At 67.6% G+C, this 46,599-nt stretch carries 39 protein-coding genes and 1 tRNA gene (1 of these 40 cut by a window edge); 13 read left to right on the top strand and 27 right to left on the bottom strand.

The window, feature by feature from the left end; genetic code table 11:
- Nucleotides 1-50: 50 nt before the first annotated feature.
- The 3 genes from EKL94_RS04465 (at nt 51) to EKL94_RS04455 (ending at nt 4,242) form a co-directional block, all read left to right on the top strand.
- Entirely contained in the window at nt 51-491 is a 441-nt protein-coding gene (locus EKL94_RS04465) for an excinuclease ATPase subunit (RefSeq protein WP_126928149.1), read from the top strand.
- Between the two features lie 159 nt (nt 492-650).
- Entirely contained in the window at nt 651-911 is a 261-nt protein-coding gene (locus tag EKL94_RS04460) for a YcgL domain-containing protein (RefSeq protein WP_014648833.1), read from the top strand.
- Nucleotides 904-4,242 carry an ankyrin repeat domain-containing protein gene (locus EKL94_RS04455; RefSeq protein ID WP_126928148.1) on the top strand — a complete coding sequence of 1,113 codons (3,339 nt, stop codon included), beginning with the start codon at nt 904-906 and terminating at the stop codon, nt 4,240-4,242. Before EKL94_RS04460 ends, EKL94_RS04455 begins: the two co-directional genes overlap by 8 nt.
- 177 nt (nt 4,243-4,419) lie before the next feature.
- Here the strand turns inward: EKL94_RS04455 and EKL94_RS04450 are convergent, their stop codons facing one another.
- Complete coding sequence (locus EKL94_RS04450) at nt 4,420-6,198, bottom strand: monovalent cation:proton antiporter-2 (CPA2) family protein (RefSeq protein ID WP_126928147.1); 1,779 nt, start codon at nt 6,196-6,198, stop codon at nt 4,420-4,422.
- Nucleotides 6,199-6,543: 345 nt separating this feature from the next.
- Here EKL94_RS04450 and mgtE point away from each other — a divergent pair, with 345 nt between their 5' ends.
- On the top strand, nt 6,544-7,914 hold the full coding sequence (mgtE, locus tag EKL94_RS04440) for a magnesium transporter (RefSeq protein ID WP_126928145.1): 1,371 nt from the start codon (nt 6,544-6,546) through the stop codon (nt 7,912-7,914).
- A gap of 129 nt (nt 7,915-8,043) precedes the next feature.
- A complete protein-coding gene (locus tag EKL94_RS04435; RefSeq protein ID WP_126928144.1) occupies nt 8,044-10,770 on the top strand; it encodes a bifunctional acetate--CoA ligase family protein/GNAT family N-acetyltransferase in 2,727 nt (908 codons plus the stop codon).
- Nucleotides 10,771-10,805: 35 nt separating this feature from the next.
- On the opposite strand, the gene EKL94_RS04430 is transcribed toward EKL94_RS04435, so the two are convergent.
- Complete coding sequence (locus tag EKL94_RS04430; protein ID WP_126928143.1) at nt 10,806-11,186, bottom strand: YbjQ family protein; 381 nt, start codon at nt 11,184-11,186, stop codon at nt 10,806-10,808.
- A gap of 131 nt (nt 11,187-11,317) precedes the next feature.
- On the opposite strand from EKL94_RS04430, the gene EKL94_RS04425 reads away from it, so the two are divergent.
- Nucleotides 11,318-12,019, top strand: a complete 702-nt coding sequence (locus EKL94_RS04425) for an alpha/beta fold hydrolase (protein WP_126928142.1) — start codon at nt 11,318-11,320, stop codon at nt 12,017-12,019.
- A gap of 119 nt (nt 12,020-12,138) precedes the next feature.
- On the opposite strand, the gene dkgB is transcribed toward EKL94_RS04425, so the two are convergent.
- Both dkgB and EKL94_RS04415 read right to left on the bottom strand, forming a co-directional pair.
- Complete coding sequence (dkgB, locus tag EKL94_RS04420; RefSeq protein WP_126928141.1) at nt 12,139-12,948, bottom strand: 2,5-didehydrogluconate reductase DkgB; 810 nt, start codon at nt 12,946-12,948, stop codon at nt 12,139-12,141.
- A gap of 125 nt (nt 12,949-13,073) precedes the next feature.
- The gene (locus EKL94_RS04415; protein ID WP_260473374.1) at nt 13,074-14,357 is read right to left on the bottom strand and encodes an MFS transporter; all 1,284 of its coding nucleotides are present in this window, start codon (nt 14,355-14,357) and stop codon (nt 13,074-13,076) included.
- A gap of 36 nt (nt 14,358-14,393) precedes the next feature.
- On the opposite strand from EKL94_RS04415, the gene EKL94_RS04410 reads away from it, so the two are divergent.
- Entirely contained in the window at nt 14,394-15,296 is a 903-nt protein-coding gene (locus tag EKL94_RS04410) for a LysR family transcriptional regulator (protein WP_126928140.1), read from the top strand.
- A gap of 127 nt (nt 15,297-15,423) precedes the next feature.
- On the opposite strand, the gene EKL94_RS04405 is transcribed toward EKL94_RS04410, so the two are convergent.
- A complete protein-coding gene (locus EKL94_RS04405; RefSeq protein ID WP_126928139.1) occupies nt 15,424-17,544 on the bottom strand; it encodes a methyl-accepting chemotaxis protein in 2,121 nt (706 codons plus the stop codon).
- A 183-nt stretch (nt 17,545-17,727) separates the two neighbouring features.
- Here EKL94_RS04405 and EKL94_RS04400 point away from each other — a divergent pair, with 183 nt between their 5' ends.
- Nucleotides 17,728-18,183, top strand: coding sequence for an Rrf2 family transcriptional regulator (locus EKL94_RS04400; RefSeq protein WP_126928138.1), 456 nt, complete (start codon nt 17,728-17,730; stop codon nt 18,181-18,183).
- Nucleotides 18,173-19,078 (top strand): NAD(P)/FAD-dependent oxidoreductase, encoded by a 906-nt coding sequence (locus tag EKL94_RS04395; protein ID WP_126928137.1) that lies wholly within the window; start codon nt 18,173-18,175, stop codon nt 19,076-19,078. The genes EKL94_RS04400 and EKL94_RS04395 overlap by 11 nt, the downstream gene beginning before the upstream one ends.
- A gap of 112 nt (nt 19,079-19,190) precedes the next feature.
- Here EKL94_RS04395 and EKL94_RS04390 read toward each other — a convergent pair whose 3' ends face one another.
- The 4 genes from EKL94_RS04390 to EKL94_RS04375 form a co-directional block, all read right to left on the bottom strand.
- Nucleotides 19,191-20,411, bottom strand: a complete 1,221-nt coding sequence (locus EKL94_RS04390) for an RtcB family protein (RefSeq protein WP_126928136.1) — start codon at nt 20,409-20,411, stop codon at nt 19,191-19,193.
- Between the two features lie 56 nt (nt 20,412-20,467).
- A complete protein-coding gene (locus tag EKL94_RS04385) occupies nt 20,468-21,592 on the bottom strand; it encodes a slipin family protein (protein ID WP_126928135.1) in 1,125 nt (374 codons plus the stop codon).
- A gap of 356 nt (nt 21,593-21,948) precedes the next feature.
- Nucleotides 21,949-22,021 (bottom strand) — tRNA-Gln (locus EKL94_RS04380).
- Between the two features lie 645 nt (nt 22,022-22,666).
- The gene (locus EKL94_RS04375) at nt 22,667-23,623 is read right to left on the bottom strand and encodes an aldo/keto reductase (protein WP_126928134.1); all 957 of its coding nucleotides are present in this window, start codon (nt 23,621-23,623) and stop codon (nt 22,667-22,669) included.
- Between the two features lie 170 nt (nt 23,624-23,793).
- Between EKL94_RS04375 and EKL94_RS04370 the strand changes: the two genes are divergently transcribed.
- The 3 genes from EKL94_RS04370 to EKL94_RS04360 all read left to right on the top strand — a co-directional run bounded on the left by EKL94_RS04370 (nt 23,794) and on the right by EKL94_RS04360 (nt 25,655).
- Complete coding sequence (locus EKL94_RS04370; RefSeq protein WP_126928133.1) at nt 23,794-24,651, top strand: class I SAM-dependent methyltransferase; 858 nt, start codon at nt 23,794-23,796, stop codon at nt 24,649-24,651.
- Between the two features lie 135 nt (nt 24,652-24,786).
- Nucleotides 24,787-25,047 (top strand): hypothetical protein, encoded by a 261-nt coding sequence (locus EKL94_RS04365; protein WP_126928132.1) that lies wholly within the window; start codon nt 24,787-24,789, stop codon nt 25,045-25,047.
- A 68-nt stretch (nt 25,048-25,115) separates the two neighbouring features.
- A complete protein-coding gene (locus tag EKL94_RS04360) occupies nt 25,116-25,655 on the top strand; it encodes a pseudouridine synthase (protein WP_126928151.1) in 540 nt (179 codons plus the stop codon).
- 60 nt (nt 25,656-25,715) lie between these two features.
- On the opposite strand, the gene EKL94_RS04355 is transcribed toward EKL94_RS04360, so the two are convergent.
- Complete coding sequence (locus EKL94_RS04355; protein ID WP_019336760.1) at nt 25,716-26,090, bottom strand: hypothetical protein; 375 nt, start codon at nt 26,088-26,090, stop codon at nt 25,716-25,718.
- A gap of 144 nt (nt 26,091-26,234) precedes the next feature.
- A complete protein-coding gene (gene hrpB, locus EKL94_RS04350) occupies nt 26,235-28,739 on the bottom strand; it encodes an ATP-dependent helicase HrpB (protein ID WP_126928131.1) in 2,505 nt (834 codons plus the stop codon).
- Nucleotides 28,740-28,806: 67 nt separating this feature from the next.
- On the opposite strand from hrpB, the gene EKL94_RS04345 reads away from it, so the two are divergent.
- Entirely contained in the window at nt 28,807-29,604 is a 798-nt protein-coding gene (locus EKL94_RS04345) for a TatD family hydrolase (RefSeq protein WP_032129204.1), read from the top strand.
- A 74-nt stretch (nt 29,605-29,678) separates the two neighbouring features.
- Here EKL94_RS04345 and EKL94_RS04340 read toward each other — a convergent pair whose 3' ends face one another.
- The 16 genes from EKL94_RS04340 to EKL94_RS04265 all read right to left on the bottom strand — a co-directional run.
- Complete coding sequence (locus EKL94_RS04340; RefSeq protein ID WP_185829987.1) at nt 29,679-30,530, bottom strand: Rossmann-fold NAD(P)-binding domain-containing protein; 852 nt, start codon at nt 30,528-30,530, stop codon at nt 29,679-29,681.
- Nucleotides 30,531-30,559: 29 nt separating this feature from the next.
- Nucleotides 30,560-31,498: a 2-dehydropantoate 2-reductase gene (panE, locus tag EKL94_RS04335; protein WP_126928129.1), complete on the bottom strand. Its 939-nt coding sequence runs from the start codon at nt 31,496-31,498 to the stop codon at nt 30,560-30,562.
- 188 nt (nt 31,499-31,686) lie between these two features.
- The gene (locus tag EKL94_RS04330; RefSeq protein WP_126928128.1) at nt 31,687-32,454 is read right to left on the bottom strand and encodes a hypothetical protein; all 768 of its coding nucleotides are present in this window, start codon (nt 32,452-32,454) and stop codon (nt 31,687-31,689) included.
- 495 nt (nt 32,455-32,949) lie between these two features.
- Nucleotides 32,950-35,313, bottom strand: a complete 2,364-nt coding sequence (gene bamA / locus EKL94_RS04325; RefSeq protein WP_126928127.1) for an outer membrane protein assembly factor BamA — start codon at nt 35,311-35,313, stop codon at nt 32,950-32,952.
- Between the two features lie 74 nt (nt 35,314-35,387).
- A complete protein-coding gene (gene rseP / locus EKL94_RS04320; protein ID WP_126928126.1) occupies nt 35,388-36,746 on the bottom strand; it encodes an RIP metalloprotease RseP in 1,359 nt (452 codons plus the stop codon).
- A 55-nt stretch (nt 36,747-36,801) separates the two neighbouring features.
- Entirely contained in the window at nt 36,802-37,992 is a 1,191-nt protein-coding gene (locus tag EKL94_RS04315) for a 1-deoxy-D-xylulose-5-phosphate reductoisomerase (RefSeq protein WP_126928125.1), read from the bottom strand.
- A 2-nt stretch (nt 37,993-37,994) separates the two neighbouring features.
- Complete coding sequence (locus EKL94_RS04310) at nt 37,995-38,831, bottom strand: phosphatidate cytidylyltransferase (protein ID WP_110711707.1); 837 nt, start codon at nt 38,829-38,831, stop codon at nt 37,995-37,997.
- Entirely contained in the window at nt 38,828-39,595 is a 768-nt protein-coding gene (uppS, locus tag EKL94_RS04305) for a polyprenyl diphosphate synthase (protein WP_032127943.1), read from the bottom strand. Before uppS ends, EKL94_RS04310 begins: the two co-directional genes overlap by 4 nt.
- A 5-nt stretch (nt 39,596-39,600) precedes the next feature.
- Complete coding sequence (gene frr, locus EKL94_RS04300) at nt 39,601-40,155, bottom strand: ribosome recycling factor (protein ID WP_004151064.1); 555 nt, start codon at nt 40,153-40,155, stop codon at nt 39,601-39,603.
- A gap of 96 nt (nt 40,156-40,251) precedes the next feature.
- Entirely contained in the window at nt 40,252-40,980 is a 729-nt protein-coding gene (pyrH, locus tag EKL94_RS04295) for a UMP kinase (protein ID WP_010486325.1), read from the bottom strand.
- Between the two features lie 121 nt (nt 40,981-41,101).
- Complete coding sequence (locus EKL94_RS04290; protein ID WP_126928124.1) at nt 41,102-42,640, bottom strand: GGDEF domain-containing protein; 1,539 nt, start codon at nt 42,638-42,640, stop codon at nt 41,102-41,104.
- 257 nt (nt 42,641-42,897) lie between these two features.
- Nucleotides 42,898-43,773 (bottom strand): translation elongation factor Ts, encoded by an 876-nt coding sequence (gene tsf / locus EKL94_RS04285; protein WP_094000189.1) that lies wholly within the window; start codon nt 43,771-43,773, stop codon nt 42,898-42,900.
- Between the two features lie 126 nt (nt 43,774-43,899).
- Complete coding sequence (gene rpsB, locus EKL94_RS04280; RefSeq protein ID WP_005408748.1) at nt 43,900-44,706, bottom strand: 30S ribosomal protein S2; 807 nt, start codon at nt 44,704-44,706, stop codon at nt 43,900-43,902.
- Nucleotides 44,707-44,926: 220 nt separating this feature from the next.
- Nucleotides 44,927-45,625, bottom strand: coding sequence for a fimbrial biogenesis chaperone (locus tag EKL94_RS04275; RefSeq protein ID WP_126928123.1), 699 nt, complete (start codon nt 45,623-45,625; stop codon nt 44,927-44,929).
- Nucleotides 45,625-45,843, bottom strand: a complete 219-nt coding sequence (locus EKL94_RS04270; RefSeq protein WP_126928150.1) for a hypothetical protein — start codon at nt 45,841-45,843, stop codon at nt 45,625-45,627. The genes EKL94_RS04275 and EKL94_RS04270 overlap by 1 nt, the downstream gene beginning before the upstream one ends.
- 231 nt (nt 45,844-46,074) lie before the next feature.
- A protein-coding gene (locus tag EKL94_RS04265; RefSeq protein ID WP_126928122.1) for a Csu type fimbrial protein crosses the window boundary here: on the bottom strand, nt 46,075-46,599 show its 3' portion. The gene runs 513 nt beyond the window's last position; only the last 525 of its 1,038 coding nucleotides appear in the window; its start codon lies off the right edge, out of view — the gene reads right to left on this strand; it ends in the stop codon at nt 46,075-46,077.

Here is a 46,599-nt window from a genome sequence, read left to right as displayed (position 1 = left end):
CCGCCGCTGTTCCCGCAACCTACCCGCACCCTCGACAAGGAGATGTTCCGATGCGCCGCACCCTGATGATCGCCACGGCTACCGCACTGCTGGCCCTGGCCTCCACCGCTTCTGCCCGCGATACCCGCGTGGAGCAGTCCCTGCAGGAACTGGTCAGTTCGCAGGCTGCCAAGGACGCCGGCATCGACGGCAGCGTCCGCTTCTACCTGGCCGGCCAGCCGGTCAGCGTGCAGCAGCGCCTGGGCGAAGACGTGACCAACAAGAAGACCAACGCCGCCAACAAGAGCGATGCCGAGGCCTGCCGCTGGGTCGCGCTGTCGGCGCTGCGCGCGCTGCAGGACGGCGCCAAGTCGCGCGGCGCCAACGCCGTGGTCGACATCGTCAGCTACTACAAGAAGAACGAGTTCAAGAGCAGCACCAACTACGAATGCTATGCCGGTACGATCCTCGCCGGTGTCGCGTTGAAGGGCACCTACGCCAAGGTCAAGTAAGCGCCTGCGTGGTGTGGCCGTGCCTGAACGCCGCCGCCACATTGCTGAACCCCGCCGGGGAAACGCCGTCGATCGAGCCGCCATCGTCGGCTGACGGCTTTCCCCGGTGTCGGCTTTCCGACACAATCATGGCTCTTCCCGGGTTATCGTCCCGCGGACATGCACGCCTACGTCTATAAAAGCCAACTCAAGCCGGACACCTACGTCTACGTTCCCCGTCGCGATGATTTCAGCGCGCTGCCTGCGCCGCTGCTCACCTCGCTGGGGACGCTCGCCTTCGTCCTGGAAGTGGCCCTGGATGCCCAGCGCCGCCTGGCCCAGGCCGATCCGGAAAAGGTTCGCAGCGAAATGAGCGAGCGCGGGTTCTACCTGCAGGTGCCGCCGTCGGTGGCCAGCCTGATGCCGCGCCACTATGACTGACACGTCCCGTCCGCGCGCCCTGTCGATCGCCTTCGCCGTGGGCGCCGTGCTGGCGCTCGGCGCCGCCGTGGGCGGCGTTCCAGGCGCCATCCTTGCCGCACTGGCACAGCCGGCGTTCGCGCTGGCGGTGTCGTGGTGGCGGCGCAGCCGCGCGTTGCTGCCGCTGAAGGTGGTCGCGCGCCAGGACCTGCCGGCGCTGCTGGCGTTGTGGGCCGCCGCCCCGATGTTGCTGGCGCTGCTGCTGGCCTGGCCGTTGGCGGCGCTGCGTGACAGCGGCAGCTTGGCCGCGGTGCTGGGCCTGAGCGTGCTGGTCAGTGCCGGCCTGCTGGCGGCTTGGCGCACCTGGCCGCTGTGGAACGATGTCGAACGCCTGGATGGCAGCCTGGCCCAGCATTGGCAGGCGCTGGCCGGACGCGACCTGACCGCCTGGCGCGGTCTCGGTGTCGCCGCGCTGGTGATCGCGCTGGCCGCGCTGGTGGTGTTGCCGGCCTGGCCGGGCCTGCTGCCGGAAAGCGCACGCTGGCCCGCCGCACTGGCGGTGGTGCTGCTGTCTCCAGTGTTGCACCTGCTGCTGCAGCGGGTCGCGCCGGCACCGCTGGTGTCGCTGCGCGCAAGCCCGTTGGCCACCGCCAGCAACGCGCACGAACCGATGTTCGCCGCTGCGGCAGAAACCGCGCCGCTGGAGGCGATGGCACCGCAGGAGCTGACCCCGGCACTGTATGAAGCCGCCCGCCATGGCCGCATCGACCGGGGCCTGCAGTTGCTGCAGGCCGGTGCCGATCCGTATGCGCTGCCGGACCCGAACTGGCGCGACCAGCGCAGCCTGGCAGTGCTGGCGGCGGTGCTGCCGGACCTGCGCCTGCTGCGTGAACTGATCGCCCGCGGCGTCGATGTGAATGCGCCGCACCGGGGCATGACCCCGCTGCTGGCCGCCACCCGCGACAGCTGGCACGGCCGCCCCGAAGCGGTGATGACCCTGCTCGCCAACGGTGCCGATTCGCGTGCCACCGACAGCGATGGCAACACCCCGCTGCACCATGCCGCGCGCAGTTCCGACCCGGGCGTGGCCGCGCTGCTCCGTGATGCCGCCGCCGAAGTCGATGCGTTGAACAACGAGGGCTGGTCGCCGCTGGCCGTGGCCTGCCAGGTCGGCAACTGGCGCCTGGCCCGCTTCCTGCTCGAACGCGGTGCGCGCAGCGAACCGGCCGAGGGCACGCCGGTGCTGTTGGCCGCCGCTGCCACCGAAGATGACGATCCGGCCGGTGTGCAGCTGCTGCTCAAGCACAAGGCGCGCGCCGACGCCCGCGATCGCCAGCGCCGCAGCGCGCTGCACGAGGCGGCGCTGGCCGGCCACGTGGAGATCATCGGCGTGCTGCTCGGCGCCGGTGCCAATCTGGAAGCGCGCGATGCACTGGGCCGCACGCCATGGCTGGAAGCGGCCCGTGCCGGTCGCGCCGCCGTGGTCGAACATCTGCTGCCGCACAAGCCGGACCTGGTCGCGGTGGACGGCGAAGGCCGCAACGCGGTGCAGCTGGCGGCGATGGCCGAGGATGTCTCGCCGCTGCTGATCAAGCGCCTGGTTGAACTGGGCATCGCCGCCGATGCCGCTGATCCGGTCGGTCGCCGTGCGGTGGACTACGCCGCCGAAGCTGGCCGCTGGGCGATCGTGGCCCTGCTGGACCCTTCCTACCCGTTGCCGGCCGCCGTCAGTGATGGCCTGGCCGAGCGCGGCGAAGCCGCCAGCGCCAGTGGCCTGCTGCCGGACCGTCCGCCGTTGACCCTGCTGCGCGAAGCGCTGGGCTTCGGCAACACCGAAGGCATGGCCGCGCTGGCCAAGCTGTGCCAGCCGGAAGAACTGGGTGGCCTGCTGCTCGATCCGGAACTGGCGCTGGAGCCGCGTGCGGTCGATTGGCTGCTGGCCCATGGTGCTGATCCCTACGTGCGTGACGCCTGCTCCGACACGCCGATGTTCGCCCTGCTGTCGCGTGGCATCGATGCGGTGCCGGCGCTGCAGGTGATGCTGCAGCGTGGCCTGTCACCGGCCGGACGCGGTGGCCTGGCGCGTTTCCTGGCGGCCTGTGCGCAGCACGACCAGGCCGCCCGTGGCCTGGAACAGCTGGCGCTGGAACTGCTGGAACGTGGCGCCGATCCGTTCGCAGCTTCGCCGGCCGGTGATCCGCCGTTGTCGCTGGCGGTGCGCCTGGGCTGGCTGCGCCTGCAGCAGGCCCTGCTCAAGGCCGGTGTCGATCGTGAAGCGCGCGACAGCCATGGCATGACCGCATTGCATCTGGCCACCGCATTGGCCCGCGAAGGCGCGCTGAAGCTGCTGGTGCAGCACGGTGCCTCGCCGGAAGCCCGTGCCGCCGACGGCCAGACGCCGCTGGGCGTGGCGCTGTCGATCGGTCGCCGTGATCTGGCCGACTGGCTCGACTGGCGGGTATGGCCGTTGCCGCGCCGCACCCTGCGCGAGGCCGATCTGCCGGCCGCCGCGATGGCCGGTGACGTGGATGCGGTGCGCCGCCTGATCGATCTGGGCTTCGCCGTCGACGCCGTCGACGCACAGGGCTGTACCGCGCTGCTGCGCGCCGCCGGTGGTGGCCATCTGGCGGTGACCGACCTGCTGCTGGCGCGTGGCGCCGATCCGCAGCACGCTGCGGCCAGCGGTGCTACGCCGCTGTCGGCGGCGGTCAGCATGCGCCAGGTGGATATCGTCTCGGCCCTGCTCGACGCCGGCGCCAAGCTGGAACACCGTCTGCCGGGCGGCGTGACCGTGCTGATGCTGGCCTCGGCGCTGGGCCTGCCGGACATCGTCGCGCGCCTGCTCACCGCCGGTGCCGACGTGCATGCCGGTGATGCGCAGCAGCTGGGCCCGCTGCACTGCGCCGCGCTGTACGGTTTCAGTGCCCGCGACCGCTCGCGCCTGCTGGCCCTGCTCGACACCCTGCTGCTGGCCGGTGCCGAACCGGACCAGGCTGCTGCCGGTTCGGTGACGCCGCTGCTGCTGTTGCTGGGCGCGCGTGCCGAGCCGGGTACTGCCTGCGACGAGCAGGTGGTGATGGCGGCGGTGGAGCGCCTGCTGGACGAAGACGTCAGCCTGGACGTGCGCGATCCACGCGGCTTCGGCCCGCTGCACCTGGCCGCGCTGCATGGCCTGCCGCTGCTGGTGCAGCGCCTGCTGCGTGCCGGTGCCGATCCGGAAGTACGCGACAGCCTCAACCGCAGCCCGCGCGAGATCGCGGTGATGCGTGGCTTCATCGACGTGGCCGGCGAGTTCGAACCGCGCGTGCCGGGCGTATCGTCGATGGCGCGGTTCCTGCGCGACAACGGCTGAGCCGAGGTCTGCGACATCCACGCATGGCGTGGATCTACTGCCGGAATCTGCAGTGGGTAGTGCTGGCCGCTGGCCGGCAACCTCCTGAAACCTTCGGGATCGCGAGGCCGCCGGCCAGCGGCCGGCACTACCGGGTCCATCTGCCATCGGGTGGGTGCCGACCGTTGGTCGGCACGCCTACTTGCCGTCGCTTTCCGCGTCGGCCTCGAACAGATGCATCAGGTCGTTGCGTGCGTCGCGCGAGGTCTGGATCACTGCCGCCTCGTCGTCGTAGACCAGGTACTGGTCGCGCAGCAGCTGCTCATCGTGCTCACGGAAGCGCTGCACGTGGCGTTCGGCCACGTCCGGCGCCACGCCCAGTGCAGTCAGCACGCGGCCGCTCATCTCCAGGCTGGTGCCGAACACTTCGCGGAACGGCTCGGCCGACATATCCATCAGGCGCCATGCATGCTGGCGGTTGCGTGCACGCGCCAGCACCTTCGCGTCCGGGTACAGCCGGCGCACCATGCGTACCGCGCGCAGGTTGGTCTCCGGGTCGTCCACGGTGATCACGAACACATCGATGTGCTCGCCGCCGGCCGCACGCAGCATCTCCGGCCGGGTCGGGTCGCCGTAGTACAGCTGGTTGCCGAAGCGGCGCAGGTCGGCCACGGTGTCCGGATTCGCTTCCAGCGCCACGAACGGCACCTTCTGCGCGGTCAGCAGGCGCGCGATCACCTGGCCGAAGCGGCCCATGCCGGCGATCAGCACCTTGGGCCGGTTGTCCGGCGCCACCTTGTCGGCCTCGGCCGCCGCGCGCGGCGCGGCCTTTTCCTGACCGAGCAGCTTGAGCAGCGCGATCATCAGCAGCGGCGTGATCGCCATCGACAGGCCGACGATGGCCACCAGCCGGTCATGGTTGGCGTTGCCCAGCAGGTGTGCGCGCTGCGCTTCGTTGAACACCACGAAGGCGAACTCGCCGCCCAGCCACAGCACGCTGCCCAGCAGCAGCGACTGTCGCGAACTGAGTTTGGCAATACGTCCGATCACGTACAGCAGGCTGAATTTGACCACCAGCAGGATCGCCACGCCGGCAGCGATCAGCCACGGCTCGGCGACAATGCGGTCGAGGTCGATGCCCATGCCTACCGCGATGAAGAACAGGCCCAGCAGCAGCCCCTTGAACGGCTCGATCTGCGCTTCCAGTTCGTGCCGAAACTCCGAATCGGACAGCAGCACGCCAGCCAGGAACGCGCCCAGGCTGGGGCTGAGGCCGGCCTCCTGCATGAACCAGGCGGTGCCCAGCACCACCAGCAGTGCGGTCGCGGTGAATACTTCCGGGCTGCGGGTGCGCGCGATGATGCTGAACACCTTGCGCAGCACCGGCCGCCCGCACAGGATCACCACCGCCAGCGCGCCGAGGGCCACGGCGGCGTCTTCCCAGCGCAGGGTCTCGTTCTTCACCCCGCCCAGCAGCGGGATGGCCGCCAGCAGCGGAATCGCGATCAGGTCCTGGAACAGCAGGATGGCGAACCCGAGCCGGCCATGGTCGCTGTTGATCGCCTTGTGTTCGGACAGCAGCTGCAGGCCCACCGCGGTGGATGACAGCGCCAGCGCCACGCCCACCACCAGCGCGCTTTTCCATTGGAAATGGTCAAACAGCAGCAGGCCGCCCAGCACCAGCCCGGACAGCGCCACCTGTGCCGCACCAGCGCCGAACACCGAGCGCCGCATCACCTTCAGGCGTGCCGGCGACAGCTCCAGGCCGATCACGAACAGCAGCATCACCACGCCGATCTCGGCGGCACCGAGGATGCGGTCGGCGTCCTGCACGAAGCCCAGCCCGTCCGGGCCCAGCACCACACCGGCCGCCAGGTAGCCTAGCACCGCGCCGAAGCCGAACTTCTTGAACACCGGCACGGCGATGACCGCCGCCAGCAGCAGCACCAGGGCCAGTTCCAGACCACCGCTATGCATGGGAATACCTGGTCATCGGCGGAGCCCGCTGTGCGTCCATTCGGGTGGGAGAAGAGGTGGCGAGTGCCACCGCGTCATTATGCGCGCCGGCCTGTGTATGCACGAGAACAACCTGCCGGGCAGGTGCCCCGCGCGGGGTTGCCGGGTTGACCTGCATGGCCCACGGGTCCAGACTGCCCGCCGCTGGCGGCGCGTCCGCCGGCATACGCATCCCGGAGTCCCCAACCCATGTCCAGCGACAGTAGAAGTCGACCTCGTTCGACGCCAGCGATGGCCACCGCCTGACATCGGGACGGTTTGCCTGCGTTGGCGTTGCGCGAGGTCGCACCCCACAAGGCAAACCCGATGAACCAGAAGCAATTGCTGCGCCCGGTGGCCGATGCCGCCGCACTGGCCGCACCCCTGGCGAACTACAACACCGCCGACGCGGTGGAATTCCTCAACACGCTGGAACTGACCCGCGCCGCGGAAACGCTGGCCGCGCTGCCGTTGCCGCGTGCAGTGAAAATGCTGGAAGCGCCGGAGCTTCACCGCAGTGGCGAACTGGTGGCCGCGCTGCCGCCGGCGCGCGCCGCCGCCCTGCTCGGTCTGATGGCCGACGACCGCGCCACCGACATCGTCCACGAGCTGGATGAGGAAGAACGCGCGCGGTTGATCCCGCTGCTGGGCACCGACGCCCGCCAGGCCATCCAGAAGCTGCTCAGCTACCCGCCGAACACCGCCGGCGCGCTGATGACCACCGAGTACGTGGCGGTACCCGCCAGCTGGACCGTGGCGCAGACCCTGCAGCACATCCGCCAGGTCGAGCGCACCCGTGAAACGGTGTACGCGATCTACGTGCTGGAGCCGGCCAGCCAGCAGCTGCAGCAGGTGGTGACCATGCGCCGGCTGATCACCGGCCTGCCCGAGGAATCGATCCTGGACGTGGCCCAGGTCAATCCGCCGGTGACGGTGGACGCGCTGATGGACCAGGAAGAGGTGGCGCGGCTGATCCGCCGCCACGACCTGCTGGCGATCCCGGTGGTCGACGACCAGCAGCAGATGCTCGGCATCGTCACCGTGGACGACGTGCTCGATGCGCTGATCGAGGAATCCACCGAGGACGCGCACAAGTTCGGCGGCATGGAAGCGCTGGACAAGCCTTACATGCAGATCGGCTTCTTCGAGATGCTGCGCAAGCGCGCCGGCTGGCTGAGCGTGCTGTTCCTGGGCGAGATGCTGACCGCCAGCGCGATGCAGCACTACGAGGACGAACTGGCGCGCGCCGTGGTGCTGACCCTGTTCATCCCACTGATCATGAGCTCGGGCGGCAATTCCGGTTCGCAGGCGACCTCGCTGCTGATCCGCAGCCTGGCGCTGCGCGAACTGCGCCTGCGTGACTGGTGGAAGGTGGCCCTGCGTGAAGTGCCCACCGGCATGGTGCTGGGCGCCATCCTCGGCTGCCTGGCCATCGTGCGCATCGTGATCTGGCAGCTGGGCGGCCTGCATGACTACGGCGAGCACTGGATCCTGCTGGCGATCACCATCGGTGCCGCGCTGGTTGGCATCGTCACCTTCGGCTCGCTGTCCGGTTCGATGCTGCCCTTCATCCTGAAACGGCTGGGCTTCGACCCGGCCAGCGCCTCGGCCCCGTTCGTGGCCACCCTGGTGGATGTGACCGGCCTGGTGATCTATTTCAGCATCGCCGCGATGATCCTGCACGGCACGCTGCTGTAACTGGAGCGTCATCCACGCATGGCGTGGATCTACTGGTCCCGGCGGTAGATCCACGCCATGCGTGGATGCGGTGTCAGGACCTTGCGCACGATCATGCCGTTGCCGCGCCAGTCCGTGTACCGTAGGCGCATGAGTACCTACCACCTGCAGTCCGTGTTCCGTCCGCAGTCGGTCGCGGTGATCGGCGGCAGCCCGCGTGAGCGCTCCGCCGGGCGCGCGGTGATGCGCAACCTGCGCGGCACCGGTTTCCCCGGCAAGGTGGCGTGGATCAACCCGCGGCATGCCGAGATCGATGGCATCCGCACGATCAAGCGCTTGAAGGACCTGGACTGGGTACCCGACCTGGTGGTGATCACCGCACCGGCGGCGATCGTGCCGCAGGTGGTGCGTACCGCCGCCGAACGCGGCGTGCAGGCCGCGATCATCCTCACCGCGCACCTGGGCGAAGGCCCGGGCTCGTTGTCGGAACAGGTGGAAACGGTGGCGCGCAAGCACGGCCTGCGCATTCTCGGGCCGCACTGCCTGGGCGTGATCGCACCGCATGCACGGCTCAACGCCAGCATCGCCGCGCACTTCCCGCAGGCCGGCGACCTCGCCCTGATCTCCGAATCCTCGGCCATTGCCGCTGCGCTGGTGGAGTGGGGCGTGGCGCGCTCGGTCGGCTTCTCCGCGGTGGTCTCGCTGGGCGACACGATGGACGTCGACTTCGGCGACCTGCTCGATTACTTCGCCACCGACTACCGCACCCGCGCCATCCTGCTCTATGTCGAGCAGATCAAGGACGCGCGCAAGTTCATGTCGGCCGCGCGTGCCGCCGCCCGTGCCAAGCCGGTGGTGGTGGTGAAGTCCGGCCGCGCCGAGCGCGTGCAGCCGGGCAGCCGCGATACCCATGTGCAGGCCCTGGCCCGCACCGACGACGTCTACGGTGCAGCCTTCAACCGCGCCGGCCTGCTGCGTGTCAGCGCGCTGGACGAACTGTTCACGGCTGCCGAATCGCTGGGCCGGTTGGGGACGTTCCCCGGTCGTCGCCTGGCCATTCTCAGTAATGGTGGTGGTGTCGGCCGCCTTGCCGTGGACCAGCTCATTGCATTGCGTGGCACGCTGGCCAACCTGTCCGACAGTACGGTCGAGAAACTTGACGCGGTGCTGCCGCAGGGCTGGTCACGCAGCAACCCGGTCGACATCGTGGTCGACGCCGATGGCGAACGATACGCGTCTGCCATCGAAGCGCTGCTGGCCGACAACGAGAACGATGCGGTGATGGTGGTCAATGTGCCCACCGCATTCACCTCATCTGCAGACGCGGCACAGGCGTTGACCCGCACGCTGGGCCTGCGCCCGCGCCATCACCGCGACAAGCCAGTGTTCGCGGTCTGGCTGGGCAACGATGACCAAGCCACCGCCACGCTCAACGCAGCGCGGGTGCCGACCTATCCGACCGAGGCCGAAGCGGTGCGCGGCTTCCAGCATCTGGTGCGCTATCGCGAAGCGCAGAACGCGCTGATGGAAACGCCGCCCAGCCTGCCTCAGGACTTCAGCGTGGATGCGGCGGCCGCGCGCGCGCTGGTCGATGCCGCGCTGGCCAACGGCCAGCAGTGGCTGGACCCGCTGGCCACGCATGAACTGCTCAAGGCCTATGGCATTCCGTCCGCGCCGGTGATGCATGCGCGCGATGCGCATGAGGCGATGGACCTGGCGCAGCCGCTGCTGGAACGTGGTGCCACCGTGGCACTGAAGATCCTGTCACCGGACATCCCGCACAAGTCCGAAGTGGACGGCGTGCGCCTGAACCTGTCCACGCTGCCGGCGGTGCAGAGCGCGGCCAACGCGATCCTGTCGCGCGCGCGCCAGCTGCGGCCGGATGCGCGCATCGACGGCCTGCTGGTGCAGCCGACCATCGTTCGCCCGAAGGCACGCGAGTTGATCGTCGGCATTGCCGATGACGCGACGTTCGGTCCGGTGATCGTGGTCGGCCGTGGCGGTACCGCGGTTGAAGTGATCAATGACAAGGCCTTGGCGCTGCCGCCGCTGGATCTGCGTCTGGCCCATGAGCTGATCGGCCAGACCCGTGCGTCGCGCATCCTCAAGGCCTATGGCGATGTGCCTGCCGCCGACGAGCGCGCACTGGCATTGGCGCTGGTCAAGCTGGCGCAGCTGGCCGCTGACATCCCCGAAGTGCGTACGCTGGACATCAATCCGCTGCTGGTCGACGGCAAGGGCATCCTCGCCCTCGACGCGCGCGTGGCGGTGGCGCCGTCGCGCATCCTGCACAAGGGCCGTGGCCATCCGCGCTTCTCGGTGTTCCCGTACCCGAAGGAGTGGGAGCGCACCATCGAACTGTCCGATGGCGGCCGTGCCTTCGTGCGCCCGGTGCGGCCGGAGGACGACGCGCTGTTCCGTGCGTTCTTCGCCCGCGTCAGCGACGAGGACCTGCGCCTGCGCTTCTTCCAGTCGGTGAAGCACTTCAGCCACGAGTTCATCGCACGCCTGACCCAGCTCGATTACGCACGCTCGATCGCGCTGGTGGCGATCGAACCGCGCAGTGGCGAGATGCTGGGCGCGGTGCGCCTGCACGCCGATGCGGATTACCACCGCGGTGAGTACGGCATCCTGATCCGCTCGGACCTGAAGGGCCACGGCATCGGCTGGCGGCTGATGGCGATCATGATCGAGTACGCCAAGTGGCTGGGCCTGGACGTGGTCGAAGGCCAGGTGCTGCGCGAGAACAGCACCATGCTGGCGATGTGCCAGAGCCTGGGCTTCAAGACCAAGCTCGATCCGGACGACCCGACGGTGATGATGGTGACTCTGCCGGTGCAGCAGGTCGAGGTGCCCGAGATCCCGCCAGCGGCGTGATTCCGGGTAGCGCCGGGCCATGCCCGGCGGCCTCGTCAACGCAGCGGTTCCACCACCACCGCCGTGCCATAGCACAGCACCTCGGTCAGCCCGGTCATCACATCGGTGGCGTCGTAGCGCATGCCGATGATCGCGTTGGCGCCCAGCTGCCGCGCGTGCTTGACCATGTCGCGGTAGGTTTCCTCGCGGGCCTGTTCGCACAGCTCGGTGTAGATGGTGATGTTGCCGCCGAAGATCGTCTGGATGCCGCCGAGGAAGTTGCCGACGATCGAGCGCGAGCGCACGGTGATGCCGCGCACCACGCCCAGGTTGCGCACGACGCGGTGCCCGGGCAGCTCGAAGGCAGTGGTGACCAGTGAATCGTCGAAACGTGCCAGCGAGGTCGTCGGGTTGCCGCTGTTGTAGGGGTCTGCCATGGCCGCATCCTTGGAACGGGTAGGGTCGAGGGCTGCATCCTAGCGTGTCGTCGCGCTGCTGGGCCGGTTCTGCAACGCACAGAGCCAGCGACGGCATGTCCTCGTCACCGCACCGGCGCGACAATACCCCCATGACCGACCGTACCCCCCTGTTGCTGCTGCCCGGCCTGCTCAACGATGGCGAGCTGTGGCGCGCGCAGTTGGCCGATCTGGCCGACATTGCCGATTGCACCGTAGGCGACCAGACCCGTGGCGAGACCCTGCAGGCGGTGGCCGAGGACGTGCTGGCACAGGCACCGGAGCGCTTTGCGCTGGCCGGGTTCTCGCTGGGTGGTTTCGTCGCCCAGCAGATCCTGCGCATCGCGCCGGAGCGTGTGCTGCAGCTGGCGCTGATCGATACCTCGATCCACGCCGATTCACCGGAACGTGCCGAACAGCGCCGCAGCCAACGCGCCAGCGTACGCCTGCCCGGCAAGTTCCATGGCTTCGGCGATGTGCTGATGCGCAGCTACATCGACGCCTCGCGGCTGGACGACTACGTGCTGGTACAGCGTGTGCGCGACATGACCGCTCGCCTGGGCGCGGAAGTGTTCCTGCGCCAGAGCGCGCTGGAACGCCGTGACGGCCATGACGTGCTGGCTGGCTACCGCGATCCGCTGTTGATCATCTGCGGGGCCAACGATCGCATCACGCCGCTGGCAGTGAGCGAGGAAATGCATGCCCTGGTGCCGCACTCGCAGCTGGTAGTGGTGCCCGATTGCGGGCACCTGGCACCGATGGAGAAGCCGGACGAGGTCAGTGCGGCGATGCGTGGGTGGTTGTTGCAGCGCTAGGCCAAAGCCGCTTCCGGTGGGTGCGGACCTTGGTCGGCACGGTGTTTCAATGATCGATCAGAGGTCAGTGCCGACCAAGGTCGGCACCTACCGATTCCGATCCGTAGCCGCAGTTGGGATCAATCCCAGGCGGGTGCAATCCCTTCCGGGTTGGCCAGGCGATGGCCGCGGTCCAGCTTGGCGATCTGCGCCATGTCTTCCTCGGTCAGGCGGATCGCTGCTGCCTCCAGGTTGCCCGACAGGTTCTCGCGCTTGGTCGACGACGGGATCACCGAGAAGCCCTGCTGCAGCGCCCAGGCCAGCGCGATCTGCGCCGGAGTGGCCTGGTGGCGGCCGGCAATGGCCTGGATCACCGGGTCCTTGATCACCTCGCCATAGGCCAGGCTCATGTAGGCGGTGATGTGGACGCCGTTGTCCTGCAGGAACTTCACCAGCAGGCGGTTCTGCAGGTACGGATGGATCTCGATCTGGTTGGTGGCGATGGCGCCTGCACCGAGGATGCCGATCGCCTTGCGGGTCTGTGCGATGGTGAAGTTGGAGATGCCTATCTGCTTCGTCAGGCCCTGTGCCTTGGCCTCGGCCAGTGCGGTCAGGTACTCCTCCATCGGCACGTCGACCTTGTCGTTCGGCGACGGCCAGTGGATCAGCGTCAGGTCCACATGATCGGTACGCAGCTTTTCCAGACTGGTACGCAGGCTGGCCAGCAGCGCTTCGCGCTTGAACTCGGTAATCCAGACCTTGGTGGTCAGGTAGATCTCTTCGCGCGGCACGCCGGAATCGGCGATGGCCTGGCCGACCTCGGCTTCATTGCCGTAGATCTGCGCGGTATCGATGGCGCGGTAGCCGACATCCAGCGCGTTGCGCACGGAGTCGATCACGGTCTGGTCCTTGAGGCGGAAGGTGCCGAGACCGAAGGCGGGGACAGTCATGGGGAGCTCCAGCAGAGGGGAGGGATGCGAATATCCGGCAAAGGGTAGGCCAGTGGCCGCATGCGTGCCGGCAACGGTGCATTGCACCACCGTACCGGCAGGGCGCCGGCACGGCATGACTTATCTCAATGCGCGGCCACGGCGATGCCATCGGCGCGGTCATCGATGCCGTCGCGGCGGTCCAGGCGGCCGCTGAGCACGGTCAATGCATACGCACCCACCACCACCAGCGAGCCCAGCCACGGCGTGTGCATCAGGCCGATGTTCTCCACCACCAGGCCGCCGAGCGAGGCGCCCAGCGCGATGCCGATGTTGAAGGCGGCGATGTTCAGCCCCGAGGCCACGTCGGTGGCCTGCGGCGCATAGCGCTGCGCCTGCTTGACCACGTAGACCTGCAGGCCGGGCACGTTGCCGAACGCCACCGCACCCAGCGCCAGCACCGTCAGCAGCATCAGCCAGGTGTTGTAGGCGGTGAAGGTGAGCACGAACAGCACGACGGCCAACAGGGCGAAGATGCGCTTCAGTGCGGGCACCGGACCCATGCGGTCGGCCATGCGCCCGCCCCACAGGTTGCCGATTGCCACCGACACGCCGTACACCAGCAGCACCAGGCTGACCGCATTGGCGGAGAAACCGGTGACGTCCTGCAGGATCGGCGCCAGATAGGTGAAGGCCAGGAAGGTGCCGCCGTAGCCCAGCGCGGTCATCGCATAGACCAGCAGCAGGCGGGGTTGGGCGAGTACGGCCAGCTGCTGGCGGAAGCTGGCCGGCGCACTCTGCGGCACGCTGCGCGGCACGAACAGCAGCGCGCCGAGCAGGGCGATCACGCCCAGAGCGGCCACCGCCAGGAAGGTGGCGCGCCAGCCCAGGTGCTGGCCGATGAAGGTGCCCAGCGGCACCCCGGTCACCAGCGCCACGGTGAGGCCGGTGAACATGATGGCGATCGCGCTGGCGGCCTTCTCCTTCGGCACCACCGCGGTGGCGATGATCGAACCGATCGAGAAGAACACACCGTGGGCGAGGCCGGTGAGGATGCGGGCGACGATCAGCGAGGTGTAGCCCGGCGCCAGGAAGGCGATGACGTTGCCCAGGGTGAACAGCACCATCAGCGCCACCAGCAGCGACTTGCGCGGCACGCGGCCGGTGAGCGCGGTCAGCACCGGCGCACCGATGGCCACGCCGAGGGCATACAGCGAGACCAGCAGGCCGGCCGAGGGCAGGCTGACCTGAAGGTCGGCGGCAATGGTGGGGATCAGGCCGACGATGACGAACTCGGTGGTGCCGATGGCGAAGGCACCGAGGGTCAGCGCCAGCAGGGCGAGGGGAATGCCACGGATCATGGCCGGCTCCGGAGGGAAGGAAGGCGCGCAGTGTGCGCGGCGCACCTTTGCCGAAAAACCGGTCTTCACGCCAATCACTATTGCCGCGCAGTCAATAATGGCGGCATGAAAACCACTCTCGATGAAATGCAGGCCTTCCTCGCGGTGATCGACAGCGGGTCGATCAGTGCTGCCGCCGAACAGCTGGGGCAGACGCCATCGGGCGTGAGCCGGGCGCTGGGGCGGCTGGAAGACAAGCTCGGCACCACCCTGTTGACCCGTACCACCCGCCGCCTGCACCTCACCGCCGAGGGCGAGGCCTACCTGCGCCATGCACGGGCGATCATCGATGCGGTGGAGTCCGCCGAGGAACAGATGGCCGCCCGCCGCGAGCGCCCGGCCGGGCGCCTGCGCGTGGATGCGGCGATGCCATTCGTGCTGCACGTGATCGCACCGCTGGTGGCCGGGTACCGCGCGCGCTACCCGGAGGTGCAGCTGGAGTTGAACAGCTCCGAGCGCTACATCGACCTGCTGGAACGGCGCACCGATCTGGCGATCCGGATCGGGCCGCTGGCCGACTCCACCCTGCATGCGCGGCCGTTGGGTCGCTGCCAGCTGCGGCTGGTGGCCAGTCCGGCCTACCTGGCGGCACACGGCGAACCGACCAGCGTCGCCGCGCTGGGCCAGCACACGCTGCTCAGCTTCAATGAACCGGAATCGCTGAATCACTGGCCGCTGCCGGGCGACGCCGATGGCCTGCTGCGGGTGCGTCCGGATATCGCGGTGTCCAGTGGCGAAACACTACGCCGACTGGCGGTTGAAGGCGTGGGCATCACCTGCCTGTCCGACTTCGTGACCGACCGCGACCGCGCGGCTGGCACCCTGGTACCGGTGTTGGCGACGCAGACGCTGGATGTGTACCAGCCGATCCACGCGGTGTACTACCGCAACACGGCGGTGTCGGCGCGGATCAGCTCGTTCCTGGATTACCTGGGTGAAGCAATGGCGCAGAGAGGTTACCTGCGCTGAGGTCGTGGTGGGGTTGCCGGCCAGCGGCCGGCACTACCGTTCATCTCGAGGGTAGTGCCGGCCGCTGGCCGGCAACCAAACCGTTCATCGCGGGGTAGAGCCGGCCGCTGGCCGGCAACCGGATCAATCAGGCTGCGCGCGCCAGCCCGCCCTTCGCAGCCGCCGATGTCGACAGATCGAACACATCCACCGCGTCGATCAAGCGGTTCGCCTGCTGTTCCAGGCTGCGCGCGGCGGCGCTGGCTTCCTCCACCAACGCGGCATTCTGCTGGGTGGTGCCGTCCATCTGGATCACGGTCTGGCTGACCTGTTCGATGCCCGCGCTCTGCTCCTGTGAGGCGGCGGAGATCTCGGCCATGATGTCGGTCACGCGCTGCACCGACGCGACGATCTCGGCCATGGTGTCACCGGCCTCGCGCACGCGCTGTGCACCGTGGCCGACCTGTTCCACCGACGTTTCGATCAACGCCTTGATCTCCTTTGCGGCTGCGGCCGAGCGCTGTGCAAGCGTGCGCACTTCGCTGGCAACCACGGCGAACCCACGGCCCTGCTCGCCGGCGCGGGCCGCTTCCACCGCAGCGTTCAGCGCCAGGATGTTGGTCTGGAAGGCGATGCCGTCGATCACGCTGATGATCTCGGCGATCTGCCGCGACGAGGTCTCGATCGCGCCCATCGTCGTTACCACCTGGCCGACCACGCTGCCGCCGTGAGAGGCAACGGTGTGCGCGCCGATCGCCAGCTGGTTGGCCTGGCGCGCGTGTTCGGCGTTCTGGCGCACGGTGGAGGTCAGTTCCTCCATCGATGCCGCCGTCTCTTCCAGGTTGGCGGCCTGCTGTTCGGTGCGACGTGACAGATCGTTGTTGCCGGCGGCGATCTCCGCCGCCGCCGTGTGGATGTTGCCGGAGGCGTGCTTGATGTCGGTGACGATGGTCGCCAGCTGCGTGGCGGTGGTGTTGGCATCGCCGGCGATGCGCGCGAACACGCCCTGGAAATCACCGTGCATGCGCGCGCCGAGGCGACCATCGGCAATCGCACGCAGCATGCTGGAGACCTCGCCGAGGTTCAGTTCGGTGGTCTGCATCAATCGGTTCAAGCCGTCGACCATCGCGCGGAAATCATGTTCGAAGCGCGCGCTGTCGCCGCGCTGGCTGAAGTCACCGGCGGCCGCCGCTTCGGCCAGGCGGCGGATCTCGCCATTGATCATGCCGAGGTTGTGCTTGGCCATGTCCAGCGCCTCGGTGATCACTGCCTTCTCGCCGGGCAGGCGTTCCATGTCCTGGCTGAGGTCGCCGATGGCATAGCGGCCCATGATCGCGATCGCGCGCAGCTTCACCTGGATGTGCGCATCGACCAGCGCGTTGCTGTCGGCCACCATCGTGCCGAACGCGCCGGGGAAGGCACTGGCATCCATGCGGTGGCTGATGCTGCCGGCTTCATGCGCCTGTGCCATCGTGGCCTGTGCATCGAGCACACCGCGCAGTGTCGACTGCACTGCCTGCATGGCCTGCGCGAGGCGGCCGATCTCGTCGCGGCTGCGCACCTGCACCACGTGCTGCAGGTCACCGGCAGCCACCGCGCGCGCAGCGGCTTCCACCGCCAGTACCGGCTGCACCACCGCACGCCGCAGCCACCAGGCCAGGCCCATCAGCAGCAGCACGGCAGCCAGCACGGTCAGCGCTGCACATAGCAGCAGGGTCTGGCGTGCCTGCTGCGAGCGTGCCGTCACCGCCGCTTCGGCCACCTGCGTGGCGTGCGTGCTCAGCGCATCCAGTGCAGTCGCCACTGGACGGTCCTTGCCGCGCACCAGATTGTCGCCGGCGGCGGGATCGTAGCTGGCCTCGGCAAACGCCTGCAGCGCCGCGTGGTACTCCTGCTGCAGCTGCGCATGCAGGCCGATGAAGGCCTGTGCCAGATCACGCGTGCGTGCATCCGGGCTGCTCACCAGGCCCTTGGCCAGTTGCTCGACCAGGCGGCCTTCGCTGTCGAACGCCTCCAGGTGGCGCTGGCGCAGCGTGTCGTCGCGGCCGCGCAGCAGTACGTTCTTCCATTCCTGTACCTGGCCGCGGAACTCGCGCTGCAGGCGTTCGGCATCGCGGCTGTGCGCGACTTCGGGTGGAACCTCGGTGGATAGCTTCAACCAGGCGGAGGCCAGGCCCGCCAGCGCGCACAGCAGGACCACGGCCAGACCAACGGAAACCGCGCCGAGCAGCTTGGACTGCAGGCGCGGAGCACGGACAGACGCATTCATGGGGAAGCACTCTCGGGAAGGGGCACTGCGGTATCGACCCGATGCGCACGCGCTGAAGTGGGACGTGCATCACATTCGCGTTTCGTTTAGCCATGTGAAGGGGATGTTTCATGGGACAAGTGTGTCCATATGGAACGAATGCGGACTCTCGACAGGGGATTTAAATGTAACTATTGTTGTTACATGAAATCCGCGAACCCGCTTTCCGACGCTCTGCATGTGATGGCGCACCTGGTCGGCTACGCCGCACCGCGCACCTCCGAGCAGCTGGCGTCCTGCCTGCCCACCCATCCGGTGGTGATCCGTCGCCTGCTGGCACAGCTGCACAAGGCCGGCCTGGTGCGCAGCACGCGCGGCCACGGCGGCGGCAGCCTGCTGGCCCGCGATGCCGCGGCGATCACCCTGCATGACATCTATCTGGCCGTGGGGGCTCCACCGCTGGTGCAGGTCGGCGCCCGCGATTCCGGCGGCGGCTGTCCTATCCAGCAGCTGGTCAACAGCGCCCTGCTCGAGGGTGCGCGCGAGGCGCAGCGCCTGCTCGAAGCGCGGCTGCAGGCGACCACGCTGGACCAGCTTGGCGCCGACTTCGCCCGCCATCTCGCCCATCACCGTTCCCTGGAAGGTCACCATGAATCCTGATGTGCTCATCGTCGGCGGCAGCTATGCCGGCATTGCCGCCGGCCTGATCCTGGCCCGTGCCCGTCGCCCGGTCACCGTCATCGACGCCGCTTCGCCGCGCAATCGTTTCGCCAGTCATTCGCACGGGGTGCTGGGGCTGGATGGCATCAGTGGCGCCGAGCTGCTGAAGACCGCGCGCCAGCAGCTGCTGGACTACCCCACGGTGCGTTGGGTGCATGCCGAAGCCGTGCAGGCGACCGCCAGCGTCGAAGGCGTGGAAGTGCGTACCGCCGATGGCCAGGTGCTGGCCGCGCGCAAGCTGCTGCTGGCCAGCGGTATCGCCGACCAGTTGCCGGAGTTGCCGGGCCTGGCCGAGCGCTGGGGCAGCACCGTGCTGCATTGCCCGTACTGCCATGGCTATGAAGTGGGTGGTGGTGCCATCGGCCTGCTCGGCGGCCATCCGATGTCCGCCAGCAAGGCGCCGCTGTTCGCCGACTGGGGCAATGTCACGTTCTTCAGCATGGGACTGGACATCACCGATGAGGAGCGCGCCGCCATGCAGCAGCGCGGCGTGCAGATCGAAACGTCACCCGTGCTGGGCGTGCAGGGCGACCAGCCGACCTGGCTGGAAGTGGAGCTGGCCGACGGCCGCCGCATCGCCCAGCGTGCGTTGTTCGTGCCGGCCACCCAGGCGATGGCCACGCCATTGGTGCAGCAGCTGGGCTGCGCGTTGGCCGAAAGCCCGCTGGGCGTGCTGATCGAGGTCGATGCGATGAAGCAGACCTCGGTGCCGAACGTGTATGCCGCAGGCGATGCGACGACGGTCGGCAACATCACCCTGGCCATGGGCGAGGGCGTGCGTGCGGGCATTGGTGTGCACCATGCGCTGGTGACCGAGGACAGTGTGGCGCGTTGAATGCGCGTGTTCCGGTAGATGCCGGCCTTGGTCGGCACCGTTTCATCCATGCATGGCATGGATCTACTGCAATCGGGAGCGGTGGGTGCCGACCTAGGTCGGCACCGCTTCGTTACCCCTTCACGCACAGCACCTGCCGCAACGTGTGCACCACGTCGACCAGGTCGAGCTGCGCTGCCATCACATCATCGATGGACTTGTACGCCGCCGGTGACTCGTCCAGCACGCCGCTGTCCTTGCGGCATTCCACGTGCGCGGTGGCCTCGCGGTGCTGGGCCAGCGTGATCTGCTGGCGCGCCGTGCCACGGCTCATCACCCGCCCAGCGCCGTGGCTGCAGCTGTGGAAGCTGTCCGCGTTGCCCTTGCCGCGCACGATGTAGCTGCGCGTGCCCATGCTGCCGGGAATGATGCCCAGCTCGCCCTCGCGCGCGCTGACCGCGCCCTTGCGCGTCACCAGCAACTCCTGGCCGTGGTGCGTCTCCTTCTGCACGTAGTTGTGGTGGCAGTTCACCGCCATCGCCGCCAGCTGGAACTTCGGCAGCCGGTGGCGCATCTCGGCCAGCACGCGCGACATCATCGCCTCGCGGTTCTGCCGGGCGTAGTCCTGCGCCCACGACACCGCTTCAACGTAGTCATCGAACAGCGGCTCGCCTTCCATGAAGAACGCCAGGTCCTTGTCCGGCAGGTGGAAGCCCAGCACGCGCCGCGCCAGTTCCTCGCGCGCCTTCTCGATGAAGTAGGTGCCGATCAGGTTGCCGGTGCCGCGCGAGCCGCTGTGCAGCATCACCCACACCGTGTCCGTCTCGTCCAGGCACAGTTCGATGAAGTGGTTGCCGCCGCCCAGCGTACCCAGCTGGCGATCCAGCTTGTCGGTGCGGATCCTGCGGTGCTTGTCCTTGATCTTCTCCAGGCCGGCGGCCAGCCCGGACTGCACCAGCCGGGTGTGGATGCTGTCGGGCATGCGGTGATGCTCGCCGCCACGTCCGTTGCCGACCGGGATGCTGCGCTCGATGCTGTTGCGCAGCTGCCGCAGGTCATCGGGCAGGTCATTGGCGCGCAGCGTGGTGCGCACCGCCGCCATGCCGCAGCCGATGTCGACGCCGACCGCGGCCGGGATGATCGCACCGCGGGTCGGGATCACCGAGCCCACGGTCGCGCCCTTGCCCAGGTGCACGTCCGGCATCACGGCCACCCACGGCCCGACGAACGGGATCGCGGCGATGTTGCGCAGCTGCTCATGCGCCTGCGCTTCCAGCGGCACACCGTTGACCCAGCCCTTGATCGGCGTGGTGCCCTCGGCATGCAGCCATTGATAGTTCTGTTGAGTGTCCATGTCTTCGTGTTTGTCCTTGATGGGCCGGCGGCGCGTCCCTGCGCCGCCGCGACCCCCTACCTGATCGTCACCAGCTGCTTCAGTACGCCATCCAGGCCGCCGAACACGGTGAGCTTGTCGATCTTCTCGGTGACCTTCTCCAGTGCCTCCAGCTCCTTCAAGCGCATCAGCACCGGGTTGTCCTCGATCAGCTTTGCGGTGTTGAGCTGCGAACGCGTGGCGTTGGCCTCCTCGCGACGACGGATCACGCTGGCCTGGGCCTGCTTCTCGGCCAGCACCACGCCGTTGAGGATCTCCTTCATCTCGCCCGGCAGGATCACGTCCTTGATGCCCACGCCGAGCAGCCGCACGCCGTGGCCCTCGATCGCCGCCTGCACATGGGCGGCGATCTCGCCGTCCAATGCCGCCTTGTCGCCCAGCAGCTCGTCCAGGCTGCGCGCGGCAATCGCCTGGCGCAGGCCGAACTGCAGCTGCCGATAGACGAACTCATCGGCATTGCTGAGCGTGCGGTGTGCACGCACCGGGTCGATCACTTGCACGGTCGCGGCCAGGTTCACCCGCAGGGTCACCTTGTCGCGGCTGAGCAGCTCCTGGCCGGACACGTCCAGCGAACGTGCACGCAGTTCCACACGCTCCACCGACACGTTGCCGTTGAAGTTCCAGAACGCGTGCAGGCCGGCGTCCAGCGTCTGCCGCAGCGTGCCATCGATGAACAGCAGGCCCACCGACTCGCTCGGCACGGTGCTGATCACCGCCACACGCGGCAGCACGCCCAGCTGGCCCAGGCGCTGCTGTACGTCCGCTGGGACGCGCGGCTCGTCACCCAGTGCCATCACGCGCACCTGGGCGTCGACAGAACCGCGCCAGTACAGGCGGCGGCTGCCCGGCGGCAGCACTTCGTCGATGCGGCCGTTGCGCAGCAACAGACCGACCTCGCTGGCGCCGACGTTGGCCAGCACGAAGTGCGTGTCCAGCTGTGCGCCCAGCGCTTCGATCAGGCTGTCCTGGTCGCTGCCGGTATAGGCCGCGCCCTTCGATGCAGTGTGGATGTCCACGTGCGGCCGGCCGCCGAACGGCGACAGGCGGTGCACGCCCGGCAGCAGGATCTGCTGGAAACGACGGTTGCGATACACCAGGCCGCGCTCGCCGTCGCCGATCACGACCTTGATGGTCCAGAACATGGGAGTCTCTCCTTGTATGGCTCTGGTGGTTCGACCCGTTGCGGATGAAGCACCCTGACCCGGGTCGATCAGGTCGTGGCGAGGCTGCCTGCACACCACGTGCAGGCAGCGGAAGAGGGCGGCCATCGGCGGACGGTCCGTGCGCGGAGCCTTCGGTGCACCGGCAGTGCTGCCAACGTCGTTCCCGGCAGGCAGCACCGGGGCGGAACGTGGCTGGCAGTGGCGGCGGGCCGGGGCCCGGCGTGCGGTCCGTTGCCTTCCATGCCCCGCCCGAAGGCGATGACGGTGGAAGGCGACGATGGCCGCTGGGGCTTGCGCCCCGGGTGTTGCTTCAAGTCATGACGTGACAGGTCATGTGGTTTGGAGTGGGAGTCGAACCCACGACAGACGGAATCAGGATCCGTTGCTCTACCCTACTGAGCTATCCAGTTGGGGACCGCGCGGAATCGAACCGCGTACCGGCGAACCGGCGCCTGACTCCAGCAGGCGATCCAGGCGATGGCATGTCCGCGACCTCCGGCATACGCCACGGCAATGCCGCGCGCACCAGCCCGTGGTTGAAACGGGACCGTTGGAGAATCGAGGGTGCAGGCCACCGACATTATCGGCGAGCGATAATGTTTGGGTGCAATGCAGATAATGTCCAGGCGTTGCCGGTCGCGCGAAGCAAATCCTTCGGCGGGGCAGAAAAACCTGGGTCAGTGAGCGGCGGGTCGCCGCGCGGGGTGCAGTTCTGGCATCGCGGGTCCTTGTGCCGACGCAAACGAAAACGCCCCCGGGACTTGCGTTCCGAGGGCGTCGTCAGGCCTCGGAGATCGGGGTGGCCGATCTCCGCAGCGCGGGTATCAGGCCGTTGTCAGCTGGTCTTCCTTGCCGAACGCGCGCGCCAGCACGTCCATGCGCAGGCATGGCAGCAGTTTGGCGGTGGCGACGGAATGCGCGTTCAAGGGAAGTTTCCAGTGGTTGTTGAAACGAGGTGCGCACGATAAACCACGATTTAGTCGTGCGCAACCATTTTGTTCAATTATTTTCTTCGGAATGAGTGCAATGCCGGCCAGCGGCCGGCACTACAACTCAGGCTTCCGTGCTGGCGGCATCCAGCTGCGCGACATCCTGCACGCTCAGCGACACGTTGGCTGCCGCCAGCAGATCGTGCAGCTGTTCGACGCTGGTGGCGCTGACGATCGGCGCGGTGATCGACGGCCGTGCGATCTGCCATGCCAGTGCGATCTGTGCAGCGCTGGCGTTGTGCTTGCTGGCCACGTCATCCAGCGCCTGCAGGATGCGCAGGCCACGCGGGTTCAGATAGCGCTTCACCACGTTCTCGCCACGCGCCGGGCTCTTGGCTGCATCGGCCGGCGTGCGGTACTTGCCGCTGAGGAAGCCGCTGGCCAGCGCGTAGTAGCCGATCACGCCGATCTGTTCGCGCTGTACCAGCGGTTCCAGTTCCTTTTCGTAGCCGGCGCGGTCGTACAGGTTGTACTCCGGCTGCAGGGTTTCGTAACGCGGCAGCTTGTAGTCGGTGGATACCTTCAGCGCATCGGCCAGGCGCGTGGCGCTGTAGTTGGAGGCGCCGATCGCACGTACCTTGCCGGCTTCGATCAGGCGGCCGAACGCGGCCAGGGTCGCTTCCAGCGGCGTCGACTCGTCATCTTCGTGGGCCTGGTACAGATCGATCACGTCGGTCTGCAGGCGGCGCAGCGAATCCTCGACGGCGGCATTGATGTTGTCCGGGGTCAGGCCGGGGCGCTCGGCCCACTTGGCCACCTTGGTCGCCAGCACCACCTTGTCGCGCTTGCCGCTGCGGGCAAACCACTTGCCGATCAGCGTTTCCGATTCGCCGCCAACATTGCCCGGCACCCAGGCCGAGTACACATCGGCGGTGTCGACCAGGTTGAAGCCGGCATCGACGAAGGCGTCGAGCAGGGCGAAGCTGGCCTTCTCATCGGCGCTCCATCCGAACACGTTGCCACCGAAGGCGAGCGGACGTACATGCAGGCCGGAACGGCCCAGTTCGCGGGGTGCCGTCATGGGCACGGACTCCTTGGGGGGAAGTGCTCCAGAATAAAACGCGTTGTGTGACCGTGCTGCGGCGGTGACCACAAAACAGTGTTCCGCGACGGGCATGCGGCTAACGTTTTGTGAACACCTGGGACGCTGCGGCTGCTAGTCTCGCCGCATCTTCCGTTGGAGTCGTCCCGATGATGCCTGCTTCGTCCCTGCGTGGTTGCCGCCTGCTGATTGCGTCGGCCCTGCTTGCCGCTGTTCCCGCGTTCGCCGCACCGGCTACGGTGGCACCGGCGAAGATCCAGGTCTTACCGGCCATCGACGCGGCGGTGAAGGCGCCGACCCGCGATGCCAACAACGTCAAGCGCGATGGCTTCCGTCATCCGGCGCAGACGCTGTCGTTCTTCAAGGTGACGCCCGAGAAAACCGTCATCGAGATCACCCCCGGCAACGGCTGGTACTCGGAGATCCTGGCGCCGCTGTTGCACGACAAGGGCCACTACGTCGCCGCAGTGGTCGATCCGATGGCGGTGCCCGAGGGCCGCGGCCGTGACTACCAGCAGCGCAGCCGCGACAGCCTGGAAAAGAAGTACGCCGGTGCACCGGCACAGTTCGGCAAGACTGCCGTGGTCGCTTACGATCCGGCCAAGCCGGTGTTCGGCCCGGCCGGTTCAGCCGACGTGGTGCTTACCTTCCGCAACGTGCACAACTGGCGCAAGGCCGGCCAGGCGCAGGGCATGTTCCAGGGCTTCTTCAACGTGCTCAAGCCGGGCGGCGTGCTGGGCGTGGTCGAGCACCGCGCCAAGGCCGATGTAGCCGACGACGATGACACCGGCTATGTCGGCCAGCAGCAGGTGATCGCGATGGCCGAGGCCGCCGGCTTCAAGCTGGACGCGCGCAGCGAGGTCAACGCCAACCCGCGTGATACCAAGGACCACCCGAACGGTGTGTGGACGTTGCCGCCGACCAACCAGCACGACAAGGCCGATGATGCGAAGTACCAGGCGATCGGCGAAAGCGACCGCATGACCCTGCGCTTCATCAAGCCGTAGGAGGGGTGCCGGGCTGGCGCATGCTGACTCTGTAGAGCCGAGCCCATGTTCGGCTCATCGCGCGTAGCGCGGCGCATGGCTGGTCCCAAGGCCGGCCATGCGCCGGAATTCGATCGTATGCAAGGACATGGATAGTTGAAGAAGATTTTTTACATCGCTGTCGCGGTGCTGGTGCTGGGGCGGTTGATCGATTTCGTGTTCTACGGTGGTCATGCCCACGATCTGATGGCGACGGTAGGGTTTGCCGTCCTGTTTGCGGGTGCCCTTCTGGAGGAACGTTCGCGCAAGGCCGACCCGCCGGCGGCAGACCTGCGGCGCCGGGCCAATGTCATCGCGGCGTGCGGCATCGCACTGGTGCTGGGCTCGTTCCTGCTGGAATGGAAGGTTTTCGGCTGAGCCCGCCGTGATCGCGGCGGCAACGCGGGAATGGGACAATGCCCCACCCGCCGACTGCCGTGCCCGCAATGCTGATCGCCTTCAACAAGCCCTTCAACGTGCTCTGCCAGTTCACCGACCGCAGCGTGCCGCCGCGGCCGACCCTGGCCGGGTTCGGCCTGCCGCCGCGCGTGTATGCCGCCGGCCGCCTGGACCATGACAGCGAGGGCCTGCTGCTGCTGACTGACAACGGCACGCTGGCGCACAAGCTCACCGACCCCAGGCACAAGGCCGACAAGACCTACTGGGTGCAGGTGGAAGGCACGCCCAGCGATGAGCAGCTGCAACAGCTGCGCGACGGCGTCGAGCTGAACGACGGGCCGACCCTGCCGGCGAAGATCGAACGCCTCGATCCGGCGCCGTCGCTGTGGACGCGCGATCCGCCGGTGCGTTTCCGCAAGACCGTGCCTGACAGCTGGCTGGCGATCACGATCCGCGAGGGTCGCAACCGCCAGGTGCGGCGGATGACCGCGGCGGTGAACCTGCCGACGCTGCGGCTGGTCCGCGTGTCGATGGGACCGTACCGGCTGGACGACCTGCAGCCGGGGCAGTGGCGGCAGATCGGTTGAAATGAAAAGGCCGGAGCCCTTCCTGCGGAAGGACCCCGGCCCTGACCGTGGCCGACGATCTCAGGCGTCGCTGCCGATATCGCTGTGCTCGTCCACCACGGTGTCGTTGCGGCGGTCACGTGCGTTGATGCGCTGCGCCTGCCCATTCACCACGTGGCCATTGGCGGCCTTCTTCTTCTGCTGCTTGCGGTACAGCGCATAGCCGAGCAGGCCTACACCGACCGCAGCGGCGGCCACGGCCACGGCCGGGTTGCGGCGCACGAACTTGGTCGCGGCCTTGCCGCCGGTCTTCACTGCGCCGATGGCGGCGCCGGTCTTGATCCAGTCCGCATTGCGCAGGCTGCCACCGGCGCTCTTCAGGCCATCGCCGGCGGTGTGGGCCAGCTCCAGGGCGCGCTCCAGAGCGCGGTCGGTGATTACGGTCAGCTTGCTCATGCGGGGGTCCTTTGCCTCGGGTCGAAGTCCAGTGTCGCGTGTTGCCCGTAAACGGTATGTCAGTCGGGGCCGCACGTGGCGTGACTTTACCGCAGCCATTCAGGATCAGGCAGGGTCCGCAACCGGTCGTGCCGGCACGACCGGTCAGGTCCCGCGCGGCTTGGCCCGGTGCGTGGCCGTGGCCGTCCACGGGTCATCCGGCCACGGATGGCGCGGGTAGCGGCCCTTCATCTCCTTTTTCACCTCGGCGTAGGTGTTTTCCCAGAAGTTGCGCAGGTCCTGGGTGACCTGCAGCGGGCGGCCACCGGGGGAGAGCAGGTGCAGGGTCAGCGGCACGCGGCCATCGGCGATGCGCGGCGTATCCGCCAGGCCGAACAGCTCCTGCAGCTTCACCGCCAGCACCGGCGGCAGCGGATCGCCGCTCTCGCTGTCCAGCGCGTAGCTGATCGGCCGCTCCAGTCCGGACGGCACGGTAATGCGGGTCGGTGCGTGGCGTTCGACCAGCTGCCGTTGTGACCACTCCAGCGGTGACTTCAGCGCCTCGCCGAAGCTGGACTCATCCAGCGCATCCAGTCGCGTCTTGCCGGCGAACGCGGGCTGCAGCCACTGCGCGCGGTTGGCCAGCAGGGCGTCGTCGCTGCAGTCGGGCAGGCCGAGCTCGGGTATCCAGCGCCGCAGCGATTCCACCCGTGCCTGCCACTGGCGCAGGCCTTCGGTCCACGGCAAGGCCTGCAGGCCAAGTTCGGCGACCGCATCGGTCAGGGCCTGCGCGGCGTGCTGCGGATCGACCCGCCCGGCCGAGCGGCTGTCCAGCACGATGCGGTCGAAACGGGTCTCGCGCAGTGCCACCAGGGCGCGGCGCTCGCTGTCCCAGCGCACCACGTCTTCAGTGACGAAGCGCTCCGGCCACGCCTTGCGCAGTTGGCCTTCATCCACCGGTGCGGCACGCAGCAGCAGCGCATCGCGTGCCTCAAAGCGAAGCTCGCTGGCCACCAGCCACGGTTCGCCACGCAGGTCGCTCAGTTCGTGCAGGCGCGCGCTGCGACCATTGGCCAGCAGGTAGCGCAGTGGATCGCTGGGATGCTGGACACCGATGCGGTCCGGGAAGGCATGTGCGAGCAGGTCACCCAGCTCGTGCGCCTCGATGCTGGCCGGTGGCGCGGCATCACAGCGCAGGCGTCGTCGCCACTGCTTGGCGGCAGCGTCAATGGCGGCCAGCCCGCTGCGATTGGCGTCGCCCGGCGCGCGGCCGTTGCGGAACGCGGCCAGTGCGCGCCAGCGGGCCGCCAGCGCGTCACCGCCCTGGCGCAACGGGTCGCGGGCTTCCAGCAGGGCGGCCAGATCGGCGGCCAGCGCCTGCGCGCGGGCATCGGGTGCTGCCAGCAGCATCGCCGCCATCCGTGGATGCGTACCCAGCGCCAGTACGCGGCGGCCGAGTGCGGTGATCGCACCACTGCTGGACAACGCGCCCAACCGCTGCAGCAGTTCGCGGGCGGCGCCCATCGGGCCGGCCGGTGGCGGATCGAGGAAGCGCAGATCGCTGCTGCCCCAGGCGGCCAGCTCCAGCGCCAGTCCGGCCAGTTCCACCTGGTCGATCTCGGCGCGGCGCTGCGGCTCCAGCCGCTGCGACTGCGGCCACAGCCGCCAGGCCACGCCTTCGGCCACGCGACCGGCACGACCGGCGCGCTGGTCGGCCGACGCCTGGGCGATGGCCACCACGTCCAGCCGGGTGAAACCGCTGTTGGGGTCGTAGCGCGGCTCGCGTGCCTGGCCGCTGTCGATCACCACGCGCACGCCGGGCAGCGTCACCGACGACTCGGCGACGTTGGTGGCCAGAACCACGCGGCGGCGGCCATCGCTGGCCGCCTGCAGCACGCGCGCCTGCTGCTCCACCGGCAGTTCACCGTGCAGGGCCAGTACTTCGACGCCGGCATCCAGCGATTCCTGCAGGCCGGCCTGCACCCGCGCGATCTCACGCTGCCCGGGCAGGAATACCAGCAGGTCACCGGGGTGTTCGGCCAGGGCCTGCTGCACCGCGCGGCGCACCTGCAGTTCCAGCGCCTCATCGCGGCGCGCCGGGAAATGGCTGACCGTCACCGGGTAGCTGCGGCCCTCGCTGCTCAGCCGAGGCGCATCGAGGAAGCGCGCCAGGCGCTCGCCGTCCAGCGTGGCCGACATCACCACCAGGCGAAGGTCATCGCGCAGCTGCGCCTGCACGTCCAGCGCCAGCGCCAGGCCGAGGTCGCCACTGAGATGGCGCTCGTGGAATTCGTCGAACAGGATCGCACCGACCTCTTCCAGCATCGGGTCGTCCTGCAGCATGCGGGTCAGGATGCCTTCGGTGACGACTTCAATGCGGGTGCGTGCCGAGACCTTGTTCTCGAAGCGGATGCGGTAGCCGACCGTGCCGCTGACCTCTTCGCCCAACTGCCGCGCCATGAACAGCGCAGCACTGCGTGCGGCCACCCGGCGCGGCTCCAGCAGGATGATCTTCCGGCCTTGCAGCCACGGTGCATCGAGCAGCGCCAGCGGCACCTGGGTGGTCTTGCCGGCGCCGGGCGGGGCTTCCAGCACCAGCCGTGGCTGCACGGCCAGGTGCTGCTGGATCTGCGGTAGCAGCGGGGAAATCGGGAAGAGCGGGGTGTTCATGTGCAAAGGATAAGGGGCCGCGGCGGGCGCAGGTACAATGCGCGGGCACTTTTCCCCCGCGATGACCATGCATCTGATCGATATCGGCGCCAACCTGACCCACGACTCCTTCGACCGCGACCGTGATGCCGTCCTCGACCGCGCACGGCAGGCCGGCGTGGTGCAGATGGTCATCACCGGTGCCAGCCGCGAGCACTCGCCGCTGGCCGTGCAGCTGGCTCAGCAGCACCCCGGCTTCCTGTATGCCACCGCCGGCGTGCACCCGCACCACGCGGTGGAATACACCGAGGAATGCGATGCCGAGATGCGCGCGCTGCATGCCCACCCGGAAGTGGTGGCGGTGGGCGAGTGCGGGCTGGACTACTTCCGTGACTTCTCGCCGCGCCCGGCCCAGCACCGTGCGTTCGAGCGCCAGCTGCAGCTGGCCGCAGACAATGGCAAGCCGTTGTTCCTGCACCAGCGCGATGCGCATGCCGATTTCATGGCGCAGATGAAGAACTTCGAAGGACGCATCGGCCCGGCGGTGGTGCATTGCTTCACCGGTGAACGCGATGAGCTGTTCGATTACCTGGACCAGGACTGGTACATCGGCATCACCGGCTGGCTGTGTGACGAGCGCCGCGGCGCGCACCTGCGCGAACTGGTGAAGAACATCCCGGCCAACCGCCTGATGATCGAGACCGATGCGCCCTACCTGCTGCCACGCACGCTGAAGCCGATGCCGAAGGACCGCCGCAACGAACCGATGTTCCTTTCGCACATCGTGGAAGAACTGGCGCGCGATCGCGGCGAGGACGTGGCAGTGACGGCGGCCAATGCGACTGCGGCGACGCGTACGTTCTTCCGCCTGCCCGACGCGGGTTGATGGTAGTGCCGGCCGCTGGCCGGCAACAGCATGAACGCCGCAATCAGCGCGCGATTGCCGGCCAGCGGCCGGCACTACCGGAGCAGGTCGCGCAGGCCCTCACGGTAACTGGGGAAGCGCGGCTGCCACGCCAGCGCTTCACGCGTGCCACGACTGTCGATGCGCTTGTTGCTCTCGTAGAAGCGCCGCAGCGTCGGGCTCAGTGCCGGATCGTCCCAGGCCAGGGCCGGCGGCATCGCAAACCCGCCCAGCTGCGCGGCGAAGGCCAGCACATCCTGTGGCGATGCCGGCTCGTCGTCACTGGGCAGGTACAACCCTTGTGCGGTGAGTCGCTGCATCCCGGCGATGATGACCGCCGCCAGGTCCTGCACGTGCAGTCGATTGAACACCAGCCCGGGGCGAATCACGTGGCGTGCACGGCCCTCGGTCAACTGCAGCAGGGCGTTGCGGCCAGGACCATACAGGCCGGGCAGGCGGAACACCGCCGAGGCGATGCCACGATCCTCTGCAAGCGCACGCCATTGCGCTTCGGCACGCAGGCGCTGCACGCCGGCTGCTTCAGTGGCATCGGCTGCGCTGCGCTCGTCAACCCAGCCGCCGGCCCGGTCGGCATACACCGACGTGGACGACAGACAGCCCACCCAGCGCAGTGCCGGGCTGTCCTGCAGTGCCGGCAGCAGCAGACGTAGTGCCGGGTCGCCCTCGGCATCTGGCGGCACGCTGCACAGCACGGCCTCGGCCTGCGCGATCTCATCGAGCAGGGCTGACGACGGTGGCGCGTCGGCGCACAGCTGATGCCGCAGCAGGCCATCGTCCGGCGCCGACGAGGGGTCACGCACCGTCCCGACGACGTGCACGCCCCGTGCCTGCAGATGCATGGCCAGCACGCATCCGCTCCAGCCCATACCGAGGATCAGCACCCGCATAGGCAGCGCGCTGGCCTGCAACGGGAGGCTCACGCGCCGCGCAGTGCCTGGTAGGCCTGCAGGCTGCTGTAGGCGACCTGCAGCAGCAGAGCTTCCTGGTCGGCCTTGCGTGCACGCGCGAGCATGTCGCCGACAATCTGTTCGGCCTCCACCTGCTGGCCGGCTTCCAGATCGCGCAGCATCGATGCCTTCAACGCCGAGCCGGCCTGGGTGAGGGTGCCGCGTGCGGTGTCCTGCGCGGCATCGGGAATCGGCTCACTGGCAGCTTCGGCCACGGCCAGGCATTCGTCGTACAGGCCGCGCACGATCGCCTCGCCATCATCGGTGGCGACGATGGTGCCGATATCCGCACGCAGCAGGCAGGTAGCGGCGGCCAGCGCGGTCAGGAAGGTGTACTTGATCCACTGTTCCTGGCCGATGTGTTCGCTCGCCAGGTGATCAAGATTGGCCTGTGCGCAGGCGGCGGCGAAGGCACGTACACGCGTTGACGCCGCGCCGCCATCGCGCTCGCCGAAGGTGAGCTTGGCTGGCTTGCCCAGATGCAGCACGGCGCCATCGGGCGCCTTGGTGGCGCTGATGAAGCACAGGCCACCGAGCACCGCGTCGCGGCCGAAGCGCAGGTCCAGCGCGTTGTAGTGGTGCAGGCCGTTGAGGATCGGCAGCACGGTGGTGTTTGCGTCCACGGCTGGAGCAATTGCGTCGAGCGAGCTGTCGAGGTCGTAGGCCTTGCAGCTGAGGATGACCAGATCGAACGGCTTCTGCGCGGCCAATGCGGGTAGCGCATCGGCGGTGACGTGCTGCACCGGGAAGCTGGCATCGCCGAGCGGGCTGCGGATGACCAGGCCATCGCGGTCCAGCTGGGCGGCGCGCGCGGGGCGTACGAGGAAGGTCACGTCGACGCCGGCCTGGGCCAGGCGACCACCGAAGTAACCGCCGGTACCGCCGGCGCCAAGAATCAGGATGCGCATTGCACGTTCACCGTTTTCTGGAGAAATGATATGTGTGATTGTGCCGGAGATTGCGGCCAACGGCGGAGCCCCTCGTGGTGGTTCGCGGAAAGCACTGTTCATCGGGGTTGGCCGGGCGCGGCAACTACGGGAAGCAGATCAAGAGCGGAAGCGGGTCGCTCGCTGTGCTCGCTCGATTGGAACAGTGCTCAGGGCAGCTGTTCGCTGAAGTCTTCGGTGTAACCCAGCAGCAACGTGGTGCGGGTGGCCAGCGTTGTGGCCAGTTGTGACCAGGTGACGTCCGTTCCTGCAGCGTAGACACGCTGCAGGTCAGCGACCAACGCGTTCGCCTGTGCAGGCGACGGTACGCTGTCGCGCTCGAAGCCGAGCCACGATGCGCCAAGCCCGAACAGGTGGTAGTCGTAACGCTCCTGCAGATGCAGTATCAGGGCGTGGTTCTGGAAGAGGTCCCAGTCCGCGCTGAAGTAACCGTTGGGCAGGGCGGCGATCAGGAGGTCATCGCGGTCCACCGGCACCTGCTGCACGCAGACCACGGCATCGACGATCAGATCTGGCTTCGCATTGGCGGCGACCAGCGCCTCGATGTCCTCGTCGCTGCACATCAACGTGCCCGCCAGCGCTGTCCACTGCAGCCGATGCGTGGAATGCTCGAGCTGCGCGACGACGTGCGCCAGCAACCGCTCACGTGCCGCCAACGCATCTTCCGGCGTCGCCGGGTCTTCGTCCTCGTACAGCGCGATGCGTTCGTCATCGGACGCGTGCATGCTGGTGTAGCGGCACTGGCCGGCATCGTCGAGCGTGCACAGATAGCGATACCGGGGATCAGCCGCGTGCTGTGAGGCCAGGTATTCCAGCACCTCATCCAGCGTGGGCGAATCGCCCAGCAACGCATGGCTGAAGGCATCGATGGGGCCGTCCACAACGGCCTTGTCCAATGGAATGGAAGTGATCTTCATGACCACAGCCTAGCGGCAATCCCAAACGAAAAGAGCGGAGCATCGGCCTTACCATGAACGCTCCATCCACGCATGGCGTGGATCTACCGTGTCGACCAAGGTCGACACCTACCAACAGCAGCGCAGAACGACTCCCCGGCAGATTGCAGAAATTTGTCGAAGGCGGGGTGGGTCCGGCTGCGGGGGCGTGAGCCGCATGGGCCCGAGGCATGCCTCGGGCCCATGCGGCTCACACCCCCGCAGCCCCACCCCGTCCGACCTCCGGCGGTGTGGCGCGAGTGCCAGCCACGGAAAAACAGAAAAGATCAAGAGCAGAGCGGGTGCTTCCAGCATCCGGGCCAAACGAAAACGCCGGGCAGAGCCCGGCGCTTCGCACCCCGTCTGGTGGAGAGCCCCCCTTTGTTAAGGGGGCGCGCCAACGGCGCGGGGGATAGGGGGTAGGTCGGGACCCGCTGCTTGCGCAGCAAGCCGCGGCGCACCTTCGGTGGTCAGTTCTTAGAACTGACCGCCGAAGGTAAATTGCAGACGCTCGATCTTGTCGCCGTCTTCCTTCTTGAGCGGGAAGGCATAGCTGATCGAGATCGGGCCGACAGGGGCGCGCCACAGCAGGGCCACACCGGTGGAAACGCGCAGTTCGTTGGCCTTGAAATTGTCCACGCCGGTATAGACGTTACCGAAGTCGACGAAGGCCGACACGCGTGCCGACGGGCTGTCGAACAGGCGCGGGAAGTAGGCTTCGACCGAACCAACGGTCTTCAGCGAACCACCCAGCGGCTGGCCTTCCGGATAACCGGAGGTGACTTCACGCGGACCAAGGGTGTTGTCCTCGAAGCCGCGCACCGAGTTGGTACCACCGGCATAGAAGTTCTCGTAGAACGGCAGGCCCTTGGCAGTGACCGAGCGCAGGTTGCCGTCCACGTCCGGCACCACTGCGGTCTTGTCGCTGCCGTAGCTGTCGCCGTAGCCGATTTCGGCACGGGTGTTGATCACCAGCGACGGCATGATCGGCCAATACTTGCTGATCTGGTAGTTCAGCTTGTAGTACTCGATGGTCGAGCCCGGCAGTGTGGTTTCCAGGCCAACGCGCTGGTAGGTACCGCGGGTCGGCATGAAATAGTCGTTGCGCGAGTCACGCGCCCAGCCCAGTTCCGTGCGCCAGGCGTGGAAGGTCTTGCTGCCCAGTACATTGATGTAGTCGATGATCGACTGCGGAGTCGAACGAGGGTAGGTGGTGATCTGGTTGCTGTCGATGCCGAACATCAGCGAGACGGTATCGGTCTCGGTGATCGGCACGCCGAACACCACCTGCGCCGAACCATTGGTGCTGTTGTACTGCGCGGTGTTGAAGTCGGAGTAGTCCAGCTCGCGCCAGGACAGGTTGTAGCCCAGCGACACGCCGTCATCGGTGAAGTACGGGTTGGTGTAGCTGAAGCCGTAGCGCTGCAGGTAGCTGCTGCGCGAGGCTTCGACCGACACGCGGTTGCCGCCGCCGAGGAAGTTGTTCTGCGACAGCTGCACCGAGGTGGTCATGCCGTAGGACTGCGAGTAGCCCAGGCCGAACACGAAGCTGCCGGACGTGGTTTCCTTGACGTTGTAGACGACGTCGACCTGGTCGTTGCTGCCGCTGACGGCCGGGGTTTCCACGTCCACCGACTCGAAGTAGCCCAGGCGCTGCAGGCGGATCTTGGAACGGTCGATCGCGGCCTGCGAGTACCAGCTGTTCTCGAACTGGCGCATTTCGCGACGCATCACTTCGTCGGATGTACGCGTGTTGCCACGGAACAGGATGCGACGCACCGACACGCGCGGGCCGGGCACGACCTGCATGTTGATCGCCACGGTCTGCTCGGGGCGGTTGGTGGTCGGGATCGGGTTCACCTTGGCGAACGCGTAGCCGATGTTGGACAGCGAGTTGGTGATGGTGTCCGAGCTGAATTCCAGCAGCGCACGCGAGAACGTGTCGCCGGACTTCTGGATCACCATGCGCTCGACGTCCTCCTGCGGGAGGATCGTGTCGCCGCTGACCTTGATCTCGGAGATCTTGTACTGCGCACCTTCGGTCACGCCGGCGGTGAGGAACATGTCGCGCTTGTCGGGGCTGATCGACACCTGGGTCGAATCAATGCTGAAGTCGACATAGCCGCGGTCGAGGTACCAGGAATTGAGCTTTTCCAGGTCGCCGGACAGCTTTTCCTTGGAGTACTGGTCGTCACGGCGGTACCACGACGCCCAGTTGTGCTCCTTGGACTCCCAGGTCTCCAGGATGTCCTTGCTCTCGAACTTCTCGGTGCCGACCAGGTTGACGTGACGGATCTTGGCCGCCTTGCCTTCCTTGATGGCGATCGCGATGTCCACGCGGTTGCGGTCCAGCGGGCTCACCGTCGGGGTGATCTCGACGTTGTACTTGCCGCGGTCGTTGTACTGGCGGCGCAGTTCCTGGGTCACGCGGTCCAGGCTCAGGCGATCGAACGTGCCGCCCTCGGTCAGGCCGATGTCGGACAGGCCCTTGAGCAGCTGCTCGGACTTGATGTCCTTGTTGCCGGTCACGGTCAGCTTGTTGATCGCCGGGCGTTCCTTGACGGTCACCACCAGGATGCTGCCCTGGCGGTCCAGCTGCACATCTTCGAAGAAGCCGGTCTTGTACAGGGCGCGGATGGTCTCGCCGACCTTGTTGTCGGTGACCGTCTCGCCACGCTCCACCGGCAGGTAGGTGAATACCGTGCCCGAGCTGATGCGCTGCAGGCCATCCACGCGGATGTCGCTGACAGTGAAGGGCTCGGCTGCCTGGGCCAGGGCGGGAGCGCCGGTGACGGCGGCGAGGGCGAGGGCCAGCAGGCGGCGATTGGGGAGTCGCGTCATGTCACGTCCGGTAGGAAGGTCGATTTCATTGGTGCGGGATGCCGACGCTGTAGACGGCAACAACGTGGAAAAGTTCATCGCGGGACCAGGCCGAGGATGTCGTTGTAGAACGCCAACCCCATCAGCCCGGCCAGCAACGCCAGGCCGATGTACTGGCCGGCGGCGATGGCACGCTCGCTCAGCGGGCTGCCCTTGACCAACTCGATAAGGTAATACAGCAGGTGGCCGCCGTCCAAGATCGGGATCGGCAACAGGTTGATGATGCACAGGCTGAGTGACAGCAGGGCAAGGAACTGCAGGAACCAGTCCAGGCCGCGTTTGGCTGAAACATTGGCCACGCGGGCGATGGTCACTGGCCCGGAAACGTTCTGCAGCGAGGCTTTGCCGGTGACGATGCGGCCCATCATGCCCAGCGAATCGGCCGCCAGGCGGCCTGTTTCGCGCACCGCCACGGTCACCGCATCCAGCGGGCCGTAGCGCAGCAGGGTGTCGTATGGCGGGCTGAACTTGGTCGGGAACTGAACGCCGATCTGCCAGATCGGCTCGCCCTTGGCGTCCTGGCCCTTGCGCGGGGTGACTTCGAGCGCCAGGCGCTCACCGCCCCGCAGGACCTCGATCATGCCCGGGCCGCCAGCGCGGCCCAGCGTCTGGATCTCGCCGATGACCTGGTCGGCGCCGTCGATGCGCTGGCCGTCGATCGCCACGATCAGGTCGCCGGGCTGCAGCTGCCCGGTCACCACGGAGTCCGCAGTGAGCGACTCGACCAACGCCGGCTGCAGCCACGACTGCCAGTACAGGCCGGCCAGGATCGGCACGCGCCGTTCATCGAAACCGGGGGGCAGCTGCGACAGCGGCAGGGTGCGCACGCGCACCTGGTCGGCCGGGTCCAGCACTTCCAGCTTCACGTCGCGGCGATCCATTGCTGCGGCGGTCAGCGCCATGCTGGCCTCGCCGAGGGTGACCACCGGGCGCTCGTCCACGCGCAGCACGCGGTCGCCGCTGGTCAGGCCGGCGCTGGCCGCGATGCCGCTGACACGGCCGATGGTCGGCGAATAGTCCTGCTTGCCGATCACGAACATCGCCCACAGCAGCAGGATGCACAGCAGCAGATTGGCGATCGGTCCGGCGGCGACGATGGCGATGCGCTGCCAGACGGTCTTGTGGTTGAAGGCCTGGCCGCGCTCGTGCGGGTGAACCTCAACCTCGCGTTCGTCGAGGAACTTCACATAACCGCCCAGCGGGATGGCGGCGATGGCGAACTCGGTACCGTGCTTGTCGCGGCGCGACCACAGCGGCCGGCCGAAGCCGACCGAGAAGCGCAGGATCTTGACCCCGCACAGGCGCCCGACCGAGTAATGCCCGAACTCGTGGAACGTGACCAGCAGCCCGAGGCTGACAATCATCCACCAGACCGATCCGATGAAGTCAGTCATGCAGGCTCACAGTGGCGGGCAGGGGCGGCGTCGTCATGCTGGGCGAGGCGGTCGTTCAGGCGGCGTCGATGGCGTTCAGGGTCAGCTGGCGTGCCCGCTGGTCGGCGGACAACAGGACCTCCAGTGTATCGGCTGGCTGGGTCGGCAGTGTTGAAAGAGCGTTAGCAACCAGCTCCGGGATGGTCAGGAAACCGATCCGGCCCTGAAGAAACGCTGAAACGGCTTCTTCATTGGCAGCGTTCAGCACCGCCGGCGCGGTGCCGCCGGCCTGCATTGCCTGCCAGGCCAGGGCCAGGCAGGGGAAGGCGTCGGTGTCGGGGGCCTCGAAATCCAACCGGCCCTGGGCCAGCAGATCCAGCCCGGACACGCCCGATTCGATGCGTTGTGGCCAGCCCAGGCCAACGGCCAGGGTGGTGCGCATGTCCGGCAGGCCCATCTGCGCCAGGGTCGAACCGTCCACGAACTCGACCAGGGAGTGGACCAGGCTCTGCGGATGCACCAGCACTTCGATGCGCTCACCGGGGATGCCGAACAGGTGGTGGGCCTCGATCACTTCCAGGCCCTTGTTCATCAACGTCGCCGAATCGACCGAGATCTTCGGTCCCATCGACCACTTCGGGTGGGCAACGGCCTGCGCCGGGGTGACCTGTGCCAGTTCGGTGCGGCTGCGGCCGCGGAACGGGCCGCCGGAGGCGGTCAGCAGGATGCGACGCACGCCGGCGCCATCGACGCTGGCATCGCGCGAGCGCAGGCATTGGAAGATCGCACTGTGTTCGCTGTCGATCGGGATGATCTCGGCACCGGCGCGTTCAGCGGTGCGGGTCAGCAGTTCACCGGCCAGCACCAGCGATTCCTTGTTGGCCAGCAGGATGCGCTTGCCCGCGGCGGCGGCGGCCAGGGTCGAGGACAGGCCGGCAGCGCCGACAATGGCGGCGACCACGGTGTCGCAGGCATCGCTGGCGGCCAGCTGGTCCAACGCGGCATGGCCGGCATGCGCCTCGGTGGCCAGTCCGGCATCGCGCAGGCCGTCGCGCAGCTCAGCGAACAGCGATTCGTCGGCGATCACCGCGTGCGCGGGCCGGTGCTGGCGGCACAACGCCAGCAGCGCCTGTACCTGGCGGCCGGCGGCGAGCACCGTGGCCTGGTAGCGCTGCGGGTGGCGGGCGATCACGTCCAGCGTGGAGGCACCGATCGAGCCGGTGGCGCCGAATACGGCGACCCGGCGCAGGTCTGCGACTGCATTCATGGTCAGAACCCGAAGATTTCCTTGCCGAGTGCGAACACCGGCACTGCAGCCAGGACGCCGTCGACACGGTCGAGCACGCCACCATGGCCCGGGATCAGGTGGCCCGAGTCCTTGGCGCCCGCGTGGCGCTTGATCAGGCTTTCGAACAGATCACCCAGTACCGAGGCGAACACGGCCACCACCGAGGTGATCAGCAGGCCCGGCAGGTGCCCGGCGTCGATGCCGGCCAGCCAGCCCAGGCCGAGGGCCACGGCGACACCGGCCAGCAGGCCGCCGAACAGGCCTTCCCAGGTCTTGTTCGGGCTGATGCGCGGGGCCAGCTTGTGCTTGCCGAAGTGACGGCCGGCGAAATAGGCGCCCGAATCAGCCGCCCAGACCAGTGCCAGGGCAGCCAGCAGCCACAGGTGGCCCTGCTTGCCCGGCGGATCGCCGCCCGCATGGATCAGCACCAGCGCGGCCCAGGCCGGAACGATGGCCAGGGTACCGGCCAGCATCTTCACGATGCGCGAGGGTGCCGACGGTTGTGCGCCGAAATTGAAGAAGCGCAGCCAGACCAGAGCCGCCAGCCACCAGGCAACGCCGGCCAGCGTGGTTATCTGGAACAGCACCAGCGTGCTGCCATCGGCCCAGACCAGCAGCACCATCAGCAGCAGGTTCAGCACCAGCAGCACGGTACGTGCCAGGGTGTCTTCGATGCCGGCCAGCTTCAGCCACTCCCACAGGCCGATCAGCAGCACCGCAGCGGCAGCCGCTGCCAGCCATTGGGTCGGCAGCAGCAGGATCGCGGCAATGGCGACCGGCGCCATGATCAGCGCGGCAAGGACTCGGGTCTTGGTCATGGGCTGGAAGTCTCGGTGGCCAGTGCGGCGATCTGGGCGCTGGTCAGGCCGAAACGACGCTCACGGCTGCCATAGGCGTCCAGCGCCTGCTGCAGCAGAGCGGGATCGAAGTCCGGCCACAGCGCCTCGGTGAACCACAACTCGGTGTACGCCAGCTGCCACAGCAGGAAGTTGCTGATGCGGGTGTCGCCACCGGTGCGGATGAACAGGTCCGGTGGCGGCAGGTCGGCCAGGGCGACCTGGCTGCCCAGCAGCGATTCGTCGATCTGTTCGGGCAGCAGGCGGCCGGCGGCGACTTCAGCGGCCAGCGCGCGCGCAGCACGGGCGATGTCCTGGCGGCCACCGTAGCTGGCGGCGATCGACAGGGTCAGGGTGGTGTTGTCTGCGGTGCGCTGCTCGGCCAGCTGCATGCGGCTGACCAGCCCGGCACCGAAGCGTTCGCGCTCGCCGATGAAGCGCACGCGCACGCCACGCCGATGCAGCTCGTCCACTTCGCGGTCGAGCGCGCCGAGGAACAGCTTCATCAACGCATCGACTTCTTCCTGCGGCCGGCCCCAGTTCTCGCTGGAGAACGCGAACAGGGTCAACGCCGGAATACCCAGCTCAAGGCAGCGCTCGATGGTGCGGTTGACCGCTCGCGCGCCGGCACGGTGGCCGATCACGCGCGGACGACGGCGCTGCTGTGCCCAGCGCCCATTGCCATCCATGATGATGGCAATGTGGCGGGGCAGGGCAGCCGGCAACGGAGGCGGGACTGAAGGCATCGACTTCAGACCGACAGCAGTTCTTTTTCCTTGTCGGCGACGACCTTGTCGACGTCCTTGATATTGGCGTCGGTCAGTTTCTGGATGTCGTCTTCGCCGCGCTTCTTCTCGTCTTCGCTGATCGCCTTGTCCTTGTCCAGCTTGGCGATTTCCTTGTTCGCGTCCTGACGGATGTTGCGGATCGCGATCTTGGCGCCTTCACCTTCCTTCTGCACCTGCTTGGCCAGCTCCTTGCGGCGCTCTTCGGTCGGCGGCGGCATGTTGATGCGGATCGCGGTGCCCAGGGTGTTCGGAGTGAACTCGGCGTTGTAGAGACCCTTCTCGATCTCCTTGATCATGCTCTTGTCGAACGGCGTGACCAGCAGCGAGTGGGCGTCGGCGTTGGAGATCGACGCAACCTGGTTCAGCGGGGTGCTGGCGTTGCCGTAGGCATTGACCGTGACCCGGTCCAGCAGCGCCGGCGTGGCGCGGCCGGTGCGGATCGAGGTGAGGGTGTGCTTAAGAGCGTCGATGCTCTTGGCCATGCGCGTCTGCGCGTTGTTCTTGATGTCGTTGAGCATCGCCCGGTCCTGGGTGTAACTGGAATCGGGCGATTATAGGCGAATACGGGACGCTGCCGGGCCTGAATCGGCCCGGAGCTCGCCTGGCGCTCAGGCTCAGGCCGGGTCGCGGCCCTGGACCAGGGTGCCGATGTTCTCGCCGCTGAGGATCTTCAGCAGTTCACCCGGCTGGCCCATGTCGAACACGCGCATCGGCAGGTCGCTGTCGCGGGCCAGTGCGAAGGCGGCGGTATCCATCACTTCCAGTCCACGGCGGATCACTTCGTCGTAGCTCAGGCTGTCGAAGCGGACCGCATCGCTGTGCTTGTTCGGGTCCTTGTCATACACGCCATCGACCTTGGTCGCCTTCAGCAGCAGGTCCGCACCGATTTCGATGGCGCGCAGGGCGGCGCCGGAATCGGTGGTGAAGAACGGGCTGCCGACACCGGCGGCGAAGATCACCAGGCGGCCCTTTTCCAGGTGGCGGATGGCGCGGCGGCGGATGTAGTCCTCGCACACGTCGTTGATCTTGATCGCGCTCATCACGCGGGCCTTGGCGCCCAGTTTTTCCAGGGCGTCCTGCATGGCCAGGGCGTTGATGACCGTGGCCAGCATGCCCATCTGGTCGCCGGTGACCCGGTCCATGCCGCCAGCGGCCAGGCCGGCGCCGCGGAAGATGTTGCCGCCGCCGATCACCAGGGCTACTTCGGCACCGGCCTGCTGGGCTTCGATGACCTCGCGGGCCAGGCGATTGATGATCTTCGGGTCGATGCCGTAGTCCTCATCTCCCATCAGCGCCTCCCCGGACAGTTTCAGAAGGATGCGGCGATAGGCGAGCTTGGACATAGGGACCTCGGGTGCGTGGAAATCGCGGGCGATTCTACGCGCATGCGGCGTTGGGCCAAAGTGTTTTGTGCACTGCGGCGCGAAATCCTGCCATCCGCCCCGCTCACGCGGGGCGTCCCGTTCAGCCCAGCTCGGCGCCGGCGGTGGCTGAAAGCTCGTCGTGGCCGAGGGCGCCGGGGGAGCGGGCGATCACCCGGTTGCGGCCCAGGTTCTTCGATCGGTACAGCACATCGTCGGCGGCGCGCAGCAGGTCCTGCACGTCGGCAAAGCGCTCGTAGCCGCCCTGGGTGGCCACGCCGGCGGAGAAGGTGACGAACAGCGGCCCGCCCTCCAGCTCGGCCATCGGCGTGGCGACGATGTTGGCCAGCACGCGCCGGATCACGTCAAGTGCCACCGATTCACTGGTATTGGGCAGCAGGGCGACGAATTCCTCGCCGCCGAAGCGGGCCACGGTGTCGCTGTTGCGCAGCTGGCCCTGCAGCTTGCCGGCAAAGGCGCGCAGCACCTCGTCGCCGGTCAGGTGGCCGTGGGCATCGTTGATCTTCTTGAAGTCGTCCAGGTCGATGAAGGCCACCGACAGCGGCCAGCCCTGGCGCCCGGCGCGCAGGAACTCCTGCTCCAGCACTGCCTCCAGCTGGCGGCGGTTGAGCACGCCGGTCAGGGCGTCGCGGTGGGCCTGGTCGGCCAGGCGTTTGGCCCGCGCCTCGAATTCGTCGGCGCGGCGGCGCGCCTGGTCGGCATCCTGCAGCTCGCGCAGGTTGCGCAGGGTGGCCAGCTCCTGCGCGTGGTCGATCAGCTCACGGACCCGCGAGGGCGAGTTCAGGCCAGCCTCGAACAGGCTGGCGATGTCCGGCAGGGCCTCGCTGATGCGGGTCAGCACCTGGTCGAAGCGGGCGCTGTCGAGTTCCAGCCGGTCATGCACCTGGTGCAGGGCGCGCTCGCGGGCGGCATCGGCGTCTTGGTCCAGCCAGATGTCGGCGACAGCGCCGGACAGCTGCACGCAGGCCTGGAACGGCGAATCGGCTGCGTCGTCGTCCTCGCTGTGGCTGATGCTCTCCACCAGGTAGCGGGGCAGGCCCCATTGCTCGGCCACCCAGGCGCCGACATCGGCGTGGCTGCAACCGAGTGCGTCGCGCTCGCGGGCAACCAGATCCGTGTTGTCACGGGCTTCGCGCAGCAGCGGCAGGTAGCGTTCCGACTCGGCCTGGGCCAGGCACAGCACGCCCAGGTCCTGCAGCAGCCCGGCCAGCATCAGTTCCTCCAGCCGGCGCAGGCCGCGGGCCTGGCCCAGCTGGCTGGCGGCCAGTGCGCTGAGAATGCTGCGCTTCCACGCGCGCTGGCGCAGGTCGTGGTCGGCACCGGCGCCGCCGGTCAGGCCCTGGGTGACGGTGAAGCCCAGGGCAAGGCTGATCGTGGCATTCAGGCCGAGCATGGTCAGTGCCTGGCCGAGGTTCTCGATGCGGCGGCGGCTGGCGTACAGCGGCGAATTGGCGATGCGCAGCATGCGAGCGCTCAGCGCCATGTCGATGGCGATGATGTCGGCGGCGGTGGCGATGTCCGCTTCCGGGTCCTGTGCCAGTTCGATGATGCGCAGGGCAATACCGGGTGGCGAAGGCAGGTTGCGGCAGAGCGCCAGGGCAGCTGTCAGCTCGGGAGGCATGTCGGGTCGTTCAATTCCATTGGGACAAGAATACCTAGGAATGCATCACAGTCCGCGATTTTCGTTCCTGCTATGTGACTGTGGATTCCCTGCGCCGAGTATCGGCTTGATTCGCGCGCAACGCAAAGGTGCCGGTTGTGCGCACCAACGGTGCGCACCCACCGATGGGGCATGGGTTCACCCCTTGGCCATGCATAAAAAAAGAGCCGCGGTTTCCCGCGGCTCCTTCTGGTCGCTTCACAGCCGGAAGGCTGGAATCAGACCTGCATCGCCTTGGCAACTTCAGCGGCGTAGTCTTCCACCACCTTCTCGATGCCTTCGCCGACGATCAGCAGCTTGAAGCCAGCCACGTCGGCGCCAGCGGCCTTGACCACCTGCTCGACGGTGGTGTCGCCCAGCACATAGGTCTGGCCGTACAGGGTCACGTCGCTGACGATCTTGTTGATCTTGCCGCTGATGATCTTTTCCAGGATCTCGGCCGGCTTGGCCTTGTCCTTTTCGGACATCTTGGCCAGCTCGATTTCCTTTTCCTTCTCGACGAAGTCGGCCGGAACGTCCGCAGCCTTGTTGTGCGGCGGCTTCAGGGCAGCCACGTGCATGGCCAGGCCACGGGCCAGCTCGACGTCGCCGCCGACCAGGTCGACCAGCACGCCAACCTTGCCGTTGGTGTGGACGTAGGCGCCGACGGTGTTGTTGCCATCGACCTTCACCATGCGACGGATCTGGATGTTCTCACCCAGGGTCTGCACGGCGGTGGCGCGGGCTTCTTCAACGGTGCGGCCATCGGCCAGCTTGGCAGCCTTCACGGCTTCGACGTCGGTGGCGCCCGATGCCAGGGCGGCAGCGGCAACGGCGTTGACGAAGGACTTGAAGTTGTCATCGTTGGCGACGAAGTCGGTTTCCGAGTTGACTTCGACCAGCACGGCCTTGCCGCCATCCTGGGCCAGGCCCAGACGGCCTTCGGCGGCCACGCGGTCAGCCTTCTTGTCGGCCTTGGCAGCGCCGGACTTGCGCATGGCTTCAGCGGCAGCGTCGATGTCGCCGTTGGCTTCGGTGAGAGCCTTCTTGCATTCCATCATGCCGGCGCCGGTGCGCTCGCGCAGTTCCTTGACCAGGGAAGCAGTGATTTCCACGGGATTACCTCACGAAAGAAAGGGGTTGGGCCGGCATGGTGGCCGGCCCGTGTGACACGGTCCTGTCACGCGCCAAAGGCTGCGCGCAGGGAGGGTGGACGCCGGGCGTCCACCCCGGGGCCTGGATCAGGCCTGGGCGTCGTCGCCCTTCTTGGCAGCCTTCTTGGCCGGAGCGCGGCGGGCCGGCTTCTCTTCGCCTTCAGCAGCGGCTTCAGCGAACTCTTCCTCACGCACCGAAGCAGCGTGCGGAGCAGCAGCTTTGCCTTCCAGCACGGCGTCGGCAGCGGCGCGGGCGTACAGCTGCACAGCGCGGATGGCGTCGTCGTTGCCCGGGATCGCGTAATCAACCAGTTCCGGGTTGTAGTTGGTGTCGACCACGGCGATGACCGGGATGCCCAGCTTCTTGGCTTCCTTGATCGCGATGTCTTCGTGGCCGATGTCGATCACGAAGATGGCGTCCGGCAGGCGGTTCATGTCCTTGATGCCGCCCAGCGAGGCTTCCAGCTTGTCGCGCTCGCGACGCAGGCCCAGCACTTCGTGCTTGACCAGCTTCTCGAAGGTGCCGTCGGTTTCACCGGCTTCCAGTTCCTTCAGGCGGGCAACCGACTGCTTGACGGTACGGAAGTTGGTCAGGGTGCCGCCCAGCCAGCGCTGGTTCATGAACGGCATGCCGCAACGCTCGGCTTCTTCCTTGATGGTTTCGCGGGCGCTGCGCTTGGTGCCCAGGAACAGGACGGTGCCGCGCTTCTGGGCAACCGACGAGATGAAGTTCATCGCGTCGTTGAACAGCGGGACGGTCTTTTCCAGGTTGATGATGTGGATCTTGCCGCGGGCGCCGAAGATGTACGGAGCCATCTTGGGGTTCCAGTAGCGGGTCTGGTGGCCGAAGTGGACGCCGGCTTCCAGCATCTGACGCATGGTGACCTGGGGCATTGCAATACTCCTGATATGGAACCAGCGATTCCGCCCGCGGGGATAGGTATGCGGGACGCGTGGAAGCGCGATCGGTTCCGGGGTTGGGCTTCCCTGTTGCCTCCGTGGCCGAACTCCTTGCGGAGCACCCCGGCACGGATGGGGGCAGCAGGTGTGGATTCACCGGTGACGTCCGGTGTGGACGGTCTCCCGCGCACGCAGGCGGCAGGAATCCGGTCGATTATAGCCCGCTCGGTGCGCTCGCTGCAATTGCCGGGTTCGGCGCGGTCAGATCGACCACGCGGCCGTCCTGCAGCCGGGCCTGGAAATGACCACGGGCATAGCCGTCGGCATGGGCGGGGAGGGCCCAGCGGCGCTCCTGGCCCGCCAGCAGGTAGCCGGCCAGTCCCGGCAGCAGCAGGGTACGGTGGCCATCGCCGGCAACGAACGCAAGATCGTGCAGGCGGGCGTGAACAGTACCTGCGTTGCGCAGTCGCACAAAGGGATGCGACGTGCCGGGTTCGATCCCGGCATGCAGGTCCGGCCGTGCCACGGGCACCGCGTGTCCCCGGAACAAGGGCAGCGAGTAGCGTGGCAGGTCCGGTCCGCTGGGGGCCAGGATCACCCGGTAGGCCTGTTCGATGGCAACGGGCTGCGTCTCCCGAGGCAGCAGCCAGATGCGTTGACGGGTGCCGGGCGGGAGGTCGAGCCGGGCAGGGCTGGCCAGGATCCGGTCGCTGGGCCGCAGCTTTTCCGCGTCGGCCTGCTGTTCCCAGGCCAGGATCCGAACCTCGCCCTGCCAGCGGCCGGGTCCAGGGTTGTACAGCCACAGCTCGCCGTGGCCCCCTTCGGCCGGCAGCTGCAGGGTGGTCGGCACCAGGTCCAGCGCCGCCGCGGGCAGCGCCAGCAGCAGTACCAGCAGGCTCAGCAGGATGCGCATCAGTAGATGACGGTCACGGCAGGCGCCGCGTCGTCGCTGTCGGCCGGCGGCGCCAGGTCGCGGATCTGTTGCGGCAGCTCGGGCGTGTCGCTGCGCTGGTGCGGTGCCGCGCATCGGGCGTTGTCGGCATCACCGCTGCAGCCCTCGACCACGGTCAGCCGGATCTGCAGGGAGGTGCTGCTGGGATCGGCCCACGCGGGCGTACTGGCGACCAGCATCGCCCCGATCAGAAGTGCGCGAACCACCTGCCATCCACCGTGCTGTAGGACCCGTTGCGCGGTATCGGCCGGATCGGCCGGAACTGTAGAGTCGACTGCCAGTCGACTTCTCCTGGCGCAGGAGTGATGCGCGCATCCACGCATGGCGTGGATCTACCGAATCCTGCCCCGGTGGGTGCCGACCATTCCAAACCCACCCCGGTGGGTGCCGACCGTTGGTCGGCACGCAGGTCAATAGGTGATGGTCACCTGCACCAGATCGTTGTAGGTACCGGCCGGGGGCTGGCCGGTGACCGGCGGCACCCGGCCATAGATGGTCAGCTGCTGCGCGCTGCCACTTCCGGTGCCGCCAACGGTATCGACGTTGAGGGTATTGCCCCAGCGCAGGCTGCGCGCGGCATCGCGGTACAGCTCATAGGGAAGGTAGTAGGTGCCGCTGCCAATGGTGGTGGCCATGCGCCGGGTGGTGGAGGCGCCGGGGTTGTTCTGGCCGTTGTTGAGGCTGATCTGGTAGGCGGTGTTCTTCAGGCAGGTCAGCGTGAGCGTGGCGGTCCGGTCGATGTTGGCGGGAATGCTGCCGGTGACGTTGCCGAAGTCCATGTTGGTGGTGACGTAGCTGCCGCATTGCGGCAGCACGTTGGCAGTGGCGGTGAAGCTGAAGGCCGCACTGGCGCTGTTGGTGCCGGTCGCGCCGCCGTTGCAGGCGGCCGGCACGGTGGCGTTGCCGAGCAGGACTTCGTTCCAGGCCCAGGTAAG

Origin of the sequence: Stenotrophomonas maltophilia (assembly GCF_003970865.1) — a bacterium.
GTDB classification, from domain to species: Bacteria; Pseudomonadota; Gammaproteobacteria; order Xanthomonadales; family Xanthomonadaceae; genus Stenotrophomonas; species Stenotrophomonas maltophilia_AR.
Note: the sequence above shows the minus strand (reverse complement) of the source record. Positions and strands in the feature narration are given on the sequence as shown.

What these genes read in the sequence shown, in the direction of transcription:
- EKL94_RS04390 (WP_126928136.1), bottom strand. Translation starts at nt 20,411, where the DNA reads ATGGACACTCAACAGAACTATCAATGGCTGCATGCCGAGGGCACCACG.
- uppS (WP_032127943.1), bottom strand. Translation starts at nt 39,595, where the DNA reads ATGCCTTCAGTCCCGCCTCCGTTGCCGGCTGCCCTGCCCCGCCACATT.
- mgtE (WP_126928145.1), top strand. Translation starts at nt 6,544, where the DNA reads ATGAACCAGAAGCAATTGCTGCGCCCGGTGGCCGATGCCGCCGCACTG.
- rpsB (WP_005408748.1), bottom strand. Translation starts at nt 44,706, where the DNA reads ATGCCCCAGGTCACCATGCGTCAGATGCTGGAAGCCGGCGTCCACTTC.
- EKL94_RS04375 (WP_126928134.1), bottom strand. Translation starts at nt 23,623, where the DNA reads ATGACGGCACCCCGCGAACTGGGCCGTTCCGGCCTGCATGTACGTCCG.
- hrpB (WP_126928131.1), bottom strand. Translation starts at nt 28,739, where the DNA reads ATGAACACCCCGCTCTTCCCGATTTCCCCGCTGCTACCGCAGATCCAG.
- EKL94_RS04455 (WP_126928148.1), top strand. Translation starts at nt 904, where the DNA reads ATGACTGACACGTCCCGTCCGCGCGCCCTGTCGATCGCCTTCGCCGTG.
- EKL94_RS04345 (WP_032129204.1), top strand. Translation starts at nt 28,807, where the DNA reads ATGCATCTGATCGATATCGGCGCCAACCTGACCCACGACTCCTTCGAC.
- bamA (WP_126928127.1), bottom strand. Translation starts at nt 35,313, where the DNA reads ATGACGCGACTCCCCAATCGCCGCCTGCTGGCCCTCGCCCTCGCCGCC.
- EKL94_RS04340 (WP_185829987.1), bottom strand. Translation starts at nt 30,530, where the DNA reads ATGCGGGTGCTGATCCTCGGTATGGGCTGGAGCGGATGCGTGCTGGCC.
- EKL94_RS04435 (WP_126928144.1), top strand. Translation starts at nt 8,044, where the DNA reads ATGAGTACCTACCACCTGCAGTCCGTGTTCCGTCCGCAGTCGGTCGCG.
- EKL94_RS04290 (WP_126928124.1), bottom strand. Translation starts at nt 42,640, where the DNA reads ATGCCTCCCGAGCTGACAGCTGCCCTGGCGCTCTGCCGCAACCTGCCT.
- EKL94_RS04405 (WP_126928139.1), bottom strand. Translation starts at nt 17,544, where the DNA reads ATGAATGCGTCTGTCCGTGCTCCGCGCCTGCAGTCCAAGCTGCTCGGC.
- rseP (WP_126928126.1), bottom strand. Translation starts at nt 36,746, where the DNA reads ATGACTGACTTCATCGGATCGGTCTGGTGGATGATTGTCAGCCTCGGG.
- EKL94_RS04360 (WP_126928151.1), top strand. Translation starts at nt 25,116, where the DNA reads ATGCTGATCGCCTTCAACAAGCCCTTCAACGTGCTCTGCCAGTTCACC.
- EKL94_RS04275 (WP_126928123.1), bottom strand. Translation starts at nt 45,625, where the DNA reads ATGCGCATCCTGCTGAGCCTGCTGGTACTGCTGCTGGCGCTGCCCGCG.
- EKL94_RS04460 (WP_014648833.1), top strand. Translation starts at nt 651, where the DNA reads ATGCACGCCTACGTCTATAAAAGCCAACTCAAGCCGGACACCTACGTC.
- EKL94_RS04315 (WP_126928125.1), bottom strand. Translation starts at nt 37,992, where the DNA reads ATGAATGCAGTCGCAGACCTGCGCCGGGTCGCCGTATTCGGCGCCACC.
- EKL94_RS04425 (WP_126928142.1), top strand. Translation starts at nt 11,318, where the DNA reads ATGACCGACCGTACCCCCCTGTTGCTGCTGCCCGGCCTGCTCAACGAT.
- pyrH (WP_010486325.1), bottom strand. Translation starts at nt 40,980, where the DNA reads ATGTCCAAGCTCGCCTATCGCCGCATCCTTCTGAAACTGTCCGGGGAG.
- EKL94_RS04400 (WP_126928138.1), top strand. Translation starts at nt 17,728, where the DNA reads ATGAAATCCGCGAACCCGCTTTCCGACGCTCTGCATGTGATGGCGCAC.
- EKL94_RS04465 (WP_126928149.1), top strand. Translation starts at nt 51, where the DNA reads ATGCGCCGCACCCTGATGATCGCCACGGCTACCGCACTGCTGGCCCTG.
- EKL94_RS04410 (WP_126928140.1), top strand. Translation starts at nt 14,394, where the DNA reads ATGAAAACCACTCTCGATGAAATGCAGGCCTTCCTCGCGGTGATCGAC.
- dkgB (WP_126928141.1), bottom strand. Translation starts at nt 12,948, where the DNA reads ATGACTGTCCCCGCCTTCGGTCTCGGCACCTTCCGCCTCAAGGACCAG.
- EKL94_RS04355 (WP_019336760.1), bottom strand. Translation starts at nt 26,090, where the DNA reads ATGAGCAAGCTGACCGTAATCACCGACCGCGCTCTGGAGCGCGCCCTG.
- EKL94_RS04270 (WP_126928150.1), bottom strand. Translation starts at nt 45,843, where the DNA reads ATGCTGGTCGCCAGTACGCCCGCGTGGGCCGATCCCAGCAGCACCTCC.
- panE (WP_126928129.1), bottom strand. Translation starts at nt 31,498, where the DNA reads ATGCGCATCCTGATTCTTGGCGCCGGCGGTACCGGCGGTTACTTCGGT.
- EKL94_RS04430 (WP_126928143.1), bottom strand. Translation starts at nt 11,186, where the DNA reads ATGGCAGACCCCTACAACAGCGGCAACCCGACGACCTCGCTGGCACGT.
- EKL94_RS04385 (WP_126928135.1), bottom strand. Translation starts at nt 21,592, where the DNA reads ATGTTCTGGACCATCAAGGTCGTGATCGGCGACGGCGAGCGCGGCCTG.
- EKL94_RS04450 (WP_126928147.1), bottom strand. Translation starts at nt 6,198, where the DNA reads ATGCATAGCGGTGGTCTGGAACTGGCCCTGGTGCTGCTGCTGGCGGCG.
- frr (WP_004151064.1), bottom strand. Translation starts at nt 40,155, where the DNA reads ATGCTCAACGACATCAAGAACAACGCGCAGACGCGCATGGCCAAGAGC.
- EKL94_RS04395 (WP_126928137.1), top strand. Translation starts at nt 18,173, where the DNA reads ATGAATCCTGATGTGCTCATCGTCGGCGGCAGCTATGCCGGCATTGCC.
- EKL94_RS04310 (WP_110711707.1), bottom strand. Translation starts at nt 38,831, where the DNA reads ATGACCAAGACCCGAGTCCTTGCCGCGCTGATCATGGCGCCGGTCGCC.
- EKL94_RS04370 (WP_126928133.1), top strand. Translation starts at nt 23,794, where the DNA reads ATGATGCCTGCTTCGTCCCTGCGTGGTTGCCGCCTGCTGATTGCGTCG.
- EKL94_RS04330 (WP_126928128.1), bottom strand. Translation starts at nt 32,454, where the DNA reads ATGAAGATCACTTCCATTCCATTGGACAAGGCCGTTGTGGACGGCCCC.